Consider the following 55180-nt stretch of genomic DNA (forward strand, 5'->3'; position numbering starts at 1 on the left):
GGCAATGGTGAAGTGCTGTTCTCCATGGCCAACGCCCTCAAGCCGGGCACCTTCGATCTAGATGACATCGAAGGCTTCAGCACCCGTGCGGTGAGCTTCTTCCTCAGTCTGCCCGGCCCGCGTCATCCCAAGCAGGCCTTTGACGTCATGGTCGCTGCCGCGCGCAAACTGGCCCACGAGCTGGGCGGCGAGCTGAAGGACGACCAGCGCAGCGTGATGACCGCGCAGACCATCGAGCATTATCGCCAGCGCATCGTTGAATTCGAGCGCCGGCAGCTGACCCAGAAACGCTGAAACATCAGTGCATTGCAAAAGAGCAGCCGAGGCTGCTCTTTTCGTTTGAGAGACCGAGCATGACCGACGCCGCCCAACGTATTTCCGAACTGCGCAACGAACTGGACGCGCACAACTACCGTTACTACGTGCTGGACGAGCCGAGCGTACCCGACGCCGAGTACGACCGCCTGTTCCGCGAACTGCAAGCGCTGGAGGCTAAGCACCCGGAGCTGGTGACACCGGAGTCGCCGACCCAGCGCGTCGGCGGTGAGGCGCTCAGCGCCTTTGGCGAGGTGCGCCATGAAGTGCCGATGCTCAGCCTCGGCAACGCCTTTGAAGAAGACGACCTGCGCGCCTTCGACCGCAGCGTGCAGAACGGCCTTGGCGTACAGGGCGGCGATCTGTTCGGCGGTGGTGCCGAGATCGAGTACAGCTGCGAACCCAAGCTCGATGGCCTGGCCGTCAGCCTGCGCTACGAGAACGGCCAGTTGGTGCGCGGCGCCACGCGCGGCGACGGCAGCACCGGCGAGGACATCACCAGCAACGTACGCACCATCCGCAACGTGCCGCTCAAGCTGCAGGGCGAGGGCTGGCCGCAGGTGCTGGAAGTACGTGGCGAAGTGTTCATGCCCAAGTCCGGCTTCGAGGAACTCAATGCGCGGCAGGCCGAGAGCGGTGGCAAGACTTTCGCCAACCCACGCAACGCCGCTGCCGGCAGCCTGCGTCAGCTCGACCCGAAAATTACCGCCAGCCGCCCACTGGAGTTCTGCTGCTACGGCGTCGGCCAGGTCAGCGGCGAACTGCCGGGGACCCAGGTGGCCATGTTGCAGCAGCTCAAGGCCTGGGGCGTACCCATCAGCCGCGAACTGAAGCTGGCGGAGGGCGTCGAGGCCTGCCTGGATTACTACCGCGATATTGGTGAGCGACGCATGAGCCTGGCCTATGACATCGATGGCGTGGTGTTCAAGGTCAATAACATCGAAGACCAGCAGCAACTGGGTTTCCGTGCGCGTACGCCGCACTGGGCCATCGCCCACAAGTTCCCGGCGCAGGAAGAACTGACCGAGCTGCTGGACGTGGAGTTTCAGGTCGGGCGTACCGGTGCGGTGACGCCGGTTGCGCGTCTGAATCCGGTCAAGGTGGCCGGCGTGATGGTGGCCAACGCCACGCTGCACAACATGGATGAAGTGGCGCGCCTGGGCGTGATGATCGGCGACACGGTGATCATCCGCCGTGCTGGCGACGTGATCCCGCAGGTGATGGCGGTGGTGCCCGAGCGTCGCCCGGATAATGCGCGCCCGGTGCATATCCCCGAGCAATGCCCGGTGTGCGGTTCAGCCGTAGAGCGCACACAACTGGTCAAGCGCAGCAAGGGTAAGGAGTCGCTCAGCGAAGGCTCGGTGTATCGCTGCGTCGGTCGCCTGAGCTGCCAGGCGCAGCTCAAGCAGGCGATCATCCACTTCGTCTCGCGCCGCGCCATGGATATCGAAGGCCTCGGCGACAAGACTATCGAGCAACTGGTGGACGAGAAGCTGATCGCGTCGCCAGCCGACCTGTACAAACTGAGCTTCGAGCAGATCATCGGCCTGGAAGGCTTCGCCGAGGTGTCCAGCAACAAGTTGCTGGCGGCCATCAGTGACAGCAAGCGGCCGACCCTGGCGCGCTTTATATACGCCCTGGGTATTCCCGATGTAGGCGAGGAAACCGCCAAGGTGCTGGCGCGCTCCCTGGCTTCGTTGGAGCGCGTGCGCAAGGCGCTGCCACAGGTGCTGACCTACTTGCCGGACATTGGTCTGGAAGTCGCGCACGAGATCCACAGCTTCTTCGAGGACGCGCACAACCAGCAGGTGATCAGCGCCTTATTGGGCGAATGCGGCCTCGAACTGCGGGAAGAGGGAGAACTGAGCGCCGAGTTTTCGGCCGTCGCCACCCTTGGGGGCATGCTCGACAAGCTGAATATTCCAGGTGTCGGCCCCGGAGCGGCTCAGAAGTTGGCGGAGCGCTTCAAAACCTTAGATGCACTGATCGAGGTAGCGAGGCTGATCGACAAGGATGCCGACGGGCAATGGCTGAAGTTGAACACCTTGTCAGGGGTGAACGAGAAGGCCAAGCAGTCTTTGCGAGCATTCTTTGCTAATCCAGATAATCAGGTTCTTGCCCGCGCCATCGAGCAGCAACTGCGCGATTTCGGCATGCACTGGGAAAGCGAGAAGAAAGTCGCTGAAGGCCTGCCCCTGGCCGGCCAGACCTGGGTGCTCACCGGCACCCTGGAAGTGATGAGCCGCGACGTGGCCAAGGAAAAACTGGAGAGCCTTGGCGCCAAGGTGGCTGGTTCGGTATCGGCCAAGACCCATTGCGTGGTGGCCGGGCCAGGTGCCGGCTCTAAGCTGGCCAAGGCCAGCGAATTGGGCGTGAAGGTACTGGACGAAGCGCAGTTCCTCGACCAACTCAAGACCTACGGCATCGACCTCTAGGGAGCTGTTCGCGAGCAGAGCTCGCTCCTACAGAAACAGGCAAAGATACGCCGATCTTGTGGGAGCGGCTTCAGCCGCGAAAACCAGTGCCGGATCGCTCGATAGCCAGCAGGCCTGGACGAAGTTCAGGTGCCGAATTCTGAACCTGTAGGAACCGGCTTGCCGGCGATCCTTTACTCAGAAGCATCGCCGGCAAGCCGGCTCCTACGGAAAGCTTGGCTCAACCAGCGAAGCGCTGATCCAGATAGGCGATGATCGCCTTGGACTCGTACAGCCAGGTGCTCTGGCCGTTTTCCTCGATGCGCAGGCACGGCACCTTGATGCGACCGCCGTGCTGCTCCAGCGCCTGACGATGTTCAGCATCGTTCTTGGCGTCGCGCAACTGCACCGGCAGGTTCAGGCGGTGCATATTGCGGCGTACCTTGACGCAGAACGGGCAGGCGTGGAACTGGTAGAGCGCCAGGTTGGCCGTGGCGCGCTCGACCTCGGCTTGCGCTTCGGGGCTACGCTTGAGCTTGCGCGGGCGGCTGATCCAGTCGACGAACACGACGAGCTGGCCCAGGCCGATACGAAGGGCTTTGAGCAACATGTTTCTAACTCCTGAAATGCCGGCGGCCGTTCACCGAAGTGAGCGGCCGCTGTCTGGGGCTTGGCTCAACGAACCAGATTGAGGAATTCGCCGCGAGTCGCCGGGTTGCTGCGGAACTCGCCGAGCATCACCGAGGTGACCATGGAGGAATTCTGCTTCTCCACGCCGCGCATCATCATGCACATGTGCTGCGCTTCGATGACCACCGCCACACCGAGGGCTCCGGTGACCTGCTCGACCGCTTCAGCGATCTGTCGGCTGAGGTTTTCCTGGATCTGCAAGCGGCGGGCGTACATGTCGACGATGCGCGCCACCTTGGACAGGCCCAGCACTTTGCCGTTGGGAATGTAGGCGACGTGAGCCTTGCCGATGAACGGCAGCAAGTGATGCTCGCACAGTGAGTACAGCTCGATGTTCTTCACCAGCACCATCTCGCTGTTGTCGGAGCTGAACAGCGCGCCATTGGTGACTTCTTCCAGCGTCTGCTGGTAGCCACGGCATAGGTACTGCATGGCCTTGGCGGCGCGCTTGGGCGTGTCCAGCAGGCCTTCGCGAGAGACATCCTCGCCAAGTTGGCCAAGGATCGCGGTGTACTGTTGTTCCAGGGACATGGAAAATCCTGTTGGGTATCGAATGGGCGCAGGGTAGGGCGCCGACAGGGGCCTGGCAAGAGTGCCAGGTTCTCTGATTACTCGTCGCGACCATCCATCATGGTGCGCTTGAGGATGATGTACACCGCGCCAGTACCGCCGTGTTTGGCGACGCAGGAGCTGAAGCCCAGTACTTGCGGGTGCTGGCGTAGCCAGGTGTTCACGTGGCTCTTGATCATCGGCTTGCGCCCGTCCATGCGCACCGCCTTGCCGTGGGTGACGCGCACGCAGCGGATCTCCAGCTTGGTGGCTTCGGCAAGAAACTCCCACAGTGTGTCACGCGCCTTCTCGACGCTCATACCGTGCAGGTCGAGGCTGCCGTCGAAGGGGATCTGGCCCAGCTTGAGCTTGCGCATCTGGCCGTCCTGCACGCCGTTACCAGCCCAGTACAACGGGTCTTCGGCGCCCACGTCGATGACGAACTGATCAGACAGGCCATCCACCTTGATCTCGCCCTGGCTGATGGTCGCAGCCTGGCGCAGGGTGTTGAACTGTTTACGGTCAGCTTTGGGTTTGCCGGTATCAGCGCGGTCGTGCTTGAGCGGCTTGACGCCGCGCAGCTCGGCCTGGAACAGGGAAAAATCGTCGTCTTGCATCGGTGGCTCCACGAAACAGGCTGGCATTTTACCTAAATGCCAGCGGTGTAAGCGTAGAAAGACGAATTTGTAGGTGCAGGATTGTCAGGCGCGATCAGCGAAAAGCATCGCTGGCAAGCCAGCTCCTAAAGTTGTTGGGGGCTGTCTTCGGGTGGTCAGTCGCGCTTTTTCATCAGCGATGGCGACAGGCTCAAATCGCTGGGGCGACGCAGACGCCTGCGGCAGCGACGCCAGAAGGCGATTCCGGCCCACAACAGGAACAGACCAAACAGCAGCAGGACGATGGCCTCGCCGGTAGAGTCGTTGAGCGCGCCCAGCACTGGCGCGCGACCCGCCAGCGAGGCGACGCCGGCCATCGCCAGGAGAATACCGAAGGCGGCGAGCAGGGCGCCCAGGCCGGCTCCGATACGCAGGCGCCAGTTTCTCGGCTGGCGCGGGCGCAGGCGGCGTGCATCGAAATCGTCGGACAGCTTCATTCCGATTTCCTTTGGTTTATCGGCGGTATGACCGGCTGGTCGCACTCAGGTTCCGCTGCACTGGCAAGACTGCTACCGCTTTCACACCAGCGACTTGGCGTGCGGCACCAGGGTGGCGAAGTTATCGCCCAAGGCGATCATCTCGATGCGGTGCACTTCGGCAGCGGCAATCACGCTGCCATCTGGTGCGGGCAGGTCGCGGGTAGCGCAGGCAGCGTCGACCAGAGTGCAGCGGTAGCCATAGTCCTTGGCGGCGCGAACGGTGGTGCTGACGCTGGAGTGGGTCATGAAGCCGCAGACGATCAGGTCCAGGTGACCGAGTGCCTGCAGGCGATCATGCAGCTCGGTACCGGCAAAGGCGTTGGGCAGGCGTTTTTCAACGACGATCTCCCCAGCCAGCGGGGCTGCTTCCGGCAGGTGACGACCGCGCGGACCGCTGGGGTCGAGCAGACCGCCGGGAATGCCGAGGTGCTTGACGTGAACGATGTCGGCACCGGCGCTGCGCGCCGCTGCCAGCAGGTTGGCGATCTCGGCCAGTGCAGGGTCCAGGCCTGGCAGCGCCAGCACGCCGCTGCGGTATTCTTCCTGAGCGTCGATGATCAGCAGGGTCGCATTGTTCAGGCTGGCCGGCGCGTGGCCACGACCGGTGAGCTGGAACATGGTTTGCGGATGGGACATCTCGGGCTCCTGGCTGATGGTGATAATGTGCCATTGTCCGCTTGCCAGAGCGCTCTGTGAACCTCTATCTGCGCCAAGGCTTGCTCGGAGCATTTTGCCGGCGCAGAATCGGAACTGCCCTGAAGGACTCAGGGTCGTACGCAAAAGGAGTTGCCATGTCACTTTTGTCGCAATATTCACCGCATTTCTGGCTGTTGTTCTCCATCGCTGTGGCCATCGCCGTTCTGCGCGAGCTACGCCGTCCTGATGACGATGCGCTGCGCAAGAAGCGCGAACGGTTATGAGCATTCGTTAACCCGCCATTCATGCGCTGGCCACCCGCACTGGGCTAAACTTCCGCACTTTTCACCCGGAGGCCGCCCGTGACTGCTCTCACTACCCGTTTACGCACCCTGCGTGATTACATCCGCTGGGCCGTCAGCCGTTTTCAGGCCGAGCAACTATTTTTCGGCCACGGCACCGACAATGCCTGGGACGAGGCGCGCCAGCTGGTGCTTGGCGCAGTGCACTTGCCCTGGGAAATCTCCGACGCCTACCTCGATTGCCGCCTGGAAGACGACGAGCATGCCCACCTGCAGGCATTGCTCAAGCGCCGCATCGAAGAGCGTGTGCCCACCGCCTATCTACTCGGTGAAGCCTGGTTCTGCGGTTTGCCCTTCGTCGTCGATGAGCGTGTGCTGGTGCCGCGTTCGCCGATTGCCGAGCTGATCGACCGTCATTTCGCCCCCTGGCTGCCGACCGAACCAGCGCGCATTCTCGACTTGTGTACCGGCTCCGGCTGCATCGGTATCGCCTGTGCCTACGAATTCCCCGAAGCGGAAGTGGTGCTGGGCGATCTGTCGTTCGACGCGCTTGAGGTGGCCAACCTCAACATCGAGCGCCACGGCCTGGAGGATCGCGTCTACTGCGTGCAGGGTGATGGCTTCGCCGGGTTGCCAGGGCAGCGTTTCGACCTGATTGTCTCCAACCCGCCTTATGTCGACGCCGAAGATTTCGCCGACATGCCTGCCGAATACCAGCACGAGCCGGAAATGGGCCTGGCCTGCGGCGCTGACGGTCTGGATCTGGTACGGCGCATGCTGGCTGAGGCGGCCGACCACCTCACCGAGCGTGGTGTGCTGATCGTCGAGGTGGGCAACAGCCAGGTACATGTCGAAGCGCTATACCCGGAAGTGGACTTTACCTGGCTGGACTTCCAGCGTGGCGGGCACGGCGTGTTCCTGCTGGCGGCCAAGCAGTGTCGTGAGCATCAGGAATTGTTTCGTTCGCGTATCGAGAGCTGATACCCCGGTGCGCACGACGGCGCACCCTACGGATCGGGGCTACGAAGTCGAAATGGTATTCCCTCTCCCCAGCCCCCTCCCATGAACGGGAGAGGGGAGCGAAGTGTATCCAGCGGTCTCAATCGACAAACAGATCCGGCACCAGGCTGCCGCCGGCGGAATCGAAGCGGTACTGCTCGAAGTCGCTGACGCCCTGTTCGCGCAGGATGTCCTCGTCGATCAGCAGGCGCCCGGTGATGCTGCGGCCCTGGCTGGCCAGGATCGCGTGGGCCGCGTCGGCCATGATCGCCGGGGTGCGCGCGCGCTTGAAGGCGTCGCGGCTGCCCAGCTCGAACTCGATGGCGGCGGTGGCGATCATAGTCTTCGGCCACAGCGAGTTGACGCTGATGCCGTACTTCTTGAACTCCTCACTCATGCCCAGGGTGAGCATGCTCATGCCGTACTTGGTGACGGTGTAGGGGCCGTGTTGGGCGAACCATTTAGCGTCTAGGTTGAGTGGCGGCGAGAGGTTGATGATGTGCCCGCCCGCGCTTTGCTTGAGATAGGGCAGGGCCGCCTGGCTGCAGACCATCACCGCGCGGGTGTTGATCTGGTACATCAGGTCGAAACGCTTGGGTTCGAGTTTCTCCACGCCCACCAGCTTGATCGCCCCGGCGTTGTTAACCAGGGCGTCGATGCCGCCGAAATGCTCGGCGGCCTGGGCCATGGCCGCCGCCACGGCCTGTTCGTCGCGCACGTCCAGCTGCAGCGCCAGCGCCTTGCCGCCAGCGGCTTCGACCTCGGCGGCGACGCTGAAGATGGTGCCTTCGAGTTTTGGGTGCGGCTCGGCGCTCTTGGCCGCAATGACGATGTTGGCGCCATCGGCGGCGGCCTTGAGGGCGATCTCGCGGCCGATGCCACGGCTGGCGCCAGTGATGAACAGGGTCTTGCCGGAAAGTGACATGGGCGTGCTCCGGTATTGTTGTTATGAGGGAGGAGGGACTCTAATTGTGAGTTTCCGTCGCGGCTAAAGCCCCTCCCACAGCGATATTTCAGGCCCCTACAGCTTCGATTTCCACCAGCAACTGGCGATTCTTCACCTGGTCGCCCTGGCTCACGCCAACGCGGCGAACGATGCCGTCGACGCCAGCCTTGAGCGGGTGCTCCATCTTCATCGCTTCCAGCACCACCAGCAGCTGCCCCTTGCTGACGCTGGCGCCCTCGATGACCAGTACGTCGACGATGGCGCCATCCATCGGTGCCTTCACCGCGCCGCTGCTGGCGGCGTTCTGGCCGCCGGCCGGTTCATGGGTGACATCAACCAGTTCCAGGTTGCCGTGCTCACCGTACAGCCACAGGTGCTCACCTTCGATGTGGTAAGCCTGGCGGCGGCGTACGCCGTCCAGTTCCAGGGTCAGCCAGCGACCGTCGCTGGCCAGCAGGCGCAGGGACAGCTGTTCCTCGCCCCGACGCACGCAAAGGTGCGCTTGCGTACCGCTGGCGAGTACGTCCAGCTCCACAGCGTGCTTGTGCTCGCCCTGCTTGAGGACGAAACGCCAGGGCGCACTGCCGGCGCTGCGCCAGCCGGACAGGCCGGGCTGATGCGCACGGGCGTCGGCCGAGACCTGGTAGAGCAGTGCGGCGGCCATGGCCAACTCGGCGAGGCTGGCGGTGTGCGGGTGCAGGCTGGGGTCATCCGCGAAATGCTCGGCAATGAACGCCGTGGTGGCATTGCCGGCAGCGAACTCCGGGTTCTTGAGCAGGTTGGCGAGGAAGCGCTGGTTACCGTTGACGCCAAGCAGCACGCACTGCTCGACGGCGCGCACCAGCTTGCGCCGGGCCTCGTCGCGGGTTTCGCCGTAGGCGATGACCTTGGCCAGCATCGGGTCGTAGAAGGGGGTGACGGCCTGGCCCTCGACCAGGCCGTGGTCGATGCGCACACCGGCTAGCAGCTCGGGCTCCCAGCGCAGCACCTGGCCGGTTTGCGGCAGGAAGCCGGCGGCCGAGTCTTCGGCGTACAGGCGCACTTCCATGGCGTGGCCGGTGAGGCGGATTTCGTCCTGCTGCAGCGGCAGGGGCAGGCCCTCGGCAACGCGAATCTGCCAGGCCACCAGGTCCTGCCCGGTGATCAGCTCGGTCACCGGGTGCTCGACCTGCAGGCGGGTGTTCATTTCCAGAAAGAAGAATTCGCCGCTGGCGTCGAGCAGAAATTCCACGGTGCCGGCGCCGACGTAGTTGACCGAAGCCGCCGCCTTCACCGCCGCCTCGCCCATGGCCTTGCGCAACTCCGGCGTCATCACCGGGCAGGGTGCTTCCTCGACCACCTTTTGGTGGCGGCGTTGCACCGAGCAGTCGCGCTCGCCGAGATAGACGATATTGCCGTGCTGGTCGCCGAAGACCTGGATTTCCACGTGGCGTGGGCGGATCACCGCGCGTTCGAGAATCAGCTCGCCGGAGCCGAAGGCGTTCTGTGCCTCCGAGCGGGCGGTGCGGATTTGACCCAGCAGTTCGGCTGATTCGTGCGCCAGGCGCATGCCGCGACCGCCGCCACCGGCGCTGGCCTTGATCATCAGAGGGTAGCCGATGCGTTCGGCTTCGCTGGCCAAGGTGTCATCATCCTGGGCGGCGCCCTCAAAGCCGGGAATGCAGGGCACGCCGGTTTCGAGCATGGCGATCTTGGACAGGCGCTTGCTGCCCATCAGGTGGATGGCTTCCACGGTCGGGCCGATAAAGACGATGCCGGCTGCTTCGCAGGCGCGGGCGAAATCGGCGTTCTCGGAGAGGAAGCCATAGCCAGGGTGGATGGCGTCGGCGCCGGTCTTGCGCGCGGCTTCGATGATGGCGTCGATGCGCAGGTAGGACTGGTTGACCTGGGCCGGGCCGATGCACACGGCTTCGTCGGCGATCTGCACGTGGCGGGCATCGGCATCGGCCTCGGAGTACACCGCCACGGTGCGATAGCCGAGTTCGATGGCGGTGCGCATCACCCGGCAGGCGATCTCGCCGCGGTTGGCGATCAGGATCTTGTTGAATGCGGGCATCTTTGTGCTCCTGCTGTGCGTAGCCCGGATGCAATCCGGGGAATCATTTTGGCGAGCGTTCCCGGATTGCATCCGGGCTACGGTCTGTCGATTTTGTTGTAGGAGCCAGCTTGCTGGCGATCCTGGTTCGAGCTGATCGCGAGCAAGCTCGCTCCTACAGTTGCTTGTGTGGTTACTGCGCCCACTTCGGCTTGCGCTTCTGCACGAAAGCCATGGTGCCCTCGACACCCTCGGCGCCGGTCACAGCGGCCGCGAACTGTTCGGCAGCGCGGTCGAGCAGTGGGCCGAGTGCTTCGTGTTCGCTGGCCAGCAGCAGGGCCTTGGTCTGGGCATTGGCCTGTGGCGCACATTGGCGAATCTGCTCCAGGGTTTCGTCCAGGCGCTGTTGCAGGGCAGCTTCATCTTCCTCGCAGTAGTGCACCAGACCCAGTCGCAGGGCCTCGGCACCGTCGAAGCGGGCGGCGGTCAGGGCCAGGCGGCGGGCCTGGGTCAGGCCGATGCGGTGCACGACGAAGGGAGCGATCTGCGCCGGGAGGATGCCCAGCGTGGTTTCCGGCAGGCCGAACTTGGCGCCGCTGGCGGTGATGGCCACATCGGACACGCAGGCCAGGCCGAAGCCGCCGCCCAGCACGGCGCCTTCCAGCACGGCAACCAGTACCTGCGGTGCGGCCTGGGCCTCTTCCAGCAGCGCACCGAAGGCGCGGTTCAATTCGCGGTAAGCATCGCCACCTCTGGCGCGGGCGCCAGCCATGTCCTTGATATCGCCGCCGGCGCAGAAGTGGCCAGCGGCACCGCGCAGAACGAGTGCACGCACGTTCGGATCATGGCGCACGGCTTCCAGGGTGGCGCGCAGTTCGCTGACCATGGCCAGGCTCATGGCATTGCGGCTGTCCGGTCGGTTGAGGGTGACGTGCAGCACGCCACCAACGGAGTTCAGCAGCAGGGTTTCGCAGTGGGGCAGATCGTTCATCGCATAGCCTCGGTGTAGGGCGGGTGAAACCCGCCGCACGGGATGAGTGGCAGGTCAGCCTTTCTTTTTCCCTGGCAGGATGCCCATCAGCTTGCAGATGATGCCGAGCATGATTTCGTCGGCGCCGCCGCCGATGCTGACCAGGCGCACGTCGCGGTAGGCGCGCGACACCGGGTTGTCCCACATGAAGCCCATGCCGCCCCAGTACTGCAGGCAGCTGTCGGACACTTCGCGGCCCAGACGGCCGGCTTTGAGCTTGGCCATCGACGCCAGCTTGGTCACGTCGCGGCCTTTCACGTACTGCTCGGTGGCCTGGTAGACCAGCGCGCGCAGGCACTCGATCTCGGTCTGCAGCTCGGCCATACGGAAGTGGATGACCTGGTTGTCGATCAGTGGTTGGCCGAAGGTGTGGCGCTGCTTGCAGTAGTCGATGGTGGTGTCGACGCAGTGTTCCAGACCCTTGATCATGTTGGCCGCGCCGAACAGGCGCTCTTCCTGGAACTGCAGCATCTGCATCATGAATCCGGCGCCTTCGTGGCCGATGCGATAGCGCTGCGGCACACGCACGTTGTCGAAGAACACCTGGGCGGTCTCGGAACTGCGCATACCGAGCTTGTCCAGGTGCGGACTGACGGTGATGCCGGGCGTCTTCATCGGCACCACGATCAGCGACTTGTTGACGTGCGGCTTGTCGTCACTGGTATTGGCCAGCAGGCAAATGAAGTCGGCCGACGGCGAGTTGGTGATCCACATCTTGCTGCCGTTGATCACATAGTCGTCGCCGTCTTTGCGGGCGGTGGTCTTCAGGCCCGCCACGTCTGAGCCGGCGCCGACTTCGGAGACGCCGATGCAGCCGACCATCTCGCCGGTGATGGCCGGACGCAGGAACTCTTCGCGCAGCTCATCGGAGCCGAAGCGTGCCAGGGCCGGGGTGCACATGTCGGTCTGCACGCCGATGGACATCGGGATGCCGCCGCAATGGATGGTGCCGAACTCTTCGGCGGCGACGATGGAGTAGCTGTAGTCCAGGCCCATGCCGCCGAATTTTTCCGGCTTGGAGATGCCCAGCAGGCCCAGCTCGCCGGCCTTCTTGAAAATGTCATGGATGGGGAAGCGGCCTTCCTTTTCCCACTCATCGACGTGCGGGTTGATTTCCTTGTCGACAAAGTTGCGGACGGTACGGCGGAGTTCTTCGTGCTCTTGAGTGAAGATCATTGTTGTTGTTCTCCAGTAGAGTGCGCTGTGCGCACCGCGATCTTGGTTGGTGCGCATGGCGCACCCTACGGTCAGAATCTCGCGACTCCGAAGCTGTTCTTCTTCAACGGTCGCAGGTTGGCTTCGGCGCAGATGTCCAGCAAGAAGCCCAGCAGCTTGCGCGTATCGCGCGGGTCGATCAGGCCGTCGTCCCACAGGCTGGCGGTGCCATAGAGGGCGGTGGACTGGCTGTCGAGCTTCTGCGCAGTGACTTGTTCGAGCATGTCGAGCATCTTCGGATCGGCTTCCTTGCCTTCCTTGACGTGCTTGTCCTCGGTGACGATGCGCAGCACCTTGCCGGCCTGGGCGCCGCCCATCACGGCGGTCTTGCTGTTGGGCCAGGCGAAGATGAAACGTGGGTCGAGGCCGCGGCCGCACATGGCGTAGTTGCCGGCGCCGTAGGAGCCACCTACCACGATGGTGAGCTTGGGCACCGTGGCGTTGGCCACGGCCTGAATCATCTTCGAGCCGTGCTTGATCACGCCGTTTTGTTCCGATTCCGTTCCGACCATGAAGCCGGTGGTGTTGTGGAAGAACAGGATCGGCGTGTTGCTCTGCTCGCAAAGCTGGATGAACTGCGCCGCCTTGGCCGCGCCCTGCGGGGTGATCGGGCCGTTGTTGCCGATGAAGCCGCAGGCCTGGCCTTCGATCTGCAGGTGGCCGCAGACGGTCTGGCTGTCGAACTCGTTCTTGAAGTCGAGAAACTCCGAGCCATCGGCGATGCGTGCAATGATCTCGCGTACGTCGTAGGGCTTCTTGGCGTCGGCCGGCACCAGGCCGAGCAGTTCCTCGGCCGGGTAAAGCGGCTCACGCCAGCTTTTTGCCGGACGCGCCGGCAACTGCTGGTTCCAGGGCAGCATGCCAAGGATCTCGCGCGCCAGGCGCACGCCGTCGGCGTCGTTCTCGGCCAGGTACTCGGCGGTGCCGGCGACCTGGGCGTGCATCTCGGCGCCGCCGAGTTGCTCGTCGGTGGCGATCTCGCCGGTGGCGGCTTTCAGCAGAGGCGGGCCGGCGAGGAACATCTTGGCCTTGCCGCGTACCACCACCACGTAGTCCGACAGGCCGGGCTGGTAGGCCCCGCCGGCGGTGCTGGAGCCGTGCACCACGGTGATCTGCGGCAGGCCCATGGCCGACATGCGCGCCTGGTTGGCGAAGCCGCGCGCGCCTTCGACGAAGATGTCGGCGGCGTAGTTGAGGTTGGCGCCGCCGCTCTCGGCCAGGGTCACCACCGGCAGTTTGTTCTCGAAGGCGATCTGCTGCAGGCGCAGGGATTTCTTCAGGCCCGTGGGGGAGATGGTGCCGCCCTTGATCGCGCTGTTGTTGGCGATCACCAGGCAACGCACGCCGGCGATATAGCCGATACCGGCGATCAGGCCGCCACCGGCCTGGCTGCCGTCCTTGTCGTCGTGCAGCTTGTAGCCGGCCAGCGAGGACAGTTCGAGAAAGGGCGCGCCGGCATCGAGCAGCAGGTTGATGCGTTCGCGCGGCAGCAATTGGCCGCGCTTCTCGAACTTGGCCTTGGCTTCCTGGGCCTTGTCGAGCACCTTCTGCTCGACGTCGCGGAAGGTCGCGATGGCTGTCAGCATGGCGTCGCGATTTTGCGCGAAGGCTTCGCCATGGACATCGATTTCCGATTGGATCACGGGCATCGCCTTACTCCTGATCTTTCAGTACGTCGGGCACGTAGGCCCGGTGGAAACCGTTGTAGGACTCGCTGTTTTTCGCCTTGCCCAGCGTCCAGGCGCGGGTGCCCTGGCTGGCGGCGCCATCGATACGGATGGTGTTGCCGCTGATGAAGTTGGCGCCGGGGCTGAGCAGGAAGACGATGGCCGCGGCGACCTCGGACTCGGTGCCGATGCGCTGCAGCGGCACGTGATCCTTGAGGTTGCGGATCATGTTCTTCATCGACTCGGGGTAGGTGTCCATGCCGCTGGAGGCGATCCAGCCCGGCGCCACGGCGTTGACCCGCACGCCAGCGTGGCCCCACTCGTAGGCGGCGGTCTTGGTGAAGTTCTCCATGCCGGCCCGCGCCGCGCCCGAGTGGCCCATGCCGGGCATGCCGCCCCACATGTCGGCGAGCATGTTGACGATGCTGCCACCGTGCTTGCTCATGCTTTGCAGGAAGACTTCCTTGGCCACCAGAAAGCCGCCCACCAGATTGGTGCGCACTACGGTCTCGAAGCCTTTCTGATTGATGCCGATCAGCGGCGCGGGGAACTGGCCGCCGGCGTTGTTCACAAGCTGGTGGATGCGCCCGCGTTCCTTGATCACCGCGCCGATCATGGCCTTCACGGCTTCTTCGTCGCGGATGTCGCAGACTTGGAAGCTGGCGCTGCCACCGTCCTCGGTGATCTCGGCGCAGGTCTTCTCCAGCTTTTCCTGCTTGCGCCCGACCAGCACCACATGAGCGCCCAGATGGGCCAGCTCGTGGGCCACGCAGCGACCGATGCCGCTGCCACCACCGGTGACCAGAATGGTCTGTTCATTGAACAGGCCAGGTTTGAATACGGAGTCGTAGCTCATTGTTCTTGTTGTCCTGAGTGATTGCGGTGCGCGTTGCGCGCTACGAGACGGTTGCAGTGTTCAGGCTGTCGGCCAACGCCTTGGGCACCGGCACCGGGAATTCCAGCAGTTGCTGGGCGAAGGCCTTGCCCTGCGGGTCGATGCGCAGGCTGGCGACGCCGCCACCGCCCAGCGCGTTCTCGAGCAGGAAGTTGAGGCTGTGGCTGCCCGGCAGATACCAGCGGCTGACGCGGCCCTGTTCGGCGTCCAGGGTATGTGCCATCCAGTTGGCCACGGCTTCGGGCGTCAGCGCAGCGGCTATCCACGCCAGGTATTCGGGCTTTCTGGCCATCACGCCGATGTTGCTGTGGTTGCCCTTATCGCCGGAGCGGGCCACGGCCAGGCGGATCAGGGGGACGGCGGAGTCGGCTTCACCCATTGGTACGGGCAGAGCGGCCGGTGCTCGAAGCTGGGCGGGGTCGAAGGCATCGATCTGCGGCAGGGCGACCGGCTGGCGTTCGCCGTCGATTTCGACGCTCAGGGCGCAGGCACTCTTGTCCACCAGGAAGCTGAACAGGCGGATCACCGGGTAGACGGTGGGGCGGCCACCGACGATGCCGGTCAGGCCCGGCGCCATGCCGGTGGCAGCCTGGGCGATCTCGCGGGAGAAGAGGATCAAGGCTTCCTTCTTGGCATGTCGTGCGGCGATCTTCACCACCACTTCGCGGCTGTACGTGCGATGGGCATGGGCGCCATAGGTGGCTTCGCTGCCGAGCAGCTCGACGCTGACTTCCTGATAACGCCCCCAGCCGCGCTCGGCGAACATCTCTTGGGTCTTGTTGATGATCGCCTCGCTGACCCGTTCGGCCTTGGCCACGGCATCGATTCCGGCCAGCAGGAAGCTGGCGGTGCAGCGGAAACCGTCCGGGTGCGTGGCGCTGACCTTGTATTGGTCGGTGGGCGGCAGGCCGCGTGCGCCCTGCAGCTGCACGCGGTTGTCGCCGACCTGGCTCAGCTCGACCTGGGTGAAGTCGCAGATCACGTCCGGCAGCAGATAAGCGCGCGGATCGCCGATCTCGTAGAGCATCTGTTCGCCAACGGTAAAAGGCGTGACCAAGCCGCCGGAACCATCCGGCTTGGTCACGACGAAACGGCCATCGTCCTCGACTTCGACGATGGGGAAACCGATGTGCTCGTAGTCCGGCACGTCGCGCCAGTCGGTGAAGTTGCCGCCGGTGCACTGCGCGCCGCACTCGATGATGTGCCCGGCCAGTGCGGCCTGGGCCAGCTTGTCGTAGTCGCTCCAGGCCCAGCCGAACTCGTGCACCAGGGCGGCGCTGACCACCGCGCTGTCGACCACGCGGCCAGTGATGACGATGTCGGCGCCCTGTTCCAGAGCGGCGACGATGCCCGGTGCGCCCAGGTAGGCATTGACCGAGACGCAGAACGGCGGCAGTGGGGCGCCGGTGAACATCTCGCGAGTGCCGGCCTTGACCAGTTCGCCGAGCTTGGGTTGCAGGTTGTCGCCTTGCAGCACGGCGATCTTCAGGTTCACCCCGGCCTGCTCGCAGGCGGCGCTCAGGGCCGCAGCGCAGGCCATCGGATTGACTCCGCCGGCATTACTGATGACGCGGGTTTTCTTCGCTGCCAGTTCGCCGAGCAGCGGCGTGAGTACTTCGACGAAGTCACGGGCGTAGCCGTCATCCGGCTTCTTCATGCGCGCGCCGGCCATGATCGACATGGTGATCTCGGCCAGGTAGTCGAACACCAGATAATCCAGTTCGGCGCCGCGAACCAGTTGAGCGGCAGCGGTGGAGGTGTCGCCCCAGAAAGCGGAGGCGCAGCCGATGCGTACGGTTTTGGTCATTGGAATTGGCCCGTCACACATTTGAGAAGGTGAGCCCACACTACCAAGCAAGCGCTTGGTTGAAAAGTGGCGAAAGACGAAAATTCGGCTAAAAATGCGCCCAAGCGCTTGCTTGGTCAGCTGGCGCCGCATACATTTCATCAAGCAAGACAAGCACTTGCCGGCAGCATGAAGAATTAATCAGAACAATCGCCGAGCAGGGCAATCAGGGGAGAAGTCAGCGTGGACGAACACAGAGCCCAGGCCGTGATGCAGGAGCTGGTCGATAGCGGCCAGGTGACCGATCCGGAGAGCGCCCGCGGCAAGCTGCTGCAGATGGCTGCCCACCTGTTCCGCAGCAAGGGTTACGAGCGCACCACGGTGCGTGATCTGGCCGCCGCCATCGGCATTCAGTCCGGCAGCATCTTTCACCACTTCAAGAGCAAGGACGAAATTCTGCGCTCGGTGATGGAGGAAACCATCGTCTACAACACTGCACTGATGCGCTCCGCGCTGGCAGAGGCGCAAGGCACGCGCGAGCGCTTGCTGGCGCTGATCCGCTGCGAGTTGCAATCGATCATGGGCGGTACCGGCGAGGCCATGGCCGTGCTGGTATACGAATGGCGTTCGCTGTCGGACGATGGCCAGGCGCAGGTGCTGGCCTTGCGTGATACCTACGAGCAGATCTGGCTGGCGGTGCTGGGCGAGGCGCGCGATGCCGGTTATTTCAAAGGTGATCCTTTCATTCAACGGCGTTTTCTCACGGGAGCGCTGAGCTGGACCAACACCTGGTTCCGCTCGCAGGGGCCGATGAGCCTGGATCAACTGGCCGAAGAAGCGCTGTCATTGGTATGTAAGGACGCCTGAGCGATTTCGGCTAGGCTAGGAGCACCCGCCGGTTTTCGGCTCGAACACGGGCGCAGCGGTCTTCCCGCGTTGCGATCCGTGACGAGAGGTCGAGTTTGCGCGCATTAGCCTTTTGCCTGCTGTCCTGCCTGTTGCTGCATGTACCTGTCGCGGTTGCGGTCGAGGAGGTGCGTGTCGGCGGCTATCACTTCCCGCCTTACCTGGATAAACCCGACTCGCAGCACCCGCAAGGTCTGGTACCCGAGTTGCTGCAAGCGCTCAACGCGGCGCAGCAGCGGTATCACTTCGTTCTGGTGCCGACCTCGGCAACCCGCCGTTACCGCGACCTGGAGAGCGGCCGCTTCGATCTGATGTTTTTCGAGTCCAGCCGTTGGGGGTGGCAGGGCACTTCATACCTGGCCTTGGGGTTGGATATCGATGATGCGGAAGTTTATGTCGCTGCGGCTGAGCCGGGGCGTGGCCAGGAGTATTTCGAGGACCTTAGCGACAAGCGCATGGCGCTCTATAACGGCTATCACTACGGCTTTGCCGGATTCGATGCCGACCCTGACTATCTTGCGCGCACCTTCAACGCGGTGCTGACCTACTCCCACGACAGCAACGTGCGCATGTTGCTGGCGCGACGAGCCGACATCGCAGTGGTGACGCGTTCATACCTGGATTCGTTTCTGGCCCGACACCCGGAAATACTGCCTGAGCTTCTGGTATCCGAGCGCCTGGACCAGCTCTATCACCATCAGGTTCTGTTGCGGCCGAAGGGGGCTCTGAGCCCCGCTGAAGTGGCGGAATTGCTCGGTCAGTTACAAGCCAATGGCGAGCTATCAAAGCTATTTGGACGGTATCGCCTGACATTAGGCGGCAAAGTGTCTGCGCAGTGAAAATCCATCTAGTCGGTCAGGATAGACTGGAGTAGGCTGCACCACACTAGAAGAAGGATTTTTTGGGGATTCGACATGCGGCATTCGCGGCGCTGGGTTCATGAGTGTTGGGCTGCCTTGGGTCTATTGTTTGCCAGTTCTCTCTACGCTGCCGAGGTCGTCAAGGTCGGCGGTGCGCACTTCCCTCCGTACGTCATCAAATCCAACCTGCAAGAGTCGAGCGGCTTATTGCCGCAACTGCTCGATGCGCTCAATCAAGAACAGGCCGAATACCATTTCACCATGCTGCCCACGGCCATCGTGCGTCGCTTTAGCGACCTGCAACGAGGGCGTATCGACATGGCGATTTTCGAGAACCCGCAGTGGGGTTGGCAGGACATCGACGCCGAGGCCGTAGACATGGGGCTGGAAGACGCCGAGTTATTCGTCGCCAGAGTGGAAGAGCGGCGCGGCCAGGAGTACTTCGAGCAGCTCGAAGGCAAACGTCTGGCGCTCTACCGCGGTTATCACTACGGCTTTGCCCAGTTCAACAGTGACCCGGAGTTTCTTACCCGTACCTTCAATGCCAATCTCGGCCACTCTCACGACAGCAACCTGCTGATGGTGGTGCGCGGGCGTGCGGATGTCGCGTTGGTGACCCGCTCCAACCTTTACGACTTCGTTGAGCGTAATCGCGAGCATGCGCGCCAGCTGCTGATCTCGGAGGGGGTCGATCAGGTCTATCGTCATCACGCGATGATCCGTCCCGGCGCCCCGATAAGCCCTGAACGCTTCGCCGCCTTGCTCGAGCAGCTACGGGTAAAAGGCGAATTGCAGCGCATCTTTTCGCCTTACCGTATAGCTGTCATGCCAGTCGTAGCGGATAGCTCAACAGCATTAGATGCAGCAGATTGACTGCTGCGTGCAGGGCAATGGCCAGGCTAATGCGACCGCTGTAGTGAAAGGCCAGCCCATAACCCAGCCCAGCGCAGGTCGCCACCACGGCAAATAGCGCGCTGAAGGGCAGGTGGGCTGCGCCGAAAAGACCCGCCGTCAACAGCAAACCAGGCCATATGCCCAGACGCTTGATCAAGGCGTTTTGCAGCAGACCGCGAAAGAGCAACTCTTCCGCCAGCACCGCTACGCCGAGATTGACCGCCAGCCACAGCAGCAGGCCCTGCGGCCATTTGGGTTGCCAGGCGACCAGGCCCAGCGCCATGGCCAGTAGCGGCACCAGCAGCAAGGTGGCGATGCACGCCAGCCAGGCATTTTTCAGCGAGTTCTCGGGGCTGCGCGGTTGCCCAAGCCACCAGGCGAGCAGGGCGGTTCCCAGCAGCAGTTTGTCCCAGGACAAGCGCAGCGCGTAGGGCGCGGCGTCCGGGCTGAGGAGGCGTGGTTGCCACAACTGCCAGGGGCGGAAACCGGGTATGAGATGCGCCGCCAGGGCGACCCCACCGAGCAGGATCAAAGGCAGCCATAGCCAGTTTGGCAGGCGCGGTTGTCCGGCCAGCAAGACGATAACGAACACGCTGCCCAACAGCAGGCCGACGGGCTCGATGAAGCCCAGGCCAGCGCCCAGAGCGAGGGTAAGAGCGGGGAACAGCAAGCGCAGATGCAGGGGCATGGCACCTTCTCCTGAGAAGGCGCGCAGTCTAGCAGGCAGTAGAAAAACTACCTCGGCTTTGGCTTCTTGCGCTGCGAGGGCGCGGAGAGTGGGGGCGCTTAGCGTTGACGCTCGCGTGCGTCCTTGGCCTCTTGCTCGACGGCGCGTTTACGCATGCGTTCGAGCTGGTCTTCGCTTAGGCGCATCTTTTTGGCGCTGCTGCGCAGCACCAGCAGGCTACCAATCACCGAGCCGAACACCAGGACCAGTAGCAGCCAGACGTACCAAGGCATGATGACTCCTTACAAAGGACTAGAGTCGTCACCATAACCCGCGGGCCGAGACTTGTCAGTCTGCCTGTACTGCGACTGCCTGCATGCTGCTGTCGTCCTTGAGCTTCACGCCGCTCAGTTGCAGGCGCAATGCCTGACGCGCCAGGTAGTCGAGCTTGTGTGCTGCCAGTTCGTAGGGCAGGCCTTCAGGTCGCACATTGGAGATACAGTTACGGGCGCTGTCCAGGCAGCCCACGCGCGGTGCGTAGGTCAGGTACAGGCCGAGGCTGTCCGGCGAGGTGAGCCCCGGGCGCTCACCGATCATGACGATCACCAGACGTGCGCGCAGGGCTTCACCGATGCCGTCGCCAATCGCCACGCGCCCCTGTTCGGCCAGCACCACCGGGGTGTTGGCCCAGTCGGTATCGAAGCGATCGCGCAGGGCTTGCAACAGCGGCAGGGCATGGCGCTGGACGGCAACGGCCGATAACCCGTCGGCGAGGACGATGGCGATTTCAGGCGCGGGCAGTTCGTGCTGCAGTTGCACCTGGCAGTCGCCGTGCAAGTGGCGGCCGTGATCGGGGCGCAGCAGGTAGGTCTGCCGGTCTTCGGCGTTGCTGCGTACTTTCAAGGTGCGAAAGCCCGCCGCATGCAGCTGGTGCTTGAGTTCGCTGAAGTCCAGCGGACGATGCACCGCATCGCGTGCCTGGGCATGGGCCAGGCCGAACTTGAGCACCTCGCGGGTAGGCAGGCTGCAGCCGACGCGGCCGAGTGCTATGCGTGCCGAGGTATGCGCGCGAAGTTCGTCCCAGGGATTTTGCTGAATCAGATCATTGGCCATCACGCGGCTCCCGATATGTGCGGCAGTTGCTTGAGCATATGGTGGCCACGGCCGATCTCGCGCAGGCGGCCGCTCGGTTCGGTAATGGCCATGCGCGCCAGCCAGGCATCGAACTCCGGCGCGCGTTTCAGGCCCAGCACGCTGCGCAGGTACAGCGCATCGTGGAACGAGGTGCTCTGGTAGTTGAGCATGATGTCGTCGGCACCCGGGATGCCCATGATGAAGTTGATACCGGCGGTGCCGAGCAGGGTAAGCAGACTGTCCATGTCGTCCTGATCAGCTTCGGCATGGTTGGTGTAGCAGACGTCGCAGCCCATCGGCAGGCCGAGCAGCTTGGCGCAGAAGTGATCCTCCAGGCCTGCGCGGATGATCTGCTTGCCGTCGTAGAGGTACTCAGGGCCGATGAAGCCGACCACGGTATTGACCAGCAGTGGACGGAATTCACGAGCGACGGCGTAGGCGCGGACCTCGCAGGTCTGCTGGTCGACGCCATGGTGGCCGCCGGCCGACAGCGCGCTGCCCTGGCCGGTTTCGAAATACATGACGTTGTCGCCCAGGGTGCCGCGCCCCAGCGACAGTGCGGCCTCGTGGGCCTCGCGCAGGATCGCCAGGGACACGCCGAAACCGGCGTTGGTGGCCTCGGTACCGGCGATGGATTGGAATACAAGGTCTATCGGCGCGCCGGCCTCGATGGCCTGAATCTGTGTGGTGACGTGGGTCAGCACGCAGCTCTGCATGGGAATTTCGAAGTGCTGGCGCACCTCGTCCATCATCTGCCACAGGCGCATCAGTGTTGGCAGCGAATCGCTGGCCGGGTTGATACCGACCGTGGCATCGCCGGAGCCATAGAGCAGACCGTCGAGCATGCTGGCAGCGATACCGCGCACGTCGTCGGTAGGGTGATTGGGTTGCAGGCGCACGGCCAGATGGCCGGGCAGGCCCAGGGTATTGCGAAAACGGGTGATCACCTGGCATTTGCGCGCTACCAGGATCAGATCCTGATTGCGCATCAGTTTGCTCACCGCGGCGACCATCTCTGGTGTCAGTCCAGCGGCCACGGCCGCCAGGCGCGCGCTGTCGGTCTTTTCCAGTAGCAGCCAGTCGCGCAGATCACCCACGGTCAGGTGGCTGATCGGGGCGAAGGCTGCGGCGTCATGGCGGTCGATGATCAGGCGGGTGACTTCGTCATCTTCGTAAGGAATCAGCGCCTCGTCGAGGAAACGCTTGAGCGGCACCTCGGCTAGCGCCAGCTTGGCCGCCATGCGTTCTTCGTAGGTAGCAGCAGCCAGCCCCGCCAGGTAGTCGCCGGAGCGCGCCGGGCTGGCCTTGGCCAGCAGCGTCTTGAGGTCGGCGAAGCGGTAGACCAGGCTGCCGATGGTGGTTTGATAAGGCATGGCTGCAACCCGTTGCAGAGAGGATGTGCTCACCGTGCAGTGCTCATGCCAGAGGCCTGACCGCCGACCATCCGCCGCCTGTACCTGGATGCCGGTCGGATCGGACGAATGAAAAAGGTGCAGTGGCAGTGTGGGTGCACCGCTCTGGCGCGCAGTCGCGCGATGCCTGTTACATGATGGCAACCGCAATTCGAATGCCGAATTTCCGATGGCAGAAGGTGGTTGGCAGCTGGATGGCCGCTAGACCGATTTTTATTCGGGCTGCCGCTCTGCATGCGGGAGGGGCTTTAGCCGCGACCAGTGACAGGATGCTTTGCGCTACAATGCGCGGCGTTTTTATCCTGTTCGAGACCCGCCCATGCCCGCCTGCCAAACCCCGATCATCGTCGCCCTCGACTTTCCCAGCCGTGATGCCGCTCTGGCGCTGGCCGACCAGCTCGATCCGGCGCTGTGCCGCGTCAAGGTCGGCAAGGAGCTGTTCACCCGCAGTGGTCCGCAAGTGGTCGAGGCGCTGCAGGCCAAGGGCTTCGAGCTGTTCCTCGATCTGAAATTCCACGATATCCCCAACACCACGGCGATGGCGGTCAAGGCTGCTGCGGAGCTGGGTGTGTGGATGGTCAATGTGCATTGCTCCGGCGGTCTGCGCATGATGGCGGCCTGCCGTAACGAACTGGACAAGCTCGCTGGCGCCAAGCCGCTGCTGATCGGCGTGACGGTGCTGACCAGCATGGAGCAGCAGGATCTGGCCGGCATCGGCCTGGACGTGCCGCCGCAGGAGCAGGTACTGCGCCTGGCCGGCCTGGCTGCTGAAGCCGGGCTCGATGGTCTGGTCTGTTCGGCGCAGGAAGCGCAGGCGCTGAAGGTCGCGCAGCCGCGTCTGCAACTGGTCACGCCGGGCATTCGTCCTGCTGGCAGCAGTGCCGATGACCAAAAGCGCATCCTTACTCCACGCCAGGCGCTGGATGCCGGCTCCGATTACCTGGTGATCGGCCGTCCGATCAGCCAGGCTGCCGATCCGGCGCAGGCGCTGGCGGCTGTGGTTGCCGAACTGCAAGGCTGAGCCCTGTAGCCCCGAATGAAATCCGGGGCGCTCTGGCATGCCGTCCGAGCTGTCCCGGATTACATCCGGGCTATCCGCTGATCGCGGCAGCGCGCTGGTGGCGTCGCCATCAGCGCCCTGCATGACCCGCCACTCCAGAGCCTGATAGTGCTGCTCTGCGCGCGGTCGCCTGGCTAGACTCCTCGCCAATTCAACAAGAATCGCTGCGAGGAAGCAGACATGAGCATGATGTTTTCCGGCCAGGTCGCCCTGGTCACCGGTGCTGCAGCCGGTATTGGCCGTGCCACCGCCCAGGCCTTCGCTGCCGAAGGGCTCAAGGTGGTGGTGTCCGATGTCGACGTGGCCGGTGGCGAGGGCACTGTCGAGCTGATTCGCGCGGCTGGCGGCGAGGCCTGCTTCGTGCGTTGCGACGTGACCCGCGATGCCGAAGTCAAGGCGCTGATGGACGCCACCGTGGCGCAGTACGGCCGCCTGGACTATGCCTTCAACAACGCCGGTATCGAGATCGAACAGGGCAAGCTGGCCGACGGCAACGAAGCCGAGTTCGACGCCATCATGGGCGTCAACGTCAAGGGTGTGTGGCTGTGCATGAAGCACCAGATCCCCTTGCTGCTGGCCCAGGGCGGCGGCGCCATCGTCAACACCGCTTCGGTCGCCGGCCTGGGGGCCGCGCCGAAGATGAGCATCTACGCTGCCTCCAAGCATGCGGTGATCGGCCTGACCAAATCGGCGGCGATCGAGTACGCCAAGAAGAAGGTGCGGGTGAACGCGGTCTGCCCGGCGGTGATCGACACCGACATGTTCCGCCGCGCCTATGAGGCGGATCCGAAGAAGGCGGAGTTCGCCGCCGCCATGCACCCGGTCGGGCGCATCGGCAAGGTCGAGGAGATCGCGGCTGCCGTGCTCTATCTGTGCAGCGACCACGCAGCATTCACCACTGGTCAGGCATTGGCCGTGGATGGCGGGGCCACAGCAATATAAAGGCTCTAGCCCGGTAGTCTGCAAGCAGGCTAAGGTTGGCTCGCAGGGCCACTGTCAGCAGTGGTCCTGACTCAGCACAATCCTGCCAGGTTCAACTGGAGCGATAACAATAATGACCGCCGATCCCTTGCTGACGTTTTTCCTTCCCGCTGCGCTGGGCATCATCATGCTCGGGCTTGGTCTGTCACTGAGCCTGGCCGATTTCGCCCGCGTGGCCAAATTCCCCAAACCGGTATTGATCGGCCTGGCTTGCCAGCTGCTGCTGTTGCCGCTGGCGTGCTTCTTCCTGGCCAAATTGTTCGGTCTGGCGCCGGCCCTGGCCGTCGGCCTGATGCTGTTGGCTGCCTCGCCGGGTGGCACCACCGCCAATCTCTACAGTCATCTGGCTCACGGCGACGTGGCGTTGAATATCACCCTCACCGCGGTCAACTCGGTGATCGCGATTCTGACCATGCCGCTGATCGTCAATCTGTCGCTGGCCTACTTCATGTCGGCCGATCAGGCTATCCCGCTGCAGTTCGCCAAGGTGGTGCAGGTATTCGCAATCGTCCTTGGTCCGGTGGCCATCGGCATGTGGCTGCGCAGCCGTTTTCCGGGCTTCGCCGAGCGCATGCAGAAGCCGGTGAAGATCATCTCGGCGCTGTTCCTGCTGCTGATCATCCTGCTGGCGGTGGCCAAGGACTGGCGCACCTTCGTCGATTACGCGCCTGCGGTGGGCGGCGCGGCGCTGGCCTTCAACCTGCTGAGCATGGCGGTGGGCTACTGCGTGCCCAGGCTGCTCAAGCTCAATCTGCGTCAGGCCATCGCCATCGCCATGGAGATCGGCATCCACAACGGCACCCTGGCCATCGCCCTGGCGCTAAGCCCGGCGCTGCTGAACAACCCGACCATGGCCATTCCGGCAGCCATCTACAGCCTGATCATGTTCATCACAGCGGCGCTGTTCGGCTTGTGGGTCAACCGTGTGCATGGCGCAGAGCTGGCCGAGCCAGTGGTGCAAGGGGAAAAGGCGTAGCGTTAAAGAATGGGGGAGGGGCTTTGCCTGCGACAGTCGCGGCTAAAGCCCTTCCCACTTTCGACCGAGGCCGTCGCCCGGATGCAATCCGGGGCGGCCTGGCAAAGCGTTCCCGGATTGCATCCGGGCTACAGAGAATCTACCGCTTGCCCCAGTTCAGCACCGCCAGGGTCAGCATGCCAGCGACTATGCCCCAGAACGCCGAGCCGACGCCGGCGAGGCTCATGCCCGAGGCGGTGACCAGGAAGGTGATCAGCGCCGCCTCGCGCTCGTTGGGCTCGCTCATGGCCTGGGTCAGGCCGCCGATGATCGAGGCGAACAGCGCCAGCGCGGCGATGGACAGGATCAACGCCGCCGGCAGCGCCGCGAACAGCGAAGCCAGGGTGGCGCCGAAGATGCCGGCAATGCCGTAGAACACCCCGCACCAGACCGCCGCGGTGTAGCGCTTGCGCGGGTCTTCGTGGGCTTCCGGTCCCGCGCAGATCGCCGCGCTGATCGCCGCCATATGAATGCCGTGGCTGCCGAACGGCGCCATCAGGATCGACACCAGGCCAGTGCTGGTCAGCAGCGGTGAGGCCGGCACGTCATAGCCATTGGCGCGTAGAACGGCCATGCCCGGCAGGTTCTGCGAGGCCATGGCGACGATGAACAGCGGAATGCCGATGCTGATGGCGGCGGCCAGAGAGAAGCTCGGCGTGGTCCATTCAGGTGTGGCCAGTTGCAACTGGAAATCGCTGAAGTCCAGCAGGCCGAAGAGCGCGGCCAGCACGCTGCCGACGATCAACGCAGACAGCACCGAGTAGCGCGGCCACAGGCGCTTGCCGAGCAGGTAGGCAAGCAGCATGGCGATCACCAGAAAGGGCTGTTGCTCGGCGGCCACGCAGATTTCCAGGCCGATCTTGAACAGCACACCGGCCAGCAGCGCGGCGGCGATGGAGGCGGGGATGCGCCGCATCAGACGATCGAAGGTGCCGGTCAGGCCTATCAGCACGATCAGCCCCGAGGCCAGGATATAGGCACCAATGGCCTCACCGTAGGACACCTGCGGCAGGCTGGTGATCAGCAGCGCAGCGCCGGGGGTGGACCAGGCGATCATCACCGGCGCGCGGTAGCGCAGCGACAGCACGATGCAGCACAGCGCCATGCCGATCGACAGCGCCCAGATCCACGAAGAAATCTGCCCGGCGGTGAGGCCGGCAGCCTGGCCGGCCTGGAACATCAGCACCAGGGAGCTGGTGTAGCCGGTGAGCATGGCGATGAAGCCAGCGACCACGGCCGAGGTGGAGGTGTCCGCCAGTGGGCGCAGACGAGTAGGGGCGGCGTCTTGCATCAGAACATTCCAGTGTCGACGATGATGGGGTAGAGCGAGGCGACCAGCAGCAGCGCCATGCCGATATTGAAGGCGCGCAGCGCGCGCGGGTTGTCCAGCCACTTGCGCAGCATACTGCCGGCGACGGTCCACAACCCCACGCTGGGGCAGTTGACCAGGGCAAACAGGGCGGCGATCAACAGTACGTTGCTGAAGAAGCCATCCTGCGGCGTGTAGGTGGTGATGGCGCCGATGGCCATGATCCACGCCTTGGGGTTGACCCACTGAAAGGCCGCCGCCTGGATGAAGGTGAACGGCTTGGCCTCGGCGTTCTCGCGGCTCTGCGGTGCGCCTGACTGGGCGATCTTCCAGGCCAGATAAAGCAGGTACGCGGCGCCGACATAGCGCAGTACATCGTGCAGCACCGGCAGGCGTTGGAACACCTGGCCTAGGCCCAGGCCCACGGCAGCCACCAGCAGCATGAAGCCCAGGCTGATGCCGAGCATATGCGGAATGCTGCGGCGCACGCCGAAGTTCACCCCGGAGGCGAGCAGCATCATATTGTTGGGGCCGGGCGTCACCGAGGTGACGAAGGCGAAGGCGATGAAGGCGAGCAGCAGTTCGGTGGACATGGTCGTTCTCCGGTGACTGGCAAAGCCTATTGCGCGGCTGCCGTGGCGTCGCGGTACAGCCACCGCTGGGTTAAACCGTACAGTCTGGTCAAGCGCTGCCTGGATGGTTAGCCTCGGCTTTTTGCCGAACAAGGATAAAGGCGATGCAACCAGACAATCCCTACAGTGCGCCGCAGGTGGAGTTGCTCGACAGCGCGGGCGTACAGTCGTTGCCAGGTTGGAGCGCCAGGCAACTGCAGGTGCTGGGCTGGCTGGCGCTGGTCTCGGTGGTAGCCAACGCTCTGGTGGTCGGGCTTACATTTGCCGGAGCCCTGCTGGAGGCAGATGAAGCTGAACTGCTGTTTACCTACACCGACTGGCTTAGCCTGGCGCTGGCATTACTCGGCTGCTACCTGCTGCTGCGTTTCAAAGCCTTTGCCGAAGCCCGCTTTTTCGCGCGCAACCTCAGCGTACCGATCTGGTTGCTGCTTGCGGTGACGCTGCTGCTGGAGGCAGTGGACATGCTTTTCGGTGACCAACTGTTCGCCGGATTGGACTGGCAGACCATCGGCTATATGGCGCTGTTGTGTCTTATGGGCATATGCACCACCTGGCTGGGGATACGGTTGCTCAAGCTGCAAAGTCCCTATCCGGCGCTGAAAGTGATGGCCTGGCTCGATATCGTCGGTGGGCTGATGCTGGCCAGCGTGCTGTTGATGCTGGTGGCGTTGCTGCCGTTGCTTGGGGCCGGCGTGGCGCTGATGCTGGTGTTCTTCAAGGGCGCTGCCGAGTTGCAGGGGGTTGCGGACTGACTGCGTCCAAACGGCAAGAGCCGCCTTATGGGCACAAGGCCAAATCACCGCGGGGGCAGCGCTACAGACCTGTAGGAGCCGGCTTGCCGGCGATGCTTTGCCTCTGTGAGGCTGGTGCTCGCCGAGACGCTTGATCGCCAGCAAGCTGGCTCCTACACAGTCATTTTTCTACGTTTGACTGACAGGCATTAGCCCTTCGGGTGGTCACCATTTGTAGTCGAGGCTGGCCGTGACCCGGCGTGGGTCGCCGGCGTAGCAGTAGAAACCATCGCAGGTGGCCAGGTATTCCTTGTCGAACAGGTTGTTGGCGTTGAGCGATACGCTGGCGCCACGCAGGTTGGCGTCGAGCTGGCCGAGGTCGTAACGCACTGCGGCGTCGTAGACGGTATAGGCGCTGCTGTGGCCATCGGAAGGATCACGCGCGAAGCCCATGCTGCCGACGGCGATGTTGTCGGTGGAGCCGACGAAGCGGGCGCCGAAACCGACGCCGAAGCCCGCCAGCACACCCTGGTTCCAGTCATAGTCGGCCCAGATCGACGCCTGATGCTCGGGGATCAGCGGCAGGGCGCGGTTCTTGTCGCGTGGGTCGCCGACTTTGGTCATCTTGCTGTTGGTGTAGCTGTAGGACGCCGTCAGGCTGAGGTTCTCGGTGATATTACCGGTGGCTTCCAGCTCCAGGCCGCGGACCTCTACCTCGCTCACCGGCTCGGTGGCGCCGGCGATGTTGGTGGTCACGATGTTCTGCCGGGTCAAGTCATAGACGGCGGCGGTGAACAGCATGTCGCTGCCCGGCGGTTGATACTTGATGCCCAGCTCGTACTGCTTGCCGGTACTGGGTTTGAACGCCGCGCCGCCGTTGCCGCCTGCTTCGGCCTGGAAGGATTCGGCATAGGACACATAAGGCGTGAAGCCGGAATCGAACACGTAGCTCAGCGCCGCATTGCCGCTGAATTGGCTGTCGCGGCGGCTGTCCTTGGCATCGTTGGCGTTGTGGAACACCGAATCGGTGTCCAGACGGTCCCATCGCCCGCCCAGAGTCAGGCGCCAGTTGTCCAGCGACATTTGGTCCTGCAGATAGAGGCCGGTGTTTCTGCGCTTCTGGCTGTAGTTCTGTAGATCGCTATAGGTAACGCCACTGAAGTCTTGGCCGTAGCTTGGGTTGTTAATGTTGCTCGGAGGAACGTTAATTCCAATGATGTTCCAGTTGTTGTCATAGAGGTAGGAACCACCGAACTGCCAGCGGTAGTCAGTATTCACTCGTAGGTAGTCGAGGCCCAGCAGCAGGGTGTGCCCGATTGCACCGGTGTTGAAGTCCGCCTGGAAGTTGTTGGCCACGGCGAAGTGGCTGATGTTCTCATCATAGATATTAGCGCCACGATCAACTGTGCCGTCGGGCGCTACAGAGAATGCTGTACCACCAGCCGTGATGATCTGGTTATCCAGTTCTAGCTTGCTGTAGCGCAGGTTCTGGTTGAACTGCCAGATATCGTTGATGCGGTGCTCGAAGGCATAACCCAGTGCATAGAAGGTCTTGTCGTAGAACTCCCAGTCAGGGTCGCCAAGGTTCTTGTGGTAGTCGACCTTGCCGGCCGGGGTGCTCAACTTGGTGCCTTGCAGTGGCAGGAACTGGCTGGTGCTGCCGGTATCGTCACGGTTGAACTGGCCGAGGAACGTCAGTTTGCTGTCGTCGGCAATGTTCCAGGTCAGGCTGGGCGCCAGGTTGAAACGCTGGTCGTCCATATGCTCGATAACGGTGCCACTGTCACGGCCGGTACCGCTGAAACGGTAGAGAAAGCGACCTTCATCGTCGATCTTGCCGGTGCTGTCGAAGCTGATCTGCTTGTGGTTGTAGTTACCGACTTGCACCTGCACTTCATGGCTGCTTTCGGCCTGCGGACGGCGGCTGACGGCATCCACCAGGCCGCCTGGCGGGGTCTGGCCATACACTGCCGAGGCCGGGCCGCGCAGCACGGCGACGCGTTCCAGGTTCCAGGTTTCCAGTTTGGGCATGGCGTAGCTGCCCTTGGGCAGTGGCAGGCCGTCGAGCATCTGGATCGGTTCGAAACCGCGGATCTTCATCCAGTCGGCGCGGCTGTCGCTGCCGTAGCTGCTGGCGATGACACCCGGCATATAGCGCACGGCGTCATCGAGGTTCTGCACCTTGCGGTCCTGCATCTGCTCGCGGGTGGCGACGGAGATCGAGCGTGGGGTTTCCAGCAGCGGCGTGTCGGTCTTGGTGCCGGTCGCGGTGCGGTTGGCCAGATAACCACGGGTTGGGCCCCAGGCGCTCTCGGCGGCCTGTTCGCTGGCTGTCACGGTCACGTCCGGCAGTGCCATTGCTGCCTCTGCCGCAGGGGTCAGGCTGTAGGCGCCGCCGTTGCCGCCTTGCAGCTGCAGGCCCGTGCCACGCAGCGCCTGATTGAGGGCTTCGATGGCTTCGTAGTCGCCGCTGACCGGTGCCGAGTTCTTGCCCTCGGTCAGGGCTGGATCGATGCTCAGGGTCACGCCGGCCTGGCTGGCGATCTGGTTGAGCGTGGCTGCCAGAGGACCGGAAGGCAGTTGGTAGACCTCGGCATGGGCCAGCCCGGCATGGCCGGCAAAGGCGATGGTCAGGGCCAACAGCGTGTGGCGGAAAGGGGCAGGGCGGAAGGACATTGCGAACGTCTCCTAAGAGTTAATGTATCTCAATGTCCTTTTGCCGAAGCAGGAAAGAAAAATGACAGGGGCGGAGAAAATTATTTTTCTGCCGGCACCACACGAGTCCACCAGGGGCCCAATTGCTCGGTACGCACCGGCAGGCTCAGCGCCAAAGCGGCCAGCGCCTTGTCGCTGTCGTGCAGTGGGAAGCTGCCGCTGATGCGCAGCCCGGCCAGGCTCGGGTCGAGGCTCAGATAGCCAATGCGGTATTCGCCGAGCTGATCGATCAGGCGTTGCAGGGGCAGGTTGTCCGCCACCAGCATGCCGCGACTCCAGGCGTCGGCGCCGATGGGCGCTGGGTGGCTGTCGCTGAGGTGCTGGCTGTCCATGCGCACCTGTTCGCCGCTGTGGATGATGCGTTCCTGCGAGCCGGCCAGCGGCCTGGCAGCGACCGCTGACTGCAGCACGATCAGTTCGGTCGCAGTACCTTCGCGCCGGACCAAAAAGCGCGTACCCAACGCACGCAGTCGTCCCTGCTCCGTCTCGACGATGAAGGGGCGGGTATCGCCCTTGGCGGTCTGAATCAGAATTTCGCCGCTGTGCAGGTGCAGGCGCCGTTCGTTGTCGTCGAATTCGATATCCAGCGCACTGCGGCTGTTGAGGCGCACCTGGCTGCGGTCGGCGAGCAGCAGGTCGCGCTGTTCTCCACTGGCGGTATGGTAGTCGGCGAGATAATCGCCCAGCGGGCGCTGCTGGGCCAGCAATACCAGCGCTATGCCTGTGGCCAGAAGCAGACCCAGGGCGCTACCACCAAGGCGGCGCAGGCTGCGGCGACGGCTGACGCTGCTCTGCAACAGGGCGCGTCGCGCCATCGGCGCGCTGGCGGCAGAGAGCTGCTGGTCGATGCCGCCGAGGCGTCGCCAGACAAGGTCATGCTCCGGGTGCGCGGCCAGCCAGTCGGTGAAGTCGTGGCGTTGCTGCTCGCTGGCTTCGCCCGAGTCCAGGCACAGCTGCCAGGCGATGGCCTCGTCGAGCACGCGAGCCGAGACCTGGCTCATTGCGGCGCTCCGTACAGCGCGATGTAACACTGGCGCAGGCCCTGGGCGAGGTATTGACGCACGCGCGACGGGGACACGCCAAGACGCTCGGCGATCTCGGCATGACCGAGACCATCCAGACGGTTATGGAGGAAAGCTGCGCGTGCCTTGCTCGACAGCTGGCCGAGCAGGCGGTCGATCTCGGTCAGTTGCTCCAATGCCAGGGCCTGTTCTTCCGGGCTGGGTTGCACGGCTTGCGGAGCCAGCGCGAGCTCTTCCAGATAGGCACGTTCCAGCGCATGGCGGCGAAACTGGTCGACCAGCAGCCCCTTGGCGATGGTGGTAAGCAGGGCTCTGGGCTCGCGCGGGTTGTGCAGGTCAGCGCGACCGAGCAGGCGGACGAAGGTGTCCTGGCTCAGGTCTTCGGCGCGCTGCGCGCAGTTCAGGCTTTTGCGCAGCCAGCCGAACAGCCAGTCACGGTGATCGCGATAAAGCACACCGACCAGCTGCTGATTGCAGGAATCCTGAACCGACACGCGCACCTCGCGAGATCTAAGTTAAGGTGATAATGATTCGCATATGATTGCAGAGGTCGTGTCAGGGTGCAATCACGCGTTGGCGTGGCATGACCGGTGGTGCGGGGGAATGGAAAGGCAGGCTGAATCGGTAGGAGCGAGCTCTGCTCGCGAACAAGAGGGTTCGCGAGCAGAGCTCGCTCCTACGGGGGAGTGTGACGATGATGCTCAGGTGCGTTCCTGGCGGCTGCGTGCCAGGGCGTGATTGACTTCCAACCAGCCCTGCACGGCCTCTTCACCCATCTCGCCGAACACGCGCTGTAGCAGGCGTGCTTGTTCGCGGCGCAGGGCCTGTTCCAGTTTGGCGCCTTCGGTGGTGAAGCCGAGCACACGCTTGCGCTTGTCGTCCGCGGCAGCCTCGCTCTGCACCAGATTCATCTCGATCAGCTGGCGCAACGGCATGTTCAGCGCCTGCTTGCTCACGCCCAGGTAACCGAGCAGCTCGGTCATGTTCAGGCCCGGGTACTTGGCGATGAAGAACAGAATGCGGTGATGCACGCGTGACAGGCCGCGCTTGGCGAGCATCTCGTCGGGCTTGGCAGTGAAGGCTTGGTAGCCGAAGAAGAAAGCTTCCATGGCGGCCTGCTGAGCGGCGGAATTCTTGATGACCTGCGCCCCATGACGGCCGGCCTGCGTGCCCTCGGCGGGCGACATCAAAAACTTCTCGGAGAAATTTTTTAGGTCAGTCATATTGACGTATCTCTGGTCGGCGGCGTAGTTTCGGTCAAGCAGTTTGACTTAATTCCAATGACTTTTGCACCCCAGGACATCCCATGGCCTTCTCCGAACGCATCGCCCGCCTGAAGAGCTCCCTGATCCGTGAAATTCTTGCCGCGGCGCAGCGTCCGGAAGTGATGTCCTTTGCCGGTGGCCTGCCGGCCGAGCCGATGCTGCCGAAGGTGGACTGGGCCGAGATGCCGGCGAGCATGGGTCAGTACGGCATGAGCGAAGGCGAGCCTGCCCTGCGTGAGGCCATCGCTGCCGAAGCACGCGCCCTGGGCGTGCCCTGCGATGCCAGCCAGGTGCTGATCGTTAGCGGCTCGCAGCAGACCTTGGACCTGGCGTCCAAGCTGTTCATCGATCCGGGCACCGAGGTGCTGCTCGAAGCGCCGACTTACCTGGCTGCCCTGCAGGCCTTTCAACTGTTCGGCGCCGACTGCATCAGCGTACCGCAGGAGGCTGACGGCCCCGAGCTGGCGGCTCTGCGTCAGCGTCTGGAGAATCACAAGCCGGCTTTTGCCTACCTGATCCCGACCTTCCAGAATCCGTCCGGCACCCGTTACAGCGAAGCCAAGCGTGAAGCCGTGGCGGCGCTGCTCGACGAGTTCGGCGTGACCCTGATCGAGGACGAACCGTACCGCGAGCTGGTGTTCGATGCCGGTAGCGCCACGCCCATCGTCAGCCGCCTCAAGAAGGCTAGCTGGATCTACACCGGCACCGTGTCCAAGACGCTACTGCCGGGCCTGCGTGTCGGCTACCTGATCGCCACCAAGGACCTGTATCCGCACCTGCTGCGCCTGAAGCAGTCGGCTGACCTGCACACCAACCGCATCGGTCAGTGGCAGGCGCTGCAGTGGTTGGGCAGCGAGCAGTACCGCGGCCACCTGGCCGAGCTGCGCGACTTCTACTGCATTCGCCGCGACGCCATGCAGACGGCGCTGCTGGAGCACTTCGGCGATCTGGCCGAGTGGGAAATCCCTCAGGGTGGCCTGTTCTTCTGGCTGACCCTGAAGCAGCCGCTCGACACCCGCACGCTGCTCGACGCGGCGCTGGCGCAGAACGTCGCCTTCATGCCGGGCGAGCCGTTCTTCATCGATCCGGACGCCAACCCAGGCCACCTGCGACTGAATTTCAGCCATGTGGCGCCGGAGCGTCTGAGCGAGGGGCTGCGCCGGTTGGCGACGGTAATTCAAGAGGCGCAGGCGAAGTAGAGACTTGTAGTGTAGGAGCCAGCTTGCTGGCGATGCGCTTGCTAAGACGGATCGCCGGCAAGCCGGCTCCTACAGGTAAAAGAAGGAAACACGGGGAGGGCAACGCGATGTTCAAGGTCTACGGCGATTACCGCTCGGGCAACTGCTACAAGGTCAAGCTGATGCTGCATCTGCTGGGCAAGGAGTACCAGTGGATTCCCATCGATATCCTCAAGGGCGAGACACAGAGCGAAGCCTTCCTGGCCAAGAACCCCAACGGCAAGATCCCGGTGCTGGAGCTGGAAGATGGCACCTGTCTGTGGGAGTCCAACGCCATCCTCAATTTCCTCGCCGATGGCAGCGAGTTCCTGCCGACCGAGCCGCGCTTGCGTACCCAGGTGCTGCAGTGGCAGTTCTTCGAGCAGTACAGCCACGAGCCCTACGTTGCGGTGGCGCGTTTCATCCAGCTCTATCAGGGCATGCCCGAGGAGCGCCGCGAGGAGCACGCGCGCTGCCTGAAGCTCGGCTACAAGGCCCTGAAGGTGATGGAGAAGCAGCTCGAACGTACGCCTTATCTGGTCGGCGAGCATTACTCCATCGCCGATATCGCCCTTTACGCCTACACCCATGTGGCAGGCGAAGGCGGCTTCAGCCTGGAAGCCTTCCCCGCGGTCCGCGCCTGGCTCGATCGCGTCGCCAGTCATCCACGCCACGTGACCATGCTGGGTTGAGTACCTTCGAGGCTGGCAGGGCGGCCGGCCTCGACTAGAGTTTGGCGGTAACCGCAAGAGGGCGCCGCCATGTCGCAAGGAAGCCGCAAGCTGGGCCTGGGATCGCTGACCGCGCTGGTGGTGGGCTCGATGGTCGGCGGCGGGATCTTCTCGTTGCCGCAGAACATCGCCGCGCGGGCCGATGTCGGCGCGGTGCTGATCGGCTGGGGCATCACCGCGGTGGGCATGCTGGCGCTGGCCTTCGTCTTTCAGAACCTGGCCAACCGCAAGCCGCAGCTCGATGGCGGGGTGTACGTCTACGCCAAGGCGGGCCTCGGCGATTACATGGGTTTTTCCTCGGCCTGGGGTTACTGGATCAGTGCCTGGCTGGGCAATGTCGGCTACTTCGTCCTGCTGTTCTCGACCCTGGGTTATTTCTTCCCGGTCTTCGGCCAGGGCAACACGCCGCTGGCCATCGCCTGTTCCTCGGTGCTGCTCTGGTGCGTGCACGCCCTGGTGCTGCGCGGCATCAAGGAGGCGGCGCTGATCAACCTGATCACCACCGTGGCCAAGCTGGTGCCGATCCTGCTGTTCATCGTCATCGTCGGCCTGGCCTTCGACCGCGACATCTTCACCCGTGACATCTGGGGGCGCAGCAATCCGCAGTTCGGCGGCGTGCTGGAGCAGGTGCGCAACATGATGCTGGTCACCGTGTTCGTGTTTATCGGCATCGAAGGGGCGAGCGTGTACTCGTCGCGCGCCGAGCGCCGCCGCGATGTGGGCAAGGCTACGGTGATGGGTTTTCTCGGCGTGCTGGTGCTGCTGATGCTGGTCAACCTGCTGTCGCTGGGGGTGATGAGCCAGCCCGAGCTGGCGGCGCTGCAGAACCCGTCCATGGCCGGGGTGCTGGAGCATGTGGTGGGGCGCTGGGGCGCGGTGCTGATCAGCATCGGCCTGGCGGTGTCGCTGCTTGGTGCGCTGCTGTCGTGGGCGCTGCTGTGCGCCGAAATCCTCTTCGTCTGTGCCAAGGACGGCACCATGCCGGCCTTCCTGCGCCGGGAGAACGCCAATCAGGTGCCGGTCAACGCGCTGTGGCTGACCAACGGCATGATCCAGCTGTTCCTGCTGATCACCCTGTTTTCCCAAGGCACCTACCTGTCGCTCATCTACCTCGCGTCGTCGATGATTCTGGTGCCCTACCTGTGGTCGGCGGTCTATGCGCTGCTGCTGGCGCTGCGCGGCGAAACCTATGAAGACCAGGCCGGGCTGCGCCGCAAGGATCTGGCGATCGGCCTGCTGGCAGTGGGCTACGCGATTTGGCTGCTATATGCCGGCGGGGTCAAGTACCTGCTGCTGTCGGCGCTGCTCTACGCGCCGGGGGCGCTGCTGTTTCGCCAGGCCAAGCGCGAGCAGGGGCAGGTGCTGTTCACCCGCTACGAATGGCCGATCTTCGCCGCCGTATTGCTGACCGCCGTGCTGGCCGGCTATGGCCTGTATGCCGGGCATCTGAGCTTGTAGCGCTGGACAAAGCGGTCAGCGCGTGGATAATCCGCTCCATCGTCCTCTGACTCTGGCCTCGCGACCCCATGCGCACATCCCTGCGTACCGCCCTGATCTGGATGCTGATGCTGGCCCTGCCGGCACAGGCCATGGCGGCGCTTGGCATGCAGTTATGCGAGCAGGTGCATCGCAGCGGCGCTCTGCAGATGAGTTCGACTCAGCAGGTCGAGCACGCCATGCACCACGACATGGCGGCCGACAGCGCACATGACTCGCATCAGGACGCCGCCCCGGTGGCCAGCAGCGATGCTCTCGGCGATGGCAGTCTCTGCACCCTGTGCGCCTTCTGCGTCGGTGTCGCCGCGCCCAGCCAAGCGTTTTTGAACAACTCCGCCCTGCAAACCGTTGAGCCAGCCGCAGTCTGGCCCGACCGCCTTATCGTCGGCGTGGCCGACACGCCCGAACGCCCCCCGCGTCTTTCTCTCGCCTGAGCCCCTTAGGTAGCGCCGCCTTGCGGCGCCTGTAGCTCACGCGGCCGCCTGGCCGCCGTACGCGAGAACACATCATGACTTTGCATTCCCTTGCCGGAAGGCTGCTGGGCGTCACTGCCCTGGCGCTGCCCGGCATCCTGATGGCGGCCCAGCCCGATCCGCTGGACGCCAACGCCGCCGTGCCGGCGCAGGATTACCGTTCCCCCCTCGAAGATTACCGCGCCCAGGCCGACGAGCCGTTGCAGGACTGGCGCGCGGCCAACGATCTGGTCGGCCGTATCGGCGGCTGGCGCACCTACAGCATGGAAGGCTGGGAGCAGCCGGCCGAGCAGGGCGCCGAGCCCGTCGAGGGAGGTGGCCATGACCACCATTAAACCCGCCGTACTGCTCTGTGCCGCGCTGCTGCTGGCCGGCTGCGCCGGCTTCAGCCAGGACGGCGGCTTCGACCCGGTGCAGCAAAGCGCCGAGCGCCAGCTGGACAAGCAACTGCTGTGGGCGCGCGACGAGGCCGGCCGTGGGCAGATCGAGGCGCGCGTCGCCGAATTGCTGGGCGAACCCCTGAGCCTGGACGCCGCGGTGCAGTTGGCGCTGCTCAATAACCGTGGCCTGCAGGCGTCCTTCGACGAGCTGGGCATCGGTGAGGCCGAGCGGGTGCAGGCCGGGCGCCTGCCCAATCCCGGCTTCTCCTATGGCCGTCTGGAAAAGGGCAGCGAGGTCGAATACGAGCGCGGCCTGCACCTGAATCTGGCGCGGCTGATCGCCCTGCCGCTGACCTCGCGCTTGGAAGGTCGGCGCTTCGAGCAGTTACAGCGGCAGACCAGCCTGGCGGTGTTCGACCTGGCCAGCGAGACGCGCAAGGCCTGGTACCAGGCGGTCGCCGCCGAGGAGGGCCTGGTCTACGCGCGGCAGGTGCTGGACGCCGCCGAAGCCGGCGCCGAGCTGGCCCGGCGCATGGCCGCGGTGGGCAACTTCAGCAAGCTGCAGCAGGCCGAGCAGCAGAACTTCTACGCCGAGGCCGGCATCGGCCTGATCCAGGCCGAACAGGCGCGGGTGCGCAGCCGCGAACAGCTGACCCGCCTGCTTGGCCTGTGGGGCGAGCAACTCGACTACCGTCTGCCCGAACGCCTGCCGGCGTTGCCAAAAACCGCGGACGAGTTGCCGGACGTGGAGCGCCTGGCCATGAACCAGCGCCAGGACATCCAGGCCGTGCGCCTGGATGCCGAGCGTCTGGCGCAGAACCTCGGCCTGACCCGCACCACGCGCTTCATCAACGTGCTGGAGCTGGGCGTGGTCAACAACCGCTCCAACGAGGAGCCGACCCAGCGCGGCTACGAGATCAGCGTCGAGCTGCCACTGTTCGACTGGAGCGGGGCCAAGGTGGCGCGGGCCGAGGCACAATATCGCCAGGCGCTCAACCGCGCCGCCGAGACGGCGATCAACGCCCGCTCGCAGGTGCGCGAGGCCTACCACGCCTACCGCAACGCCTTCGAGCTGGCGCAGCACTACCGCACCGAGGTGCTGCCGCTGCGCCAGCGCATCGCCGAGGAAAACCTGCTGCGCTACAACGGCATGTTCATCAGCACCTTCGACCTGCTCGCCGACGCGCGCCGCCAGGTGCAGGCGGTGGACGGCTACCTGCAGGCGCAGCGCGCCTTCTGGCTGGCGCGCGCCGACCTCGACATGGCCCTGTTGGGCGCCCCCAATCCCTCGCTCGGCGCGGCGCCTGCCGCTGCTGCCGAGCCGGCCGCCGCCGGCCACTGAACAAGGAATTTCCCAGATGGTTTCACGACGCGATTTCTTTCTCGGGGCCGGCGCCATCGGCGCTGCGGTGGCCACTTCGGCGGTCAGCCGGGTGGCCATGGCGGCCCTGCCCGAACCGGTGCTGCAGGCCAGCGCCGACACCCAACCGCCGCTGCAGCCGGGCAGCGGGCGGCCCTACAACCCGGTGGTCACCCTCAACGGCTGGACCCTGCCGTGGCGGATGAACAACGGCGTCAAGGAGTTCCACCTGGTCGCCGAGCCGGTGGTGCGCGAGCTGGCGCCCGGCTACAAGGCCCACCTGTGGGGCTACAACGGCCAGTCGCCGGGGCCGACCATCGAGGTGGTGGAGGGCGACCGGGTGCGCATCTTCGTTACCAACAAGCTGCCCGAGCACACCAGCATCCACTGGCACGGCCAGCGCCTGCCCAACGGCATGGACGGTGTGACGGGCCTGACCCAGCCGGCGATTCCCTCTAGCAAGACCTTCGTCTACGAGTTCGTCGCCCGCCGTCCCGGCACCTTCATGTATCACCCGCACGCCGACGAGATGGTGCAGATGGCCATGGGCATGATGGGCTTCTGGGTCACCCACCCCAGGGAGCACCACCCGCTGATCAGCGAGGTGGACCGCGACTACTGCTTGCTGCTCAGCGCCTACGACATCGAGCCGGGTGCCTACACGCCGAAGATCATGCAGATGCTCGATTTCAACCTGTGGACCTTCAACAGTCGGGTGTTTCCCGGCATCGACCCGCTGGTGGCGCGCCAGGGCGAGCGCGTGCGCCTGCGCGTCGGCAACCTGACCATGACCAACCACCCGATCCACCTGCACGGTCACGAGTTCGAGGTCACCGGCACCGACGGCGGGCCGACCCCGGTCGGCTCGCGCTGGCCGGAGGTGACCGCCGATGTGGCGGTGGGGCAGATGCGCCAGCTGGAATTCATCGCCGACGAGGAGGGCGACTGGGCACTGCACTGCCACAAGAGCCACCACACCATGAACGCCATGGGCCACGACGTGCCGACTTTGGTCGGCGTCGATCACCGCGACATGACCCGCAAGATCGCCAAACTGGTGCCCGACTACATGGTGATGGGCGAGCGCGGCATGGCCGACATGGCGGAGATGCAGATGCCGCTACCCGACAACACCGTGCCGATGATGACCGGCGACGGCCCGTTCGGCTCGGTGGAGATGGGCGGCATGTTCACCATGCTCAAGGTGCGCAAGGAGCAGGCCGCCGGCGACTACCGCGACCCTGGCTGGTTCAAGCACCCAGCCGGCACGGTGGCCTATGAATGGAAAGGGGCACTGGCCAACCCGAGCCGCTCGCACGACGGCGGCGGCCAGTCGATGCCGCTCAAGCAACCGCTCGAGGCACCGGTGGAAGTGCAGGTACGCAAGCCCGGCGGTCATGCCGGGCATTGACGGGGCGGGCCGCCACGCGGCCCGGTCCCCACAGCAAGCGAGGATTCACCGATGAAAACAGCACAGTTACTGGTTCTGATCCTGATCGGGCTGCTCGGCAGCCCGGCAGCGCTGGCCCACAGCGAAATGCACGAGGGGCATCAGGCCGCCTCAACGATCAGGGAGCAAAAGCCTTGGGGTATCGCCGGCGATGCCAGCGAAGTCGACCGCACCATCGAGATCCGCATGACTGATCAGATGCGTTTCACTCCGGATCGGCTGCAGGTCAGGCAGGGCGAGACCATTCGTTTCGTCCACCGCAACGACGGCAAGATCCTCCACGAGTTCGTCATCGGTACCCGCGAAACCCTGGATGAGCATGCCGAGTCAATGCTGCGTTTTCCCGGCATGGAACACGACGAGCCCTACATGGCTCACGTTGCGCCGGGGCAGAGCGGCGAGATGATCTGGACCTTCAACCGCGCAGGCGAGTTCGACTTCGCTTGCCTGATCGCCGGCCACTATCAGGCCGGTATGGTCGGCACCATCCGGGTGCTGGCCGAGTGACCGACGAGAGGAAAGATGCATGAACAAGTCATTGCTGATCGCGACGCTAGCCACCCTGTTCAGTCTGCCGTTGCAGGCCGCCGACCCCGCGCCGCTGAGCCAGGGCGAGGTGCGCAAGGTGGACGCCGCCGCGCAGAAGATCACCCTGCGTCACGGCCCCATCGCCAGTATCGGCATGCCGCCGATGACCATGGTCTTCGAAGTCGAGAAACCGGAACTACTGGAAGGGCTTTCAGCAGGAGAGAAGGTGAAGTTTCAAGTGCAGCAGCAGGGTAACCGTTACATCGTTACCGAACTGCAGGTAGTGGAGTAGCCAGGAGAGCCGGCCCAGGCATTGCGCCTGGGCTGGCGAACACTCAGTTCAGGCCGTCGGTCAGGGCCTTGGCAGGTACCAGCTTGACCACTTTCTTGGCAGCGATTTCGATGGCTTTGCCGGTCTGCGGGTTACGGCCGGTGCGTGCCGGGCGCTCGCTCACTTTCAGCTTGCCGATGCCTGGCAGGGTGATCTCACCGTCGTTTTCCAGTGCGTCGCCGACAATTTCGCCCAGCTGATCGATCAGGGTGCGGACAGTGGCTTTGGGCAGGGATACGGCCTCGGCCAGGTCGCTGATCAGTTGGTCTTTGGTGATTGCCATGATGTAACTCCGTTTGCAGGTGAGAGGTTCGATGCTGCCGATATGGATCTGCGCAGTCGAAAACGTGGGAACGCTAACATAAAAGACATGATTCGGCAGTGCCGCAACGGGCACTGCCGATAGGGCTTAGTGTCGCATCAGTCCTGGTGGTTCCAGCGTGCTAGCAAAAAACGCAGCCTGCCGCTGATGCCGGGTTCGCTGGCGCTGTCGAACGGCACCTCGATCTCCAGGCTTCCATCGTTCTGGAGGTTGCCATCGAGTTTATGGTCGGCGCTGTGCACCCCCTGGTTCTGCCAGGCGTGGCTCACCTGCCAGCCGCTGTCGGCGCTGGGCGGGGTTATTTCCAGCACCAGGCTGTTGCGGAACAGGTAGCTGCCCTCGAAATGCTGGTTGACCCATAGCTTGCGCTCCACCTCGTAGTCCGGCACTCGCACGTTAAAGGTCAAGGTATAGGCCAGCCCCTTGCGCCTGCTGTTCACGCGCGCCCGATCAGCCAGAAACAGGCTGCCAAGGAATAGCTTGCCGTTCTCCTGCGGTGCCTTGAGCCAGTGCTGGTGGGCGAGACAGGCCACTGAATCCTCTTCGGCAGTACGCCGGCTCAGGTACCAGAGCTTGCCGCGCGGGGCGGCGAGCACTTCGAACTGGTACAGGGCGTTGACCGTTTGCCCCTGGCTCTCAGACTTGCGCAGCTCCTTGGGCAGGGTGATGGCGTCGACTTCAGCCCAGATGTCCACACGTACATCGCCGAACAGAAAGCGCGTGAGATTCTGGTAAGCCTCCTCGCTGTTGACGATGCCGAAGTAGCCGGAATGCGCTCGATAGGTAAAGGCCTTGGCGCAGGGCGCTGTCGGTTTGCTGCTAGCGTCCAGGCCGCAGAGGGTCGCGTTGTCGATGCGCACCAGGCCGTCGCTGCCATGGCCGGCGAAGGTACGCGACAGGCCCAGGCCAGCTTCGTAGTCCATACGGTTGGTGCCAACCATGCAGAAGAAGCGTTTGGATGCAAAGCGTGCCTCGGGCAGCCAGTCGACGCGTTCGGTGAGCTTGTAGGCGGCTTCCAGATCGAGAAAAGTCGCCAGGCGCTGGCGGTTGAAATTGCTGATATCGCTCAGGCTCAGCCAGCTTGGCGGGTTGATGCCGAGTAGATCGATGCCGTTGTGCGGGGTAGCGTAGGTGAACACCTTGTCCACCAGCTTGGCCGCACCACCCGGATCCAGCTTGGGGTTTTGCAGCAGGCCTCGGCACACCAGGCCACCCATCGAATGAGCCACCAGATAGCAGCGGAAGTCGGCCTTGGTGATGGCGTTCTTGGGGTTGGCGCAGATCAGCTCGCGCACCTTGAGTATCAGCTCGCCAAGCTTGCTGGCGAATACCTCCAGGCTCGGTGTGCTGCCGATGCCCAGCAGCCGTGAGGCCTCGTCGTAGTAGCGATAGATAATGATCGAACGGCTGCCCAGGCGGTTGTCGGTATTGGCGGCCCATTCCGGGTCGAGAATGTCGTAGCCGTCTTCGTACACGTCCTGATAGTCGAATTCCGTGGCCAGGCGGATCACTGGCGACTCGAAGACGAATTTGCGTGGCTGGCGGGTCTTTTCCGCTACCGCGCGGTAGACGGTAGAACCGAGGTTGAAACCGCAGAACGGGTCGGCGCTGGTCTGGTCGATCTCACCCGGGGTCATGGCGTAGCCACGCACGTAGATGATCGGATGGAAGGGGCTATGCGAATTGGCCATGGTTGCTCCTGAGGTGGCGTGCGCGTGCCTCGGGAATGCTCATCATGGCCGAACTGCGGGATGCGACGAGTGGCGCGGGTGGTCGTGAAGAAGGTTAGCTCAGCGCTGGAGGTTTTCCGGATTTTTGCGCGGCCAGACTGCGACTTGGCAAGGCTCGACTAAGCTACAGAGACCTGCCTAATGCTGGAGTGCCATCATGCTGCGTGCATTCACCGATCTGGGGTTTCGTTGGAAGATTGCCCTGCCGATTCTATTGCTGGCCGCCTTGCTGGTAACGATGGGAGCCTTGGGTGTTCGTGGCATCACTCAGGTCGCTGAATCCAGCACCACGCTGACCAATCGCCATCTGCCGGCCATCAGCCTGCTGCTCAATGCCGACCGGGATCTGTACCAGGCCTTCGTCGCCGAGCGCAGCCTGCTCGACGAAGACTCCGGTTCGCATGCCGCGCAGTTGCGCGCCTCGCATACCGAGAACCTGCAGCAGGCCTATGACCGCGTGCACAAGTTCGCCGCGATGCAGCCAGGCAGCGAAGCACTGGCTCTGGTGGCCGATTTCGACCGTGGTTTCGAACGCTGGAAGGCGACCTCGTTGCGCGTGCTGGAGCTGGCCAATAGCGACCCCAATGCTGCCAGTCGGTTGAGTTTCGCCGACAGCGAGGCGCAATTCGAAGAGGCGCGCAGTGCCATCGACAAGCTCGGTGAGCTTGAAGACAACGCGGCCAATGCGGTGGGCACCGAAGCCATCGCCCGTGGCGAGTCTCTGGCCTGGCAGCAAGGGCTGATCATCGCCATCGGCCTGCTGGTGTGCCTGGTGCTGGTGGTGGGCTTCCCGCTATTGGTGACCCGTCCGCTGCACAACCTGCTGCATCGTATCGAACAGATCGCCGATGGTGACGGCGATCTGCGCGTGCGTCTGGACGTGCTGTCCAAGGACGAACTGGGCCAGCTCAGCCATGCCTTCAACCGCTTCCTCGACAAGCTGCAGCCCTTGATCAAGGAAGTCGGCCGCGTCACTGACGAAGTCGCCGATTCGGCCAAAAGCCTGGCTGGCCTGGCGGTTGCCAATGACCGGCTGATCAACAGCGAGCACGCGGCGGTGGATCAGGTCAGCACTGCGGCCACCGAAATGAGCGTGGCGGTGCATGAAGTGGCGCGAAACGCGCAGAGCGCTGCCGATGCAGCGCGCAATGCCGAGCAACAGTCGCGCGAGGGTGCCCAGGTGGTGGGGGCGACTATCCATTCGATCCGTCAGCTGGCTCAGGAAGTGGAAAGCGCCTCCGACACCATCCAGACCCTGGAGCAGGAAACCGCCAACATCGGCGCGGTACTGGCGGTGATCAAGGGCATCGCCGAACAGACCAATCTGCTGGCGCTCAACGCGGCCATCGAGGCGGCGCGGGCAGGCGAGCAGGGCCGTGGTTTCGCCGTGGTCGCCGACGAGGTGCGGGCGCTGGCCGCGCGTACCCAGGAGTCGACCAAGGACATCCAGCAAATGATCGAGCGCCTGCAGGCGGGTGTGCAGAACGCAGTCAAGGCCACGCACTCGGGCAGTACCCGCGCGCGGCAGAGCGTGGAGCAGGCCGCTGGTGTGGATCAGGCGCTGAGCGTCACCGGTGACTCAGTGCAGCGCATCAACGACATGGCGGCGCAGATAGCCACTGCCTGCGAGGAGCAAAGCAGCGTCACCGAAGAAATCGCCCGCAATATCAGCGATATTCGCGACCTGTCCAACGAGGCGGCGCAAACCTCCGAGCAGAGCTCGCGAGCCAGCCAGCACCTGTCCGATCTGTCTCATGGGCTGGCGCAGTTGGTGGGACGTTTCCGCGTGTGACGTCAGTGTCTCGCGTATCTAAGTGTTTGAAGCAGTTGTAAGTTTACGTTTAGCCGTTACAATGGCGCGGCTCGTCGCAATGGCGGGCAGCGTTATGGTGGCCCTGCCGGTCCCCTCGCAACGATTACCCGTTAACCTGGTCAGGCCCGGAAGGGAGCAGCCACAGCGGGAACATTGTGTGCCGGGGTGTGGCTGGTAGGGTCCACCTCCAGTTTTCCAAGCCTCCCCCCTATCTAAATATCCTCAGTGTCTATCTGAAGGTTTTTGCTGTGCGCAGTAAAAAGCCCGCGCTTTGGGCGCGGGCTTTTGGCTGTTTGCAGGCTCAGGCAATGCGGTAATTCAACACGCTGTCCTGTTCCTTGAGTGTCTTGCGCAGATCGGCTGGGATATTACCGGCGCGTACGGCCAGTTCCAGGCGAATTTCTTCCAGGCTCTGGGCGAAGGCATCCTGATCGGTGACCTGTGGCTTGGCCAGGACGCGGCTGTAGACGGTGCTGTCGCTCTCGTCGAGCAGGGCGAGGATGATGCTGCCGTCCGGGCGCGGCGAGCTGAAGCTGGCGCGCAGCGGATTGAACAGGTGATCGACGAGCTGTTGGTTGGTGAGTTCCATGTCCTACTCCATCCTGAGGTTGGTCACCTTTGACCCCAGGATGACGACTTGGTTCAGGCAGTGAGCGACTGGCGGGTGCGTTCGATCACTTGTTGCAGCGACTCGTCGTTGTACTGGCCAGGGTACAGACGCTGGCTGTACTGAGCGATACCGGTCTTGTCGACCAGGGTAAAGCTGAAGCTGCCCTTGCGCGTTGCCTGGATGCGGCAATCGAACGGCGCGAAGGCGTGAGTCAGGGTGCTGATGGCTTTCTGAATTTGATGTTGAGCATTCATTTTTCTAGGTATTTCCTTAAAGCATGTGCGCTTCGTTGCGCGTGGTGTAGCTCCATGTTGTTGGCCAAAAAGCGGCCATAGCATGTCAACCGATCGGAGCTTGATTAGCACGATAAAGTTCCATTGTTACGGTTCTTCGGCGTGGTCGGTACGTCGGAGGCAGGCAGAGGAACTGCACCGATAAACGGCGAGTCGGCCTGATCAGTCAGCAGGTGGGATCGGGGAGGGCGGCAGCGCAGAGATGCGCTAGGCGTTGAACCGGGAAACCAGCGAGGGGGCGCAAAGGCCTTAATGACTTACAGCGTGGTACGAACGGCGCGGATGATAATGCGTTGTGCAAGAAATAACCAGCACTATTTCTCAAGTCAGGGTGATGCAGCTCCACACATGCGGGTGGCGGATGCAATTTGCCGGTTGCTCCGCTAGGATTAGCCCACTTTTGCTTTCCTCATATGACGGTTTTCCATGAGTTATCAGGTTCTTGCACGTAAATGGCGTCCGCGCTCGTTCCGCGAAATGGTCGGCCAGACGCATGTGCTCAAAGCCCTGATCAATGCCTTGGACAGCCAGCGCCTGCACCATGCCTACCTGTTCACCGGTACACGCGGGGTGGGCAAGACCACCATTGCGCGGATCATCGCCAAGTGCCTGAACTGCGAAACCGGTATCAGCTCCACCCCTTGTGGCACCTGCTCGGTATGCCGGGAGATCGATGAAGGCCGCTTCGTCGACCTGATCGAAGTGGACGCCGCTAGCCGCACCAAGGTCGAAGACACCCGCGAGTTGCTCGACAACGTGCAGTACTCGCCAAGCCGTGGGCGCTTCAAGGTCTACCTGATCGACGAAGTGCACATGCTCTCCACCAGTTCCTTCAACGCGTTGTTGAAGACCCTGGAAGAGCCGCCACCCCACGTCAAATTCCTCCTCGCCACCACCGACCCGCAGAAATTGCCGGTCACCGTGCTGTCGCGCTGCCTGCAGTTCTCGCTGAAGAACATGCCGCCGGAGCGGGTGGTCGAGCACCTCACCCACGTACTCACTGCCGAGAACGTACCGTTCGAGGACGACGCCCTGTGGCTGCTCGGCCGCGCGGCCGACGGTTCGATGCGCGACGCCATGAGCCTGACCGACCAGGCCATCGCTTTCGGCGAAGGCAAGGTACTGGCGGCTGATGTGCGCGCCATGCTCGGCACGCTCGATCACGGCCAGGTCTACGGCGTGCTGCACGCTCTGATCGAGGGGGATGCCCGGGCGCTGATCGAGGCGGTGCGCCATCTCGCCGAGCAGGGGCCGGACTGGAATGGCGTGCTGTCGGAAATGCTCAACGTCCTGCACCGCGTTGCCATCGCCCAGGCGCTACCCGATGCAGTGGACAATGGCCAGGGCGACCGCGAGCGCGTGTTGCAACTGGCCCAGGCATTGCCGGCCGAAGATGTGCAGTTCTACTACCAGATGGGGTTGATCGGTCGTCGCGATCTACCCCTGGCCCCGGAACCGCGCGGTGGCTTCGAGATGGTGCTGCTGCGCATGCTGGCCTTCCGTCCGGGGGGCGCTGACGATGCGCCCAAGGTCACGCTAAAGCCCTTGGGGATCAGCCAGGCCACTGCTGATTCCCAACAAAATACAGTGGCCGGCACCGCTATGCCGGCTCCTGCTCCTGCTCCTGCTGTCGCACCGGCGCCTGTTGCGCCTGCCCCGGTTGAGGCCGTCGCGGCTACGCCAGCGCCTGTCGTTGAGCCTGCCGTGAGTGAGCCGGAACCCGAGGTTGTGCCTGCGGTTGCAGCGACCGCTATCGTGGCCCCTGAGCCTGAGCCTGAGCCTGAGCCTGAGCCCGCTGCGTCTGCCGCCGTCGATGTGCCTTGGGAAACGGCCGCACCCGTTGCGCCCGTGGCCGACGCCGTTCAGACCGTCGCGTCAGCCGCGCCTGAGGTGACTGTTGTCGAGCCTGAAGCCCTGCACGTGACCGCGGCTGCCACGCCGGAGCCGAGCGAGGCTGCGCAGCTCGTGGTGGAAGCCGATGGCGCCGACGACGAGCCGCCGCTTGGCGACTACGACTATGTCGAAATGGACGCCGAAACCCTCGATTACGATTTTGGCCAAGCCGAAACCGCGGCTTCCGTGGTCGAGGAACCGTTGCCGGCCGCCAAGCCGGCTACGGGGTTGGCGGCGGAGTGGCTGTCACTGTTCCCGCAGCTCGGGCTGGGCGGCATGACTGGTAGCATCGCCGCCAACTGCACCCTGATCGAAGCCAATGGTGATGACTGGCTGCTGCACCTGGACCCGGCGCACAGCGCGTTGTTCAACCCGACCCAGCAGCGCCGTCTCAATGATGCGCTGAACCAGCAGCAGGGACGCAGCATCAAACTGCGCATCGAGCTGTGCAAGCCCGAGCAGGAAACACCGGCACAGGCCGCTGCTCGTCGCCGTGCTGATCGCCAGCGCAGCGCCGAGTCCTCGATCCATGCCGACCCGCTGGTGCAGCAAATGATTCAGCAGTTCGCCGCCAAAGTGCGCGACGACAGCATCGAACCAATCGATACCCCCAGTTAATTCTGAACACCGAGGATACCGACATGATGAAAGGTGGCATGGCTGGCCTGATGAAACAGGCTCAGCAAATGCAGGAAAAAATGCAGAAGATGCAGGAAGAGCTGGCCAACGCCGAAGTGACCGGCCAGTCCGGCGCCGGTCTGGTCAGCGTGGTGATGACCGGTCGTCACGACGTCAAGCGCATCACCCTGGATGACAGCCTGATGCAGGAAGACAAGGAAGTGCTCGAAGACCTGATCGCCGCTGCCGTCAACGATGCGGTGCGCAAGGTTGAGCAGAACAGCCAGGACAAGATGTCCGGCATGACTGCAGGGATGCAGCTCCCTCCCGGCTTCAAAATGCCCTTCTGACAGGCTACGTGCCGTCCAGTCGACGCACATGGCGGCGTTGCCGGCGAACTCGGAATCCTCATGTGCTCCAGCACACTGCGGTTCCTCGTCCGCCGGCGCCTTGCCCTGTGCGCCGCATGATCGCCACTCTTACTTGTGTTGCTCGCGTGTGCAGTTCGTAGGGTGGGCTTTAGCCCGCCAGATCATTGCCCGCCAACTTTTGCAGGACTTCCATGAGCTTCAGCCCTCTGATTCGCCAGTTGATCGATTCTCTGCGCATCCTGCCCGGTGTCGGCCAGAAGACCGCGCAGCGCATGGCGTTGCAGCTGCTCGAGCGTGATCGCAGTGGCGGTCAGCGTCTGGCGCAGGCGCTGAATGCGGCGATGGAGGGCGTGGGGCACTGCAAGCGCTGCCGCAGCCTGAGCGAAGACGAGGTCTGCCAGCTGTGCCTGGACGAGCGGCGTGACGACAGCCTGCTGTGTGTGGTGGAAGGTCCGATGGACGTGCATGCAGTGGAGCAGACCGGCTTTCGCGGTCGCTACTTCGTGCTCAAGGGGCACCTGTCGCCGCTCGATGGTCTGGGTCCGGAAGCCATCGGTATTCCAGCGCTGCTGGAGCGCATCGATGCCGGTGCTTTCAGCGAAGTGATTCTGGCCACCAACCCGACGGTGGAAGGCGAGGCCACGGCGCATTACATCGCCCAGATCCTTGCCGGCAAAGGCCTGATCGCCTCGCGCATCGCCCATGGTATGCCACTGGGCGGTGAGCTCGAATTGGTCGATGGCGGTACCCTGGCCCATGCCTTGGCTGGTCGGCGCCCGATCAGTCTGTAAACCGTCAAACCCTCTCGATTCGGAGTGCCTGTGATCGCTGACACTCTGCGCCGTTTTACCCTGTTACTCCTGTTTGCAGCGCCCCTGGCCGCGCAAGCTCAATGCCCGGCCGGGCAGGTACAGGTGTGCCTGGGCAGCTCCTGCCTGTGTGTGCCGGATCCCGTACGCATGCGTGAGGATGGCCTGAACCTGGCTGCGGTCAGGCTTGAAGCGTGGTTGCTGCAATCTCGCCAGGCCGCTCTGCGGGCCGGTACCGAACCGATCCCTCTGATGATTCGCGCGCAGCTCGCGCCGTTCTACGACGATGCGTTGCTCGATGAAGTGCGCTATCGCGTCGGTATCACCGACGAGATGGACGCTGCCACCGTCATGCTGCAGAACCCCGACGTACAGGCTGTGACGCTGGTCGACGTGGTGGTGTTTCGCAGCAACGATGCCGCCGCAGAGGATGCTGTACTGTGGGCGCATGAGTTATGGCATGTGCAGCAGTACCGCAAGTGGGGTACCGATGGCTTCGCCCAGCGCTACACCCGTAATTTCCATTCAGTGGAAGGGCCGGCCTACGAAATGGGCGAGCGGGTGAGGAAGGCGCTGCGCGAGCAGAAATGAAACGCTCGCTTGAAAACCAAGCAAGCGCTAGGTTAGGGTGGCCAAAACAATAACGGGAGTACCCGCATGGCCGCCCCTTTGTCGTATTTCGATGAATCCCACCAACTGGTTCGTGATTCCGTCCGGCGTTTCGTCGAGCGCGAGATCCTGCCGCATATCGACGAGTGGGAGGAGGCCGAGGAGTTTCCTCGTGAGCTGTACCTCAAAGCCGGCGCGGCGGGCATTCTCGGTATCGGCTACCCGGAGCATTTCGGCGGCAGTCACGAGGGCGATGTGTTCGCCAAGGTCGCGGCCAGCGAGGAGTTGATGCGCAGTGGCTCGGGCGGACTGGTGGCCGGGCTGGGTTCGCTGGATATTGGTTTGCCGCCCATCGTCAAATGGGCCAAGCCCGCCGTGCGCGAGCGTGTGGTGCCGCAGGTGCTGGCTGGCGAGAAGATCATGGCGCTGGCGGTGACCGAGCCTTCTGGTGGCTCCGATGTGGCCAATCTCAAAACCCGTGCCGTGCGTGACGGCGACCACTACCGCATCAATGGCAGCAAGACCTTCATCACCAGTGGTGTGCGTGCCGATTACTACACGGTCGCGGTGCGTACCGGTGGCGAGGGCTTTGGCGGCGTCAGCCTGTTGCTGGTGGAGAAGGGTTCGCCGGGTTTCACCGTCGGGCGCAAGCTGAAGAAGATGGGCTGGTGGGCGTCCGATACTGCCGAGCTGTTCTTCGACGATTGCAAGGTGCCGGTGGAGCACCTGATTGGTGTGGAGAACGCCGGCTTCGCTTGCATCATGGCCAACTTCCAGAGCGAGCGCCTGAGCTTGGCAATCATGGCCAACATGACCGCGCAACTGGCGCTGGAAAAGTCGATGAAATGGGCGTGCGAGCGTCAGGCGTTTGGCAAACCGGTGGGCAAGTTCCAGGTGCTCAAGCACCGTCTGGCCGAGATGGCGACCCAGCTGGAGGTGTCGCGTGAGTTCACCTACCGCCAGGCCGCACAGATGGCGGCTGGCAGAAGCGTGATCAAGGAGATTTCCATGGCCAAGAACTTCGCCACCGATATCGCTGACCGTCTGACCTACGATGCGGTGCAGATCATGGGCGGTATGGGTTATATGCGCGAAAGCCTGGTCGAGCGCCTGTACCGCGACAACCGCATTCTCTCCATCGGCGGCGGCACGCGGGAGATCATGAACGAGATCATTTCGAAGCAGATGGGTTTGTAGCTGCTGGTGTGGGAGGGCCTTCAGCCGCGATCAGCCTAAATGAGACGAAAAAGCTCGCCGCTGAAGCGCCTCCCACGGAAATCGGTGATCAGGACGCGGCCTGACTCTGCGCTGCCTGGCGCAGGCGCGCGATGTCGCGTTGCGGTGGCGCACCGAACAGGCGGCTGTATTCGCGGCTGAACTGTGATGGACTTTCGTAGCCGACGCGGTAGCTCGCCGCCGCCGCCTCGAGGTTGTCGCAGAGCATCAACCGGCGAGCTTCCTGCAGGCGCAGTTGTTTTTGGTACTGCAGCGGGCTGAAGGCGGTGACGGCCTTGAAGCGATGGTGCAGTGTCGATGGGCTCAGATTGACTTCGCGAGCCAGCTCCTCGATGCGCAGCGGCTGGTCGAAGTTCTTGCGTAGCCATTCGATGGCTCGGGAGATGCGTTGGCTCTGGCTATCGGCGATCACTACCTCATGCAGGCGATGGCCCTGCGGGCTGTGCAGCATGCGGTAGAAAATCTCGCGCAGTGCCAGTGGCGCCAGCATGGCGATGTCGCGCGGGGTTTCCAGCAGGCGCAGCAGGCGGATCACCGCATCCAGCAAGCGTGGGTCGAGACGGTCCAGAAACAGTGCGCGCTGTGAGGCAGCATCGGGCGCCGGAATCGGCGGCATCTCGGTGAGCAGGCTGCTGATCAGTGCCGGATCGATCTCCAGCGCGATACTCAGGTAGGGCGCCTCGGGGCTGGCCTCGATGACCCGTCCGGTCACCGGTAGAACCACCGATGCCACCAGATAATTCAGTGGATCATAGACATAGAGTTCGTCACCCAGGCGTATCTCCTTGCGACCCTGGGCGATGATGCACAGGCACGGATCGTAGACCGTTTGCATCGGCAGGCTCGGCGTCGTGGCGCGCGCCAGTTTCAACCCTGGAATAGCAGTGAGGTGCAGGCCGTCCTCGGGAACGAAGCGTTCGACCAGGCGCGCCATTTCGTGGCTCAGTTCGGCAAGGGGGGTGTCGAGATTTGTGGCGGTGTGAATGGGTGACTGCATGGCGCGCCTCCGAAAGGTGAGCGAAGCCTAGCCAGGTTTTTCAGGCAAGTCATGAGGGGCGGCAGGATTAGGCAAATATTTGCCGGTAATGGGCAAATTACCAGGTATACAGAGTATTTCTAGGTTTATCGCTTGAAGACTCGGCTGCCTGGAAGTGATCCAATCAATGCAGGTTTAGGCAAGAATCTGCCAGTAATCGACTAACGCTGGGATGACCATCTGCCTGATCTTTGTCGTCAGCGCGTCGTGCCTCTGTGCCGGCTCAAACACCTGCAGTAGCCATGTCCCCCGCTAAGTGGTGCCCGCATCCGGCACGAAAGGAGCGAGCCATGCCGAGTAAATGGTTGATCGCGCCATTGCCCCTGTTGTTGCTCGCCACGGCCTGGCTCGACTCAAGAGCCATTGGCGGAGCGGCTTCTGCCGAACCAGGCGCAGCGCCCCATGTTTTGCAGCGAAACGCTGCCGGTCTGTATTGATTTGGTTCCAGGAGGTTGCCATGAGCATCATTCATCGTATGACCGTTTGTGCCCGTCATGGCCGTTCGACTCGGTTGGGTCAATGCCTGGCGCGGTTGCACGAGGTTGGCCGAGATATGCCGGGCTGCGAACGCCTGCGCGTATTTCCTCTGCACAATGATCCACTGACCTGGTTGGTAGAAGGGCAGTGGCGCTCAGCTGCGGCACGTGACGCTTTCCTCGGTAGCGAAGGCCTGCGCCGGGTAGTGGCGCAGGCGATAGACGAAGGGCTGTTCACTCAGCTCGAATGCGGCATGGAGTTACAGCAGCAGGTCGCCTGAGTCGCTCAGACTTGCCTTTGTGAATTTATCTCTATAGATTTTCATGAAATTAATTATTAAAAATTTCATGAGCCATTTATGTTTCGCCACGCCAGTGAACACGTCGACAGCTACTACGCGCAGAGCTGTCAGGATCGGCTGAAGCGCTATCCTACCCTGCAGGGTGACTTGCAGTGTGATGTGCTGGTAGTCGGCGCCGGCTTCAGTGGCTTGCACACCGCCTTGTGCCTGACCGAAGCGGGACGCAAGGTCATTCTGCTCGAGGCCAGTCGCGTGGCCTGGGCCGCCTCCGGGCGTAACGGTGGACAGGCGATTCTCGGCTGGTCCTGCGATATGCCGCCGCTGGAAAATGCGCTTGGTATCGGGCGTGCGCGACGTCTTTGGGATGGCATGAGCTGGGCCGCCCGTGAGCTGCGTGAACTGCCCCAGCGCCATGGCTTCGACTGCGATTACCGACGTGGCCATCTGTGGACGGCGGTGCTGCCGCGCCGCGTGGCGCTGTTGCATGAATGGCAGGAAGAGGCCGCCTATAAGTGGGGGCACCGCGCGCTGCAGTTCGTCTCTCGTGAGCAGATGCCGCAATGGGTCGCCAGTGAGCGTTATCAGGCAGGTCTGTATGACCCAGAAGCCGGCCACCTCAACCCGCTCAAGCTGGCACTGGGTCTTGCCGAGGCCTTCGTTCGCGCCGGCGGGCAGATCTTCGAGCAGAGCCGTGCGCTGAGCCAGGAGATGCATGGTGACGGCTACCGCGTGCGTACCGAGCAGGGCAGCGTGCAGGCCGATCAACTGGTTCTGGCCTGCAACACCTATATCGACGATCTGGAGCCGCGCCTGGCCCGGCGCATCCTGCCGGTCGGCACCTACCAGATCGCCACCGCGCCGCTAGGTGCGGAGCGCGCCGAGGCCTTGCTGCCGCGCAATGCCTGCGTCACCGACAACCAGTTCGTCCTCGATTACTTCCGCCGTACGCCGGATCACCGTCTGCTGTTCGGCGGGGGCTGCACATACCTCGGCGGTTTGCCAAAGGACATGGCTGCTGCCACGCGGCCATTCCTCGAGCGTGTATTCCCGCAGTTGTCAGGCGTGGCCATCGACTTTGCATGGGGCGGGCATATCGATATCACCCGTGCGCGCACGCCGGATATCGGTGGCGAGAACGGCCGCTATTGGCTGCAGGGCTTTTCCGGCCATGGCGTGCTGCCCACGCTCGCGGCGGCGCGGGCTGTCAGCGACGCGATCCTCGGTCATGACGACGAACTGGCCCTGTATCAGCAGTTGCGCAACCCCGCCTTTCCATTTGGTGAGCGATTGGCGGCGCCGCTCGAGGCCATTGGCAAGGCCTGGTACCGATTAAGAGACAGCTTCTGAAATGGACAGCCCAGAGATGGACAAGAACCTGGAAATGGCGGCCCTGGCCGTGCTCATCCACGACCTGCGCAAGCACAAGAAGGTCACCCTCAACGAGCTGGCCGAGCGTATCGGTCGTTCCGTGGGCTTTCTCTCGCAGGTCGAGCGTGGCCTGTCGCGCCCGACAGTGGAGGATCTGACTGCCATCGCCGAGGCGCTCGACGTACCTACTACCTATTTCTACAGCCTGCCCAAGCCCAAGGCGCTGGACTGGGTCACCCGTCCCGACGAACGCCGCACCCTGTACCTGGCCGGTGGCATCACCGACATCATGGCCTCGCCTACGCTGCAGGGTGCCTTCATGGTCGTCGACAGCCTGCTCGAGCCGGGTGCCAGCAGTGGCGAGCGACAGATGAGTGACCGCTCCGAGCAGGCCGGCTACGTGCTCGAAGGCCAACTGACGCTGTGGCTGGGCGAGGACGAACAGAGCGCCACGCTTTACCCCGGCGACGTTTTCCAGGTGCCGAGCTATGCGCGCCTGCGTTATGCCAA

General features: G+C 63.5%; 56 protein-coding genes, 1 other RNA gene and 1 pseudogene (2 of these 58 only partly in view). 31 read left to right on the forward strand and 27 right to left on the reverse strand.

All coding sequences use genetic code 11. The features are described from left to right. Both zipA and ligA read left to right on the forward strand, forming a co-directional pair. Positions 1-294: the final stretch of a cell division protein ZipA gene (gene zipA, locus CXP40_RS20530; protein WP_099525448.1), read on the forward strand. 528 nt of this gene lie to the left of the window's left edge; only the last 294 of its 822 coding nucleotides appear in the window; its start codon lies off the left edge, out of view; it ends in the stop codon at positions 292-294. A 59-nt stretch (positions 295-353) separates the two neighbouring features. Continuing rightward, positions 354-2750 carry an NAD-dependent DNA ligase LigA gene (gene ligA, locus CXP40_RS20535; protein WP_106735239.1) on the forward strand — a complete coding sequence of 799 codons (2397 nt, stop codon included), beginning with the start codon at positions 354-356 and terminating at the stop codon, positions 2748-2750. Positions 2751-2970: 220 nt separating this feature from the next. On the opposite strand, the gene CXP40_RS20540 is transcribed toward ligA, so the two are convergent. The 5 genes from CXP40_RS20540 to CXP40_RS20560 all read right to left on the reverse strand — a co-directional run bounded on the left by CXP40_RS20540 (position 2971) and on the right by CXP40_RS20560 (position 5739). After that, positions 2971-3339, reverse strand: coding sequence for a glutaredoxin (locus CXP40_RS20540; RefSeq protein ID WP_099525450.1), 369 nt, complete (start codon positions 3337-3339; stop codon positions 2971-2973). 65 nt (positions 3340-3404) lie between these two features. After that, on the reverse strand, positions 3405-3950 hold the full coding sequence (folE, locus tag CXP40_RS20545) for a GTP cyclohydrolase I FolE (protein WP_074680367.1): 546 nt from the start codon (positions 3948-3950) through the stop codon (positions 3405-3407). A 77-nt stretch (positions 3951-4027) separates the two neighbouring features. Further along, positions 4028-4585: a Smr/MutS family protein gene (locus CXP40_RS20550; protein ID WP_106735240.1), complete on the reverse strand. Its 558-nt coding sequence runs from the start codon at positions 4583-4585 to the stop codon at positions 4028-4030. A gap of 155 nt (positions 4586-4740) precedes the next feature. Beyond that, entirely contained in the window at positions 4741-5061 is a 321-nt protein-coding gene (locus CXP40_RS20555) for a hypothetical protein (RefSeq protein WP_099525452.1), read from the reverse strand. Between the two features lie 81 nt (positions 5062-5142). Continuing rightward, positions 5143-5739, reverse strand: a complete 597-nt coding sequence (locus CXP40_RS20560; protein ID WP_099525453.1) for a cysteine hydrolase family protein — start codon at positions 5737-5739, stop codon at positions 5143-5145. A gap of 155 nt (positions 5740-5894) precedes the next feature. On the opposite strand from CXP40_RS20560, the gene CXP40_RS24035 reads away from it, so the two are divergent. Continuing rightward, complete coding sequence (locus CXP40_RS24035) at positions 5895-6023, forward strand: hypothetical protein (protein WP_256579520.1); 129 nt, start codon at positions 5895-5897, stop codon at positions 6021-6023. A 78-nt stretch (positions 6024-6101) separates the two neighbouring features. After that, positions 6102-7022: a 50S ribosomal protein L3 N(5)-glutamine methyltransferase gene (gene prmB, locus CXP40_RS20565; RefSeq protein ID WP_106735241.1), complete on the forward strand. Its 921-nt coding sequence runs from the start codon at positions 6102-6104 to the stop codon at positions 7020-7022. Positions 7023-7140: 118 nt separating this feature from the next. Here the strand turns inward: prmB and CXP40_RS20570 are convergent, their stop codons facing one another. From CXP40_RS20570 to CXP40_RS20600, 7 genes are all read right to left on the reverse strand, one after another. After that, entirely contained in the window at positions 7141-7965 is an 825-nt protein-coding gene (locus CXP40_RS20570) for an NAD(P)-dependent oxidoreductase (protein ID WP_106735242.1), read from the reverse strand. A gap of 88 nt (positions 7966-8053) precedes the next feature. Then, positions 8054-10042: an acetyl/propionyl/methylcrotonyl-CoA carboxylase subunit alpha gene (locus CXP40_RS20575; protein WP_106735243.1), complete on the reverse strand. Its 1989-nt coding sequence runs from the start codon at positions 10040-10042 to the stop codon at positions 8054-8056. A gap of 172 nt (positions 10043-10214) precedes the next feature. Further along, positions 10215-11012 carry an isohexenylglutaconyl-CoA hydratase gene (gene atuE / locus CXP40_RS20580; protein WP_106735244.1) on the reverse strand — a complete coding sequence of 266 codons (798 nt, stop codon included), beginning with the start codon at positions 11010-11012 and terminating at the stop codon, positions 10215-10217. 54 nt (positions 11013-11066) lie between these two features. Beyond that, positions 11067-12227 (reverse strand): citronellyl-CoA dehydrogenase, encoded by a 1161-nt coding sequence (gene atuD / locus CXP40_RS20585; RefSeq protein WP_106735245.1) that lies wholly within the window; start codon positions 12225-12227, stop codon positions 11067-11069. A 71-nt stretch (positions 12228-12298) separates the two neighbouring features. Then, positions 12299-13915: a geranyl-CoA carboxylase subunit beta gene (gene atuC, locus CXP40_RS20590; RefSeq protein WP_106735246.1), complete on the reverse strand. Its 1617-nt coding sequence runs from the start codon at positions 13913-13915 to the stop codon at positions 12299-12301. Between the two features lie 4 nt (positions 13916-13919). Then, the gene (locus CXP40_RS20595; protein ID WP_106735247.1) at positions 13920-14789 is read right to left on the reverse strand and encodes an SDR family oxidoreductase; all 870 of its coding nucleotides are present in this window, start codon (positions 14787-14789) and stop codon (positions 13920-13922) included. Between the two features lie 40 nt (positions 14790-14829). Then, entirely contained in the window at positions 14830-16635 is a 1806-nt protein-coding gene (locus tag CXP40_RS20600; protein WP_106735248.1) for an acyclic terpene utilization AtuA family protein, read from the reverse strand. A gap of 222 nt (positions 16636-16857) precedes the next feature. Between CXP40_RS20600 and CXP40_RS20605 the strand changes: the two genes are divergently transcribed. From CXP40_RS20605 to CXP40_RS20615, 3 genes are all read left to right on the forward strand, one after another. Further along, positions 16858-17481 carry a TetR/AcrR family transcriptional regulator gene (locus CXP40_RS20605; RefSeq protein ID WP_106735249.1) on the forward strand — a complete coding sequence of 208 codons (624 nt, stop codon included), beginning with the start codon at positions 16858-16860 and terminating at the stop codon, positions 17479-17481. A 95-nt stretch (positions 17482-17576) separates the two neighbouring features. Next, positions 17577-18359: an ABC transporter substrate-binding protein gene (locus tag CXP40_RS20610; protein WP_106735250.1), complete on the forward strand. Its 783-nt coding sequence runs from the start codon at positions 17577-17579 to the stop codon at positions 18357-18359. Between the two features lie 75 nt (positions 18360-18434). Further along, positions 18435-19253: an ABC transporter substrate-binding protein gene (locus CXP40_RS20615; protein ID WP_106735251.1), complete on the forward strand. Its 819-nt coding sequence runs from the start codon at positions 18435-18437 to the stop codon at positions 19251-19253. On the opposite strand, the gene CXP40_RS20620 is transcribed toward CXP40_RS20615, so the two are convergent. The 4 genes from CXP40_RS20620 to CXP40_RS20635 all read right to left on the reverse strand — a co-directional run bounded on the left by CXP40_RS20620 (position 19204) and on the right by CXP40_RS20635 (position 22448). After that, entirely contained in the window at positions 19204-19962 is a 759-nt protein-coding gene (locus tag CXP40_RS20620) for a CPBP family intramembrane glutamic endopeptidase (RefSeq protein WP_106735252.1), read from the reverse strand. The two genes, CXP40_RS20615 and CXP40_RS20620, sit on opposite strands and share 50 nt — an antisense overlap. Before the next feature lie 98 nt (positions 19963-20060). Continuing rightward, on the reverse strand, positions 20061-20234 hold the full coding sequence (locus tag CXP40_RS20625; protein WP_099525466.1) for a DUF2897 family protein: 174 nt from the start codon (positions 20232-20234) through the stop codon (positions 20061-20063). Positions 20235-20289: 55 nt separating this feature from the next. After that, on the reverse strand, positions 20290-21054 hold the full coding sequence (eutC, locus tag CXP40_RS20630) for an ethanolamine ammonia-lyase subunit EutC (protein ID WP_106735253.1): 765 nt from the start codon (positions 21052-21054) through the stop codon (positions 20290-20292). After that, complete coding sequence (locus CXP40_RS20635; protein WP_106735254.1) at positions 21054-22448, reverse strand: ethanolamine ammonia-lyase subunit EutB; 1395 nt, start codon at positions 22446-22448, stop codon at positions 21054-21056. The genes eutC and CXP40_RS20635 overlap by 1 nt, the downstream gene beginning before the upstream one ends. A 358-nt stretch (positions 22449-22806) precedes the next feature. Here CXP40_RS20635 and pyrF point away from each other — a divergent pair, with 358 nt between their 5' ends. From pyrF to CXP40_RS20650, 3 genes are all read left to right on the forward strand, one after another. Beyond that, entirely contained in the window at positions 22807-23508 is a 702-nt protein-coding gene (gene pyrF, locus CXP40_RS20640) for an orotidine-5'-phosphate decarboxylase (protein WP_106735255.1), read from the forward strand. Positions 23509-23727: 219 nt separating this feature from the next. Then, on the forward strand, positions 23728-24489 hold the full coding sequence (locus CXP40_RS20645; protein WP_106735256.1) for an SDR family oxidoreductase: 762 nt from the start codon (positions 23728-23730) through the stop codon (positions 24487-24489). A 112-nt stretch (positions 24490-24601) separates the two neighbouring features. Continuing rightward, a complete protein-coding gene (locus CXP40_RS20650; protein ID WP_021489907.1) occupies positions 24602-25504 on the forward strand; it encodes a bile acid:sodium symporter family protein in 903 nt (300 codons plus the stop codon). Positions 25505-25643: 139 nt separating this feature from the next. Here CXP40_RS20650 and CXP40_RS20655 read toward each other — a convergent pair whose 3' ends face one another. Both CXP40_RS20655 and CXP40_RS20660 read right to left on the reverse strand, forming a co-directional pair. Next, on the reverse strand, positions 25644-26834 hold the full coding sequence (locus CXP40_RS20655; RefSeq protein ID WP_106735257.1) for a benzoate/H(+) symporter BenE family transporter: 1191 nt from the start codon (positions 26832-26834) through the stop codon (positions 25644-25646). Continuing rightward, complete coding sequence (locus CXP40_RS20660; protein WP_106735258.1) at positions 26834-27445, reverse strand: LysE family translocator; 612 nt, start codon at positions 27443-27445, stop codon at positions 26834-26836. The genes CXP40_RS20655 and CXP40_RS20660 overlap by 1 nt, the downstream gene beginning before the upstream one ends. 143 nt (positions 27446-27588) lie before the next feature. Between CXP40_RS20660 and CXP40_RS20665 the strand changes: the two genes are divergently transcribed. Beyond that, a complete protein-coding gene (locus CXP40_RS20665; RefSeq protein ID WP_106735259.1) occupies positions 27589-28236 on the forward strand; it encodes a hypothetical protein in 648 nt (215 codons plus the stop codon). A 204-nt stretch (positions 28237-28440) separates the two neighbouring features. Here the strand turns inward: CXP40_RS20665 and CXP40_RS20670 are convergent, their stop codons facing one another. The 4 genes from CXP40_RS20670 to CXP40_RS20685 all read right to left on the reverse strand — a co-directional run bounded on the left by CXP40_RS20670 (position 28441) and on the right by CXP40_RS20685 (position 33139). Continuing rightward, a complete protein-coding gene (locus CXP40_RS20670; protein WP_106735260.1) occupies positions 28441-30891 on the reverse strand; it encodes a TonB-dependent siderophore receptor in 2451 nt (816 codons plus the stop codon). Positions 30892-30971: 80 nt separating this feature from the next. After that, complete coding sequence (locus CXP40_RS20675) at positions 30972-31931, reverse strand: FecR domain-containing protein (RefSeq protein ID WP_106735261.1); 960 nt, start codon at positions 31929-31931, stop codon at positions 30972-30974. Further along, positions 31928-32452, reverse strand: coding sequence for an RNA polymerase sigma factor (locus tag CXP40_RS20680; protein ID WP_371916975.1), 525 nt, complete (start codon positions 32450-32452; stop codon positions 31928-31930). Before CXP40_RS20680 ends, CXP40_RS20675 begins: the two co-directional genes overlap by 4 nt. Positions 32453-32653: 201 nt before the next feature. Then, positions 32654-33139, reverse strand: coding sequence for a MarR family winged helix-turn-helix transcriptional regulator (locus CXP40_RS20685; RefSeq protein WP_256579521.1), 486 nt, complete (start codon positions 33137-33139; stop codon positions 32654-32656). A 119-nt stretch (positions 33140-33258) separates the two neighbouring features. Between CXP40_RS20685 and CXP40_RS20690 the strand changes: the two genes are divergently transcribed. The 9 genes from CXP40_RS20690 (at position 33259) to CXP40_RS20730 (ending at position 41145) form a co-directional block, all read left to right on the forward strand. Then, complete coding sequence (locus tag CXP40_RS20690) at positions 33259-34416, forward strand: PLP-dependent aminotransferase family protein (RefSeq protein WP_106735263.1); 1158 nt, start codon at positions 33259-33261, stop codon at positions 34414-34416. A 107-nt stretch (positions 34417-34523) separates the two neighbouring features. Continuing rightward, positions 34524-35126, forward strand: coding sequence for a glutathione S-transferase family protein (locus tag CXP40_RS20695; RefSeq protein WP_106735264.1), 603 nt, complete (start codon positions 34524-34526; stop codon positions 35124-35126). 69 nt (positions 35127-35195) lie between these two features. Continuing rightward, on the forward strand, positions 35196-36623 hold the full coding sequence (gene arcD, locus CXP40_RS20700; protein ID WP_106735265.1) for an arginine-ornithine antiporter: 1428 nt from the start codon (positions 35196-35198) through the stop codon (positions 36621-36623). 68 nt (positions 36624-36691) lie between these two features. Then, positions 36692-37096 carry a hypothetical protein gene (locus CXP40_RS20705; RefSeq protein ID WP_106735266.1) on the forward strand — a complete coding sequence of 135 codons (405 nt, stop codon included), beginning with the start codon at positions 36692-36694 and terminating at the stop codon, positions 37094-37096. A 74-nt stretch (positions 37097-37170) separates the two neighbouring features. Then, positions 37171-37470: a hypothetical protein gene (locus tag CXP40_RS20710; RefSeq protein WP_106735267.1), complete on the forward strand. Its 300-nt coding sequence runs from the start codon at positions 37171-37173 to the stop codon at positions 37468-37470. Further along, positions 37457-38857, forward strand: a complete 1401-nt coding sequence (locus CXP40_RS20715; protein ID WP_106735268.1) for a TolC family protein — start codon at positions 37457-37459, stop codon at positions 38855-38857. The genes CXP40_RS20710 and CXP40_RS20715 overlap by 14 nt, the downstream gene beginning before the upstream one ends. A gap of 16 nt (positions 38858-38873) precedes the next feature. Continuing rightward, positions 38874-40286, forward strand: coding sequence for a multicopper oxidase family protein (locus CXP40_RS20720; RefSeq protein ID WP_106735269.1), 1413 nt, complete (start codon positions 38874-38876; stop codon positions 40284-40286). A gap of 51 nt (positions 40287-40337) precedes the next feature. Then, positions 40338-40832 (forward strand): plastocyanin/azurin family copper-binding protein, encoded by a 495-nt coding sequence (locus tag CXP40_RS20725; RefSeq protein ID WP_106735270.1) that lies wholly within the window; start codon positions 40338-40340, stop codon positions 40830-40832. A gap of 19 nt (positions 40833-40851) precedes the next feature. Further along, a complete protein-coding gene (locus tag CXP40_RS20730; RefSeq protein ID WP_106735271.1) occupies positions 40852-41145 on the forward strand; it encodes a copper-binding protein in 294 nt (97 codons plus the stop codon). 43 nt (positions 41146-41188) lie between these two features. On the opposite strand, the gene CXP40_RS20735 is transcribed toward CXP40_RS20730, so the two are convergent. Together CXP40_RS20735 and CXP40_RS20740 are read right to left on the reverse strand one after the other, a co-directional pair. Continuing rightward, a complete protein-coding gene (locus tag CXP40_RS20735; RefSeq protein ID WP_017677253.1) occupies positions 41189-41467 on the reverse strand; it encodes an HU family DNA-binding protein in 279 nt (92 codons plus the stop codon). A 137-nt stretch (positions 41468-41604) separates the two neighbouring features. Continuing rightward, complete coding sequence (locus CXP40_RS20740) at positions 41605-43197, reverse strand: hypothetical protein (RefSeq protein ID WP_106735272.1); 1593 nt, start codon at positions 43195-43197, stop codon at positions 41605-41607. Positions 43198-43393: 196 nt separating this feature from the next. Between CXP40_RS20740 and CXP40_RS24300 the strand changes: the two are divergent. From CXP40_RS24300 to ffs, 3 genes and pseudogenes are all read left to right on the forward strand, one after another. Continuing rightward, positions 43394-44170: pseudogene (locus CXP40_RS24300) on the forward strand (MCP four helix bundle domain-containing protein); the annotation flags it as partial. 123 nt (positions 44171-44293) lie between these two features. Continuing rightward, entirely contained in the window at positions 44294-45028 is a 735-nt protein-coding gene (locus CXP40_RS24305) for a methyl-accepting chemotaxis protein (protein WP_371916976.1), read from the forward strand. 104 nt (positions 45029-45132) lie between these two features. Continuing rightward, an RNA gene (gene ffs, locus CXP40_RS20750) (signal recognition particle sRNA small type) lies at positions 45133-45229 on the forward strand. Between the two features lie 121 nt (positions 45230-45350). On the opposite strand, the gene CXP40_RS20755 is transcribed toward ffs, so the two are convergent. Then, positions 45351-45638 carry a DUF3509 domain-containing protein gene (locus CXP40_RS20755; protein WP_099525503.1) on the reverse strand — a complete coding sequence of 96 codons (288 nt, stop codon included), beginning with the start codon at positions 45636-45638 and terminating at the stop codon, positions 45351-45353. 53 nt (positions 45639-45691) lie between these two features. Further along, positions 45692-45913, reverse strand: coding sequence for a hypothetical protein (locus CXP40_RS20760; RefSeq protein ID WP_099525504.1), 222 nt, complete (start codon positions 45911-45913; stop codon positions 45692-45694). 465 nt (positions 45914-46378) lie between these two features. On the opposite strand from CXP40_RS20760, the gene dnaX reads away from it, so the two are divergent. From dnaX to CXP40_RS20785, 5 genes are all read left to right on the forward strand, one after another. Continuing rightward, complete coding sequence (dnaX, locus tag CXP40_RS20765; RefSeq protein WP_106735274.1) at positions 46379-48463, forward strand: DNA polymerase III subunit gamma/tau; 2085 nt, start codon at positions 46379-46381, stop codon at positions 48461-48463. Between the two features lie 23 nt (positions 48464-48486). Beyond that, a complete protein-coding gene (locus tag CXP40_RS20770) occupies positions 48487-48813 on the forward strand; it encodes a YbaB/EbfC family nucleoid-associated protein (RefSeq protein WP_074940389.1) in 327 nt (108 codons plus the stop codon). A gap of 212 nt (positions 48814-49025) precedes the next feature. Beyond that, a complete protein-coding gene (gene recR, locus CXP40_RS20775; RefSeq protein ID WP_099525506.1) occupies positions 49026-49625 on the forward strand; it encodes a recombination mediator RecR in 600 nt (199 codons plus the stop codon). Positions 49626-49655: 30 nt separating this feature from the next. After that, complete coding sequence (locus tag CXP40_RS20780; RefSeq protein WP_106735275.1) at positions 49656-50234, forward strand: DUF4157 domain-containing protein; 579 nt, start codon at positions 49656-49658, stop codon at positions 50232-50234. A gap of 66 nt (positions 50235-50300) precedes the next feature. Then, positions 50301-51449 carry an acyl-CoA dehydrogenase family protein gene (locus CXP40_RS20785; protein WP_106735276.1) on the forward strand — a complete coding sequence of 383 codons (1149 nt, stop codon included), beginning with the start codon at positions 50301-50303 and terminating at the stop codon, positions 51447-51449. An 88-nt stretch (positions 51450-51537) separates the two neighbouring features. Here the strand turns inward: CXP40_RS20785 and CXP40_RS20790 are convergent, their stop codons facing one another. Then, positions 51538-52485 carry an AraC family transcriptional regulator gene (locus CXP40_RS20790; protein ID WP_106735277.1) on the reverse strand — a complete coding sequence of 316 codons (948 nt, stop codon included), beginning with the start codon at positions 52483-52485 and terminating at the stop codon, positions 51538-51540. A 496-nt stretch (positions 52486-52981) separates the two neighbouring features. Between CXP40_RS20790 and CXP40_RS20795 the strand changes: the two genes are divergently transcribed. The 3 genes from CXP40_RS20795 to CXP40_RS20805 form a co-directional block, all read left to right on the forward strand. Continuing rightward, positions 52982-53281, forward strand: a complete 300-nt coding sequence (locus CXP40_RS20795; protein WP_106735278.1) for a putative quinol monooxygenase — start codon at positions 52982-52984, stop codon at positions 53279-53281. Between the two features lie 78 nt (positions 53282-53359). Further along, entirely contained in the window at positions 53360-54649 is a 1290-nt protein-coding gene (locus tag CXP40_RS20800) for an FAD-binding oxidoreductase (protein WP_106735279.1), read from the forward strand. A 16-nt stretch (positions 54650-54665) separates the two neighbouring features. Beyond that, a protein-coding gene (locus CXP40_RS20805) for an XRE family transcriptional regulator (RefSeq protein ID WP_106735283.1) crosses the window boundary here: on the forward strand, positions 54666-55180 show its 5' portion. The gene runs 43 nt beyond the window's last position; only the first 515 of its 558 coding nucleotides appear in the window; its start codon is at positions 54666-54668; its stop codon lies off the right edge, out of view.

The organism is Pseudomonas sp. YY-1, from assembly GCF_002843095.1.
GTDB lineage: Bacteria > Pseudomonadota > Gammaproteobacteria > Pseudomonadales > Pseudomonadaceae > Aquipseudomonas > Aquipseudomonas sediminis_A.

What these genes read in the sequence shown, in the direction of transcription:
- ligA (WP_106735239.1), top strand. Translation starts at nt 354, where the DNA reads ATGACCGACGCCGCCCAACGTATTTCCGAACTGCGCAACGAACTGGAC.
- CXP40_RS20540 (WP_099525450.1), bottom strand. Translation starts at nt 3,339, where the DNA reads ATGTTGCTCAAAGCCCTTCGTATCGGCCTGGGCCAGCTCGTCGTGTTC.
- folE (WP_074680367.1), bottom strand. Translation starts at nt 3,950, where the DNA reads ATGTCCCTGGAACAACAGTACACCGCGATCCTTGGCCAACTTGGCGAG.
- CXP40_RS20550 (WP_106735240.1), bottom strand. Translation starts at nt 4,585, where the DNA reads ATGCAAGACGACGATTTTTCCCTGTTCCAGGCCGAGCTGCGCGGCGTC.
- CXP40_RS20555 (WP_099525452.1), bottom strand. Translation starts at nt 5,061, where the DNA reads ATGAAGCTGTCCGACGATTTCGATGCACGCCGCCTGCGCCCGCGCCAG.
- CXP40_RS20560 (WP_099525453.1), bottom strand. Translation starts at nt 5,739, where the DNA reads ATGTCCCATCCGCAAACCATGTTCCAGCTCACCGGTCGTGGCCACGCG.
- CXP40_RS24035 (WP_256579520.1), top strand. Translation starts at nt 5,895, where the DNA reads ATGTCACTTTTGTCGCAATATTCACCGCATTTCTGGCTGTTGTTCTCC.
- CXP40_RS20570 (WP_106735242.1), bottom strand. Translation starts at nt 7,965, where the DNA reads ATGTCACTTTCCGGCAAGACCCTGTTCATCACTGGCGCCAGCCGTGGC.
- CXP40_RS20575 (WP_106735243.1), bottom strand. Translation starts at nt 10,042, where the DNA reads ATGCCCGCATTCAACAAGATCCTGATCGCCAACCGCGGCGAGATCGCC.
- atuE (WP_106735244.1), bottom strand. Translation starts at nt 11,012, where the DNA reads ATGAACGATCTGCCCCACTGCGAAACCCTGCTGCTGAACTCCGTTGGT.
- atuD (WP_106735245.1), bottom strand. Translation starts at nt 12,227, where the DNA reads ATGATCTTCACTCAAGAGCACGAAGAACTCCGCCGTACCGTCCGCAAC.
- atuC (WP_106735246.1), bottom strand. Translation starts at nt 13,915, where the DNA reads ATGCCCGTGATCCAATCGGAAATCGATGTCCATGGCGAAGCCTTCGCG.
- CXP40_RS20595 (WP_106735247.1), bottom strand. Translation starts at nt 14,789, where the DNA reads ATGAGCTACGACTCCGTATTCAAACCTGGCCTGTTCAATGAACAGACC.
- CXP40_RS20600 (WP_106735248.1), bottom strand. Translation starts at nt 16,635, where the DNA reads ATGACCAAAACCGTACGCATCGGCTGCGCCTCCGCTTTCTGGGGCGAC.
- CXP40_RS20615 (WP_106735251.1), top strand. Translation starts at nt 18,435, where the DNA reads ATGCGGCATTCGCGGCGCTGGGTTCATGAGTGTTGGGCTGCCTTGGGT.
- CXP40_RS20620 (WP_106735252.1), bottom strand. Translation starts at nt 19,962, where the DNA reads ATGCCCCTGCATCTGCGCTTGCTGTTCCCCGCTCTTACCCTCGCTCTG.
- CXP40_RS20625 (WP_099525466.1), bottom strand. Translation starts at nt 20,234, where the DNA reads ATGCCTTGGTACGTCTGGCTGCTACTGGTCCTGGTGTTCGGCTCGGTG.
- eutC (WP_106735253.1), bottom strand. Translation starts at nt 21,054, where the DNA reads ATGGCCAATGATCTGATTCAGCAAAATCCCTGGGACGAACTTCGCGCG.
- CXP40_RS20635 (WP_106735254.1), bottom strand. Translation starts at nt 22,448, where the DNA reads ATGCCTTATCAAACCACCATCGGCAGCCTGGTCTACCGCTTCGCCGAC.
- pyrF (WP_106735255.1), top strand. Translation starts at nt 22,807, where the DNA reads ATGCCCGCCTGCCAAACCCCGATCATCGTCGCCCTCGACTTTCCCAGC.
- CXP40_RS20645 (WP_106735256.1), top strand. Translation starts at nt 23,728, where the DNA reads ATGAGCATGATGTTTTCCGGCCAGGTCGCCCTGGTCACCGGTGCTGCA.
- CXP40_RS20650 (WP_021489907.1), top strand. Translation starts at nt 24,602, where the DNA reads ATGACCGCCGATCCCTTGCTGACGTTTTTCCTTCCCGCTGCGCTGGGC.
- CXP40_RS20655 (WP_106735257.1), bottom strand. Translation starts at nt 26,834, where the DNA reads ATGCAAGACGCCGCCCCTACTCGTCTGCGCCCACTGGCGGACACCTCC.
- CXP40_RS20660 (WP_106735258.1), bottom strand. Translation starts at nt 27,445, where the DNA reads ATGTCCACCGAACTGCTGCTCGCCTTCATCGCCTTCGCCTTCGTCACC.
- CXP40_RS20665 (WP_106735259.1), top strand. Translation starts at nt 27,589, where the DNA reads ATGCAACCAGACAATCCCTACAGTGCGCCGCAGGTGGAGTTGCTCGAC.
- CXP40_RS20670 (WP_106735260.1), bottom strand. Translation starts at nt 30,891, where the DNA reads ATGTCCTTCCGCCCTGCCCCTTTCCGCCACACGCTGTTGGCCCTGACC.
- CXP40_RS20675 (WP_106735261.1), bottom strand. Translation starts at nt 31,931, where the DNA reads ATGAGCCAGGTCTCGGCTCGCGTGCTCGACGAGGCCATCGCCTGGCAG.
- CXP40_RS20685 (WP_256579521.1), bottom strand. Translation starts at nt 33,139, where the DNA reads ATGTCGCCCGCCGAGGGCACGCAGGCCGGCCGTCATGGGGCGCAGGTC.
- CXP40_RS20690 (WP_106735263.1), top strand. Translation starts at nt 33,259, where the DNA reads ATGGCCTTCTCCGAACGCATCGCCCGCCTGAAGAGCTCCCTGATCCGT.
- CXP40_RS20695 (WP_106735264.1), top strand. Translation starts at nt 34,524, where the DNA reads ATGTTCAAGGTCTACGGCGATTACCGCTCGGGCAACTGCTACAAGGTC.
- arcD (WP_106735265.1), top strand. Translation starts at nt 35,196, where the DNA reads ATGTCGCAAGGAAGCCGCAAGCTGGGCCTGGGATCGCTGACCGCGCTG.
- CXP40_RS20705 (WP_106735266.1), top strand. Translation starts at nt 36,692, where the DNA reads ATGCGCACATCCCTGCGTACCGCCCTGATCTGGATGCTGATGCTGGCC.
- CXP40_RS20710 (WP_106735267.1), top strand. Translation starts at nt 37,171, where the DNA reads ATGACTTTGCATTCCCTTGCCGGAAGGCTGCTGGGCGTCACTGCCCTG.
- CXP40_RS20715 (WP_106735268.1), top strand. Translation starts at nt 37,457, where the DNA reads ATGACCACCATTAAACCCGCCGTACTGCTCTGTGCCGCGCTGCTGCTG.
- CXP40_RS20720 (WP_106735269.1), top strand. Translation starts at nt 38,874, where the DNA reads ATGGTTTCACGACGCGATTTCTTTCTCGGGGCCGGCGCCATCGGCGCT.
- CXP40_RS20725 (WP_106735270.1), top strand. Translation starts at nt 40,338, where the DNA reads ATGAAAACAGCACAGTTACTGGTTCTGATCCTGATCGGGCTGCTCGGC.
- CXP40_RS20730 (WP_106735271.1), top strand. Translation starts at nt 40,852, where the DNA reads ATGAACAAGTCATTGCTGATCGCGACGCTAGCCACCCTGTTCAGTCTG.
- CXP40_RS20735 (WP_017677253.1), bottom strand. Translation starts at nt 41,467, where the DNA reads ATGGCAATCACCAAAGACCAACTGATCAGCGACCTGGCCGAGGCCGTA.
- CXP40_RS20740 (WP_106735272.1), bottom strand. Translation starts at nt 43,197, where the DNA reads ATGGCCAATTCGCATAGCCCCTTCCATCCGATCATCTACGTGCGTGGC.
- CXP40_RS20755 (WP_099525503.1), bottom strand. Translation starts at nt 45,638, where the DNA reads ATGGAACTCACCAACCAACAGCTCGTCGATCACCTGTTCAATCCGCTG.
- CXP40_RS20760 (WP_099525504.1), bottom strand. Translation starts at nt 45,913, where the DNA reads ATGAATGCTCAACATCAAATTCAGAAAGCCATCAGCACCCTGACTCAC.
- dnaX (WP_106735274.1), top strand. Translation starts at nt 46,379, where the DNA reads ATGAGTTATCAGGTTCTTGCACGTAAATGGCGTCCGCGCTCGTTCCGC.
- CXP40_RS20770 (WP_074940389.1), top strand. Translation starts at nt 48,487, where the DNA reads ATGATGAAAGGTGGCATGGCTGGCCTGATGAAACAGGCTCAGCAAATG.
- recR (WP_099525506.1), top strand. Translation starts at nt 49,026, where the DNA reads ATGAGCTTCAGCCCTCTGATTCGCCAGTTGATCGATTCTCTGCGCATC.
- CXP40_RS20785 (WP_106735276.1), top strand. Translation starts at nt 50,301, where the DNA reads ATGGCCGCCCCTTTGTCGTATTTCGATGAATCCCACCAACTGGTTCGT.
- CXP40_RS20790 (WP_106735277.1), bottom strand. Translation starts at nt 52,485, where the DNA reads ATGCAGTCACCCATTCACACCGCCACAAATCTCGACACCCCCCTTGCC.
- CXP40_RS20795 (WP_106735278.1), top strand. Translation starts at nt 52,982, where the DNA reads ATGAGCATCATTCATCGTATGACCGTTTGTGCCCGTCATGGCCGTTCG.
- CXP40_RS20800 (WP_106735279.1), top strand. Translation starts at nt 53,360, where the DNA reads ATGTTTCGCCACGCCAGTGAACACGTCGACAGCTACTACGCGCAGAGC.